The following is a 57,671-nucleotide window of genomic DNA, read 5'->3' on the forward strand; positions in this document are numbered from 1 at the left end:
TCCCGGCATCGGCGATCCCGGCAACGAAGCCTGCGGCGCCGTTGCGGTGCGCATAGGTGTAGCTGTCGGCGCCGGTGTGACACTGGGCGCAGTCGCTGCGATCTTCTGCGGTGGTGTTGACGGTGACGGTGGTGTGCCCGGCGTGCGCGCCGGTCGCCGGGGCGTTGCCGTGACACAGGTTACAGCTTGAACTATCGACGTCCCAGTCCGCCAGATAGCCACCAGCGGAAGGATCGTGACAGGCGGCGTTGTTGCAGGTGTTGTCGAGATCAACAAAACCCGTTATGAGTACCGAGGCATTATCCGCCACAGCCACCGCGCGGGCGGCGAGGGTCAACCCTTCATCAGCACCGGTGGTGTCGATGTGGGCGGTATCGGTCGGCACGGTGGCGTCATGACAGCTGGCACAGGTGACACCGCTCAACGCCAGGTGTTTGCTGTGCGCGAGGCCGTCACCACCACCATTTTCCGGGGGATTGCCGTGACAGGAATCACAGCTCAGCGAGGTGGCGGTCCAGACCGCAGCCTGTCCTGCGGCGGTGGCGTGACAAGCACCCGCACAGCTGGTCACCGTGTCATCACCGAGCACACCGCGTGTCCCGTTGTCATCATAGCCGAGGCCGACAACGAAATTGGTCACACCGTCCATGTGCGCACCACCAGAAGTATAGGTATAGCTGGTCACCGTGGCACCGTGGCACTGGGCGCAATCAGAGAAATCTTCGGCGGGATTCGTCATATCACCATCGGCGACAGTGATATGCGTCTGGTGTGCACCGGAGGTCAACGCCCCTTTGGTGGTTCCGGGGGCATAGGCATGGCAGTCACCGCAGTTGGTGCCGCCGTTGGAGCTGAACGGTGCCGCGTTGGTATGTCCATTGTGACAGGTAAAACAGTCCGTACCTTCATTATGGGGCGCGCCAGTGGCGTCAGCGCGATTGTGTGCCACCACGGTGTGACAGGTCGCGCAGAGGTCATCACCGTTGGCGGCGTCACTCTCATCGTAGGAACCGGCGCCGGTCAAAGCGGTGAAATCAACCGTGCCACTGTAGTTGCCGGTCGAGGTCGTATTGACCATATAGATATTGCTGCTACCGTGCGGATCGTGACAGACAGTACAGCCCTTGGCCTGGTGGGTGACAATGGTGGTGTGACAGGTGGTGCAGTCAAAACCGCCGACCAGGCGGGTATCGTCACCGCTGATACCATCAAAATGGCCGGCGGCAGCGGTGTCATGACAGGCATTACAGCTTTGATTCGCTGCAAGGTTAGCGGACACAAGATAGGTGCCGGAGGTCTTGTTGTGACCGGTGGTCGTGGCGGAATCCTTGGCGGGTGCGGTCTTGGCAGTAACAACCGCCAGTGCCCCGAGGTGGCAGGTTTCACAACTTACCGACGCGCTGTTGGTCCAGACCGGCTCGGCATCAACTTCGCTACCGGCAACCGTGGCACCGTGGCAGGCGTTACAGGTTGCCTGTGCCGGGGAACCGATGCTGCCGTCGAGGTGACCGGCATGGGCGGCGGTATTGGCACCGGCGCCGTGACAGGTAGCGCAGTCGATCCCGCTGACCGCCAGGTGTTTGGCATGAGTGGCAGAGGCAGGTGCGTTGGTCAAAACACCGTTATCGGTGCCATTATTATGACACGATGTACAGGTGATTGTTGTGCCGTCCCAGTCAGGGGACTTGAAATTGCCGCTACCATCGGAGTGACAGTAGACGGCACAGGTTCCGGTTGCGCCGGAATAGGGAGTCGCACCGACGGTGAGGAAACCGCTGGTGTCAAAAGCGACATCGACGGTCTTGTTAACGTGCGTGGTACCGATGGCACCGGCAACCAGAGTTGTGGCGCTGGTGGCAGTATTAACATGGCAGGTCTTGCAGCTCACTCCGCTCAAGGCCAGGTGCGCGGCGTGGGAAGCGGAACCGTTGGTCATCGCGGCACTGTTATCATGACAAGCATTGCAGGTCGTGATCGCTCCGGTGGTACTGCCTGCTGCCCAGGCCGGAATGGTCGCCGCCACATAGCTGCGGGCGATATCACTGGTCCGGGCACCGCCGTTGGAGTGACAGTAGACCGCGCTACAGGTGCCCGCACCAGAAGTCGTGTAGGTCGGGGTCAGGTTGCCGTCGCCGCTGGCGAGGGCATCGTAGCTGCCACCGACAAAAACGTCCTGGAAGGTGCCGGTATCGTGGCTGTTGTTGAGGTGACAGATGGCACAGCTGAAGGTGTAGTTACCGCTGCCAGCGGCATGAGCGGCGTGCGGGGTCGCTGATTCGTCTTTGAACGGGGTGTAGCCGGCGGCATAACCGTCAGGCCCGCCCGGCGTATTCACACTGGGAGGATAGCCGTGGCAGCCGTCGCAGCCGCCAGCCGCTTCAAATGAGTACGTCCCGCCATCGTGGGTGTGACAGGTGCGGCAGTTTTCCCCTTCGATGTGCGTCCGGGCACTGGCCGGCATGGCCGTCAACTGCCCGTGGCACTGTTCGCAATAACCGGCACTGTCACCGACGCTTTCGCCTGACCAGACCTGGGCAACGGTTTTGCTCCCCCCGTTGGTCGTGGTCGGATCTTTGAAATTGAGCGTGCTGACCGTTCCGAAAGCGGTGGTGGTCACCTCAGCGCGCAACACAAAGTAGTTCGGATCACCGTTGTTGTAGACATGGCCGCTGTGACAACCGAGACAGCCAAGAGCTTCTGTTGCATTGCCGTGAGGCTGATAGGTATGACAGGCCTGGCAGAGATTGGAACGCAGTTGGGCGGTTTCGGCGGACGATCCCCCGGTCCGCAGAGGTCCGTCGGTACGGAGCAGGTTGCCGTCGGAGGACACAAGAGTGCTGGCAGCCCCGTCAACGGTCGTTGAATTGGAATCGGTAAAGTGGACGCCATGACAAGAGGTACAACTGACCATTCCGGTTGCGCCCACGGTGCGCACGTCACCGCTCCCGGTGTTGGTGATCGAAGCGTTATATTTTGAGGGATTGGCGGCAGCAACGGCGGCATAATTGACCGCGGCCCCGACCGGGTGAGTCAGGTAGGCGTTGGCATTATTGATGTACCACGGTTTGTGACAATCGGCGCACATCTGGTCTTCATCCGTCGGAACCTTGAGCAGTTTCAGTTTGACATTTTTATCCGCATGAGGATCGTGACAACGGAAACAATGCAGCTGCCCCTCAGTTATCCGGTAACGGCCATTAAATTGAGTCAGATAAAGAGTCGGCTTTGCAGCACCTGCTGCCGGGACGTTTTCGCCGGAAGTTTTCAGCCACAGGTGGGATGTCTGCTCGGACGGTGTTGCACCGGAAATTTCACTGGTAACAGTATTCATCGTGTTACTGGCATCGTCGACACTGAAAAAACCGGGGATATTATAGGTGACATCATCATTAAACATCACCGTGGGGTTCGTGCTGACATGACATAACGTACAGGGATTCCCGTCCAAGGCGGCCATATTCAAGCCAGGCTTGTGACATTGGTTGCAGCTTGCATAGTGGGTCTGTCGCGCGACACTCAATGAGGGCAGCAACATAAGCGCGACAAGGATAAGCGCTGCTTTATTCGCAAAAGTAAACATAGGTCAGACTCCCAGTCGGAAAGGACTCGTTTATATCTGTCAATTAATTGAATTTATAGCGATACGCCATCTCATTGATGCAAATTTCACTCCAAACAGGATCATGCCAAGCTTCAGGCTCCATGTCAGGGCTCATAAAGAACAAAAAAGTAAGCAAAAAAGACCTCTCCGGTTGCAATAAAAGTGACATCACTCCGTGACAAAGAAACACCTGCAGCACCCGAATTCCCGGTCTATTGGCGGATATCCGGGGAAAAGGCCAGTTTGAGCATTTCATCGAGCGAGGAGGATTTCTACCGTGCATTTGCACAGTTTGAGTCACTTAAAGGCACATAAACCAGCTGAGCAGGTGAAGAAGCATTGACTTGCGATCAGGGAAAAAGAGGGGACGAAAAATATTGGTGCAACTGAGTCGGCCCTGTCCGCGCGAAGCGAACAGGGCCGATTTTCAATCAGCAGTAGCTGGCTGTTTTTTAGTTGTAGGAGGTCTTGAATTTCATCTCTGCGCGCGATTTAGGGTCATAAATTCCTTTGCTTTTCCCGGCTTCGATCCACTGCTGCCGGAGCCCGCTGAGGAAACTTTTCTTTTCCTGAACCAGCGTGTCGAAAGGCAGGCCAACAACCTGCTGGGCTTTTTCCTTGGTCGAAAAATCGGGCACAACGTAGTCGGCGGCCTTATATTTGGCCAACACCGTGCGCAACTTCAGGCGGGCTTCCTGCCCCTTGTTGATGGCGCTGCCCAGCACCCGCAGGGTCTCTTCGGGAGCATGGAAAAAGGAGCCGTGGGAAGCGATGGAGTAGTCCCAGCGCCATTGGGCGTGACGAAGATCCTGCAATGCCGGTCGCATCTCTGCTTCAGTCGCTCCCAGCTCCCAGGCCTTGCCCGCTTCGAGGTGGGCCTTGGCGAGAACATCCATGGCGATGCCGGAAAGTTCGTTTTTACGCTCCAGCTTTCGCTCGATAGTCGCGCGGAATTCTTTTTCAGTTCCCTGGTGACAGTTCAGACAGGTGTTGCCAATATTGTCGAGCGGACTGCCGACCTGGTGGTTGGAATATTTGACCCCGCCTTCGCGGACGTAAGGCATGTGGCAGTCGGCGCAGGACAGCCCCTGTTTGCCATGGACGCCGGTGACGAACATTTCATAGCCGGGGTGCTGGGCCTTGAGCATCGGGGTCTTGCTGATCGCGTGCTTCCAGTCGGAAAAATCACGATCATCATAGTATTTTTCGATCTGTTCGGCCGAGAAACCATTGTCCCACGGCAAGGTCACAACCCCGGCGGTCTTCTTCACCCCTTTGTCGTTCCACTCCGTTTTCTTGAAATAATACTCAACGTGACACTGGGCGCAAACCAACGTCCTCATCTCCTGATGCGTGGCTTCGGCATACTTCAAGCTGCCTTCAGCGTCCAGCCCCCGCTCCAGATAAGGACGGGTCGCGGACAGTTTCATGGTCTTGTTGTCGTGACAGTCGGCACAGCCGATGGTGTTGACAATCTCACCACCAAGCCGGGCCCATTTACCGGTGAAATAGTCGAGCTCACCGTTCTTGTCCATCACCCGCGGCACATCAGGGGATTTGCAGGTCCAGCAGGCGGTTGGCATTGGCCCGGACTTGTCGTCGACCGGCGCGCCGGTGCGCAGGGTGTTGATGTTGTCTTCAAGGGCGTAATAATGGCCGCGCGGCGCATTGTAGTCTTTTGCGAAACCGTACCCAGCCCACATCACCACCAGCGCAGGAGATGATTTCAGGACATCCTTGATTTCGTCACTTTTGCTCGTCTTCATGTAGGAATCATACTGACGGGGGAAATACTTGCCCCACTCCGAGCTGCGTGGTTCCAATTTCTTGATGTCCGGAACAGCATTGATCGCCTGCTGTTCTGCCTTGTTTTCCTTGATCGAAACCAGCAACAACAGCATTGGAACGATGACGACAATCGATACAATTGTAACAATCCATGATCTTTTCATTGTTTATTCTCCCTGGTTAAGTTTTGCTATAGTTCTTTGACGCCGAGGTTGTTTTGTGCTGCCAACAGACTTCTGGTGGTGCCGTGGGGCACGCTCCGATGACATTCCCAGCAGTTGCGCCCCATTGGCACACCGTCTTTTTGAGGATAGCGTTCACTGTTGGCCAGCATCTGCGAGACCAGCTCCTGATGGCAGGAGATACAGTTGGCCTGAATTCTCTCGGCAGCGTTGTCGGTGATACGCAAATTCTTGCCGTAGCTGCCCAGCGTCATGGCGAGAGAGTGGTTGATGCCGTCCCTTGATTTGGAGATCATCTTGTTGATAAAGGTATCGCGCGGCAGATGACACTCCACGCACGTGGCTCGATCGCGATGCGAGCTGTGCTGCCATGTTGCGTAGTGGGTGTTCATGGTATGGCAGTTGATGCAAGCCTTCGGGTCTCCCGAGAGATATGAGAGCATTTTCGATTCGTAGACGACATAACCGAACATGCCGAGTACCGCGACGACGCAGCAACTTGCCAAATACTTCATTACTTTTCCGGTTTCCATAAGCAGCCCTTTGCGTTATTTTGGTTGACAGGATATCTTGCAGACGAACTCCGCATAGAGTTTCCCCTGGGGTAACTGTTCAGCTCTTTTGTAGGAGCGGCTTTAGCCGCGAACAATCGCGCCTGAAGGCGAATCCTACAGCGTCATTCCGGCAAGATTTTAGCCGGAATCCAGATTTTTCAGGTTTAAAGGCTGGATCCCCGACAGGAGCACTCGGGGATGACGGCCTTTGGTCGAGCAGGTGAATAATTACCCCCTGGGTTCAGTTTCATCCGGAGTCCGTTTCATTCGAATAATCTGCACCCACCGTGCCATCGAAAAAGATATGTAAATACAGTAAGTTGAAAGGCCTGCTCGGATTTAATGTTACTTTATGGTAGCGCTCCACCTGAATTGATCGTTACCACTTAGTAACATTATTTTTTTCATTATTATTTTATAATATTTCACGAAACACCGATTACAACCGCACTAAAGGTTTTTTCCGGCATGCAGCTAAGGACGCGCTTCATACTTCTCATCGGGCTGGTGATCAGCTGCTCCTACGGGGTAACTTTTTACCGGACTTCCGATTTTCAGGAAGAACTGGTGGTTGAACAGGCGACCTTGCAGGCAAAAATGCTTTTTCATCAGATTCGGCTTACCCGCCAGTGGGTGGCGGATCACAACGGACTTTTCTTTGTCAAGGGGCCAGGCGTCGAGCCCAATCCGTTTTTGAAAGAAGGGCAAATCCGCGATGCACAGGGCAACTGGCTGGTCAAACGCAACCCCGCGATGGTCACCCGCGAACTCTCTGTTTACGCTGCGCGAGAGGGGATGGGACAGTTCAACGTCACCAGCCTGCGCCCGCTCAATGCGGACAACGCCCCGGATGATTTCGAACGCCGTAGCCTGCTATCTTTCGAACAGGGAGCCAGGGAGGCGATTGCCATTGAAAAGGTCGCCGGTAAAAAACGCCTGCGTTACATGGCGCCGCTGCTGGTCGAGAGTCAGTGTCTGCAATGTCACGCCGAACAGCATTATTCAATCAACGACATTCGCGGGGGGATGAATGTCACCATCCCGATGGATCGTGCTTTTGACGAAATCAGCAACAACAACCGGATGTTGCTGAACATTGCGCTGGCCACCATCGTTATCGTTGCGTTGACAATCTTTTTTCTTTTCGATTTGCTGGTCGCCAGGCGACTGAAAAGCCTTGCCCGGGAAATGGACCAGTACCCGCTCCAGCGGCGACTGGAGCGTTTGAAAACACCGGATAAGGCCGATGAAATCGGCACGTTGGCTGGCCATTACCGCAGCCTGTGTCGGCGCCTGGAACGGTCCCAGGAAGAACTCAATGCCACCCGCGAGCAGGTTTTTCAGAGTGAAAAGCAGGCGGCACTGGGGCGGCTGGTTGCAGGGATCGCACATGAAATCAATAACCCCCTGGGGGGGATGCAGAACTGCATTCAAACGATGAAGCGAAATATGGAGCAGCCCGATCTGCAAATTCGTTATCTGGAGCTGCTCGCACAAGGGGTTGACCGGATCAAGGGAACCGTGCAGCAATTATTGAATATCGGTCGCAAAGAACCGCTTGAATTTATGCGCGGGGACGTCGACGCGATGATCGATGATTGCCTGGAACTGACCTGCATGGGACGCGACAAGGTCACCATCACCCGGCAACTGAAGATCGGCAGACCGCTCCTCGTCGGGATGGAGGGGCTGCGCCAGGTGGTGATGAATCTGGCCGGCAACGCCGTCCAGGCGATGGGAGACACGGGGGGGACGTTGTGCGTGAGCAGTCGGCTGGAAGAGCTGCGCCTGGTGCTCGAAATTGCCGATAGCGGGCCAGGTATCGCCCCGCAACACCTGGACAAGATCTTTGAACCGTTTTTCACCACCAAGGAGGTTGGCGAAGGCACCGGCCTCGGGCTCTCCGTCTCCCACGCGTTGATTAAGCAGATGGATGGTGAGCTGTCAGTTCGCAACGGCACCGCGGGCGGCGCGATTTTTACAGTAACCGTCCCTCTGGCGCAGGAGGAGAAAGGGAGCTATGACCATACGTATTCTGGTCGCTGAAGATGAAGAGATCATGCGCATCACGGTTCTCGATCACCTGCGCAATCAGGGGTGGCTGGCCGATGAAGCGGCGACCGGGACCGCGGCTTTGGAGCTGGTCAGGAAAAACCACTATGAGCTGATCCTCTCCGACATCCGCATGCCGGGGATGGACGGCGAACGATTGCTGACTGAGGTAAAAAGAGTGGCCCCGCGCACGGAGGTGGTCATGATGACCGCCCACGGCAGCACCGACAACGCCGTCAACTGCCTGAAAAAAGGGGCGGCAGACTACATTCTCAAGCCGTTTGACCTTGATGACCTGACCTTTCGCATCAACCGCCTGCTCGAAATGCAAAGGATCAAGGCCCGCTGTGTCTCTCTGGAGCAGTGCTGCGGCCTGCGCCGACCGCTGATCGGCTCCAGCCCGGCCATGGAGAAAGTCCTCAGCCTCATCAGCCAGGTCGCTCCGGCGGACTCCTCGGTCCTCATCCAGGGAGAAAGCGGCACCGGCAAGGAGCTGGTAGCTGCCGCCATCCATTACGAGAGCCGCCGGGCCGACAAACCCTACATCCGGGTAAATTGCGCCGCAATCCCCGCCGGGCTGATGGAATCCGCACTTTTCGGCCACGAAAAAGGAGCCTTCACCGGTGCCGACAAAACGGTCATCGGCAAATTTGAGCTGGCGGATCACGGGACTATTCTGCTCGACGAAATCGGTGATCTGCCGCTTGATCTGCAAGTGAAACTGCTGCGGGTCCTTCAGGAACGGGAAATCGAGCGAGTCGGCGGCAGCAACACCATCCCTGTCGATGTACGGGTCATCTGTGCTACGGCGAAAGATCTCGCCGATCAAGTACAAAAGGGCCATTTTCGGCAAGATCTTTATTACCGTTTGCAGGTGATCCCGATTCAAATCCCCCCGCTGCGCCAACGTCCTGACGACATTCTTGAGTTGGCCACCTTTTTTCTGCGCGAGTTCGGTGACGAACGGGGGATGTCCTTTCAACTGTCGCCGGAGGCGCGCCAGGCCCTGGAACAGTACCCCTACCCTGGCAATGTGCGCGAGCTGCGCAACCTGCTGGAGCGCGTCTCGGTCCTCGCTCCAGCCCCCAAAATTCAGCTCTGGGACCTGCCGGTAGAGATCCGCAACACCCTCCATGACAGTGACAGCGAAGCGGACAATCTCGCCGCGACTGTCGCTGCCGCCGAGCGCAAGTGTATCCTGCGGGCGGTTGAGAAAAGCGCTGGCAACAAAACCGAAGCGGCGGCCCTGCTCGGGATCAGCCGGAAAAATCTCTGGGAAAAGATGAAGCTCTACGGGTTGTAGCGGTCATTTGAACCGGTCGGGCGGCAGGTTTACCGTGCTGGCGGCGCACACCGGTCGCAATGGACAGGGGGCGCAATCCGGATGGCGTTTATGGCAGAACTGTTTACACATCTCGACAATCAGCGCGTGATACGCGGCATAAAGTTCGACATCCTCAGCGAGCTGCGTCATGAAGAGCGTGCGAATGAATTCATAGCGCTCACTCCCCGACAATAATCCCAGACGTGAAAAAAGCCGTCGGGTATAGGCATCAACCACGAATGTCGGATGTTTCCCGGCATAGAGCAAAATCGAATCAGCGGTTTCAGGCCCGATCCCCTTGAAAGCGAGCAGCTGACTTCTGACCGCTGCAAGTTCCCCCGCCAGCAGTGACTCAATCTGCCCCTGATGAACGGCGCACAGATGGTGCGCAAAAAGGTGCAAATACTCCGCCTTCTGGTGAAAAAATCCGGCAGGGCGAATCAGCTGTTCGAGCTCATCGCGCGCCATGCCGGAAATTGCCGACGCGGTCAGCAGGTCATGGTCACGCAAATTATTGATTGCCAGCTCGACATTGCGCCAGGCGGTATTCTGCGTGAGAATCGCCCCGACGGCAACCTCGAATGGACTCTCGGCGGGCCACCAGTGCAAATCACCAAAACTATCGTGCAGGCGGGTGAAGATTGCTGAAAACCGGTCAGAAAGGAGCTGTGTCACGTGGCCAGTTCCGCCAGTCGATGGCAGGTCTGTTGAGCGGCATCGACACCGGCGAAGACTCCTGCATGGATCGTTACAGCAGCGCTGCGAATGGAATCAGCAGTGTCATGCCTGCCACAGCGTCCAGGATAGATCATTCTTGTTGGTGCTATGCGTAAATTTTGCCCCGCACACCAGGCAGCAGTAGTCTTGTTCTGTGTATCCCTGGGGTTTTGTTCCTTTGAAAATACGCGGCGCTTCAACGAGTTTCAGGTCCTCGTGAGGTTTTCCATTGCGTGTTTTTTTAGTTTGTTCTTCACATTGAGGACAAATTTTCATGATCCTTCTTTCTCGTTTTTTGCCGTAGTGCTGCCTGTGGAAACCGGCACAACAGGGACAACGACATACCTTTAACGCGGGAGGGGGAGAGGCGACAGATGTTCGGCATGGTACACGCTTCGTGGCATAAAAGATAGACTGTCCCAACCGCGATCAGGTGATGCCGGCATATTCAAGGAACGTTACCGGCGGGCGATAGATTTCCTGTTTGTACAACAGCTCATGAATTTGTTCCGTATTGAAGTAATGCGCCTCAAGGGCCTTGCCCTGCTCCATCCAGAACCCGAATTGCGGCACGAACGAATTGTGCCGCACCGAATGGTCGATGGTCAGCCCCGCCAGGACGAAGATATTGCGGTGACTGCCATCAAAATAGTCGGTAATATACGACGCCATGCGATGAAACTGGCGCCAGGTGTTGATATCGCAGATGCGCCGGTGGGGCTGGTTGGACGAAACGATTTCGGGAAAGAAATCGAAGACCGAGGCTTCGAGCATACGGAGCGGCTCAAGACTGTCGTGATCAAGGTTTTTTCTGAAGCTGAACGTGTCTGGCGTCAGGCGCTTGCCGATCGGTTGCGGCGTTTCAGTCAATTCTCCCAGGGCGGGATGATCGGTGATCAGCGCATGATTCATCGGGAAGATTTTCCCCAGCGAGCCCTCACCGGTCGATTCCCCCCCGACCAGGCGATTCAGCCTGAGCTGAATCCGTGCTATGCTGCTGCGTGGTTTGCTGAAAAGATACTTATACGGAATTTCAATCTTGGCGGTGCCCCCTTCCCGAAAGATCTTGATTAATTGCGTGGCGCGTTGATAAATCTGCAAATACTCGCCGAGAACCCGCGTGAGTTTGCCACAACAGGGCGCAACATCGCCGTGGATGCGCTCGATATAGCCGATGCCATCTTCCTGCTGCGCACCGAGGTGACTGCCACCAATAATCACCAGATCGTTGCCGTGATGCGCCGCTGTTGCCAGACGGGTCGGGTCAAGCAGGGCGCCGACCCGCCCAAGATTAAACGAAGGACAGTTGAAAACGTAGCCGAAAAGAGCTTTTTTGATCGACTGGCCTTCATCTGAACATTGCCAGATCGCGGGAAGCGTACCGGAAAAACCGGCTTTATCGGTCAAGTAACGGATTCTGCCGAAAAGCTCCATCAGTTCAATCGAGGGAAGATCGAGTAGCTTTTCGTCAGGTGGCGAAATCGGCATGGTCGTCTCCAAAAGCAAGCAGAGGATCTATCCGAAGTAATATATAACATTGTTTTAGTTTATTTGTAAAAATATTTATAATGGTCAGAAAAAACCGCTGGTCCCCTTTTTGTTCCAGACATGATGGCGTCGCAAAAAGTCCGCCCTACTGCGTTACGCCGGTTTTTCAGGACCTCGACCTACCTGATGCAGATCTTCGCCCCTGAAAAACCACCAGGCCTTGTAGGACAAATTTTTTGCTTAGCCATCTAATTCTTTTTTGCGAGTACATCAGACATGGTAGAATCACCGGGCAAAAGGACGGATCAACAGTGATGCCCCCGTAGACGGAAGTGAGGAGAACACATGAACGACATGAATACCGATGCCGGAATGCCAATTGCCATAACCCTGGAACCAGGGATCTACTTCCGCTGTACATGCGGAAAATCAAGCACCTTGCCATTTTGTGACGGGGGGCACTCCGGGAGCAACGTGCTGCCGTTGCGTTTTGAGCTGACCGAACGACAGAAGGTCTATATCTGTAGCTGCGGCAAGACCGGGAAGGCTCCCTTTTGCGATGGACATTGCGGCGTCGCGCTGCCGAAATAATCAATCATCCCGCGCAAAAGGAGTGAAACATGCGCGTGATGTCGAGAAGGGGGTTGCAGTTCAACCGCTCCTTGGCTATATTTGCCGTCCATCCCGTTTAAGGAGCGAAACCATGATTACCGCCATCAGCCCGATTGACGGCCGTTACGCCGCAAAAGTTGCCCCACTCACAGAGTGTTTTTCTGAATATGCCCTGCTCAAGAACCGGATCAAGGTCGAGATATTGTGGATCCTCGCCCTCTGTCGCGAGGACGGCATCCCCGAATGTCGCGCCGTGACCGCCCCGGAAGAAGCGCAACTGCGCTTGATTATTGCCGATTTCACCCCCGCTGAAGCTGAAAAGATCAAACAGATTGAAGCGGTGACCAACCATGATGTCAAGGCGGTTGAATATTATCTGAAAGAACAGCTTGCCGGTTCGTCACTCGCAGAGCTTGCCGAGTTTCTGCACTTTGCCTGTACCTCGGAGGACATCAATAACCTGTCACACGCGTTGATGCTCAAGGACGGTCTCGCTGTCCTCCAGCCGTTGCAGGAACAGCTCATTGCCACACTCAAAAAACTGGCACATGAATACAAGGATATCCCGATGCTGGCCCGGACCCATGGCCAGACCGCTTCGCCAACCACCATCGGCAAGGAGCTGGCCGTTTTCACCGCGCGGCTGCAAAAACAGAGTGCCGGGATCACAGCGGTCGAACTGCTCGGCAAACTCAATGGCGCAGTCGGTAACTTCAACGCCCATCTTGCCGCCTATCCGCACGTTGACTGGGCAAGGTTGGCCAAAACGGTCATCGTCGACGAACTGCACCTGACGCAGAACCTCTTCACGACCCAGATTGAACCGCACGACTACATGGCTGAACTGTTCGATGCCATGTCGCGCTGGAATACCATCCTCACCGACCTCAATCGTGATCTCTGGGCCTACATCTCAATGGGATATTTCGGGCAAAAAACGGTTCAGGGAGAGATCGGCTCGTCAACCATGCCGCACAAGGTCAACCCGATCGATTTTGAAAATTCGGAAGGTAACTGCGGTCTGGCCAACGCCATGTTCGGCCATCTCTCCGCCAAACTGCCGATTTCGCGACTGCAACGCGACCTGACTGATTCAACGGTGTTGCGTAACATGGGGGTCGGTTTTGGCTACACCATGATCGCCTGCCATGCGACCCTCAAGGGGCTCGGCAAACTGCAACTTAACCGGCAGAACCTGGCCGCTGATCTCGATCAGGCCTGGGAGGTGCTGGCAGAACCGATCCAGACGGTGATGCGCAAGGCGGGGGTTGAGAAACCGTACGAGAAGCTCAAGGAATTGACGCGAGGACAGAAGATTGATCGCGAAATAATCCGCCGCTTTGTTGCAAAACTCGACATAGCGGACGAGGACAAAGAGCGTTTACTGCAAATGAGCCCGGCGAGCTATGTCGGCATGGCAGCCGGGATTGTTGAGCTGCTTGATTGATGGCGTCGCAACAAACCCGCCGCCTTCATCAGCTGTTCTTCACGCATGAAATGCTCCCTTGACGGGCCAGGAGATATCCATGCCCCCTGGGGCAGCCTATCAATTATCGCCCCCCCCCTCCCCGCGCCTCTTCAAAAAACTTCTCATCATTATGTATTCAAAGTTAAATTCCACATTGATGTTAAGGCTTGTTATGACAGGCACTTACATGCTATATTTCCATTCAAAATCTATTCAGAAAGATAGTTATGCGAGAAGATTTAGAGACACGCGTGCTTGAGAAACTTGCCGCCGGCACAAAAACTGCCAGGCAATTGGCCAACGCACTGGACGTCAGCCAGCCGTCAATATCTCGATCCATCAGTAAACTTGAAAGGAACGTATTGGTCCTCGGCAAGGGTCGTGCGACCCAATATGCTCGCCCTCGTGTTGTGAGAGGGACAACGAGCACATTCCCCGTGTTCAGGATTGACCAAGCTGGCGACGCGCATTTGATTGGCCGTCTGCACACCTTGTTGGCTGGCCAGTACTGGTGGCACAGCGAAGAGAATACAGATAGCAGCCGTCTCTACAATTACCTGCCATGGTTCATTCAGGATATGCGCCCGGACGGCTTCCTCGGCAGAGCTTTTGCCAACAAAGAAGGAACAAACCTCGGCCTGCCTGAAAAGCTCAATGATTGGAACGATGATGACGTTTTGATTGCCCTGTCAAAGCGCGGAGAAGATCATATCGGCAACCTGGTCATTGGCGACGAATCCATACAGCGCTATTTAAAGTTCGCTCAGCAGAAATCTCGGGTCATTGCTGATCATGATCGACCGCATCTTTATCCAGTCCTTGCAGAAGAAGCCCTTGGAGGCGATCCTGCCGGGTCATCCGCAGGAGGTGAGCAACAAAAATTCACCGCCTCAATTCAGGATGGAGACGAGATCAGACACGTATTGGTCAAGTTCTCTTCACCGCTTCACACCCAGGAAGGCAGACGCTGGGCCGACCTTCTGATGTGTGAACACTGCGCGCTTGACATTGTCAATGCAACGGGGATCGCCGCATCTCAAAGCAGGACACGGGAAACTGGCAATCGACTATTTCTTGAAGTTGACAGATTTGACAGGACTGGAAGTCTGGGGCGGTGCTCAACATTGTCACTGCGTGCAATTGACGGTGAATATACCGGCATTGGAGACGATTGGGCTCAATGCGCCGTTGCGTTACAGAAAGCAGGTGTCATCTCCAAAGAAGATGCCAAGAAGATGCGCTGGCTTAAAGCATTCGGAACCCTGATTGGTAACACCGACATGCACACAGGAAATCTATCATTTATTCGCATCGAACCACGTTTCTATACACTCGCACCTGTATACGACATGCTGCCGATGCTTTATCGGCCCGTATCTGGCGACATTCCGGAAAGGACCTTTAGCCCCACGGGGCCGACTGCAAATACGGCAGATGTCTGGGAGAGCGCCGTTACGTGTGCACTAAATTTTTGGGATACAACGGCTGAAGAGCAAGGCATTTCTGGAGACTTTAGAGTTATCTGCAAACAAAATCTTAAAACCCTTCACAAGCTCAAAGCCGGGCCTAAAATCATTGCCAGTTAGTTTCTTGAAAGCCCCTTGTAGAGAAGGAAGAGGGTAAAAGGGGCAACATCCTTAAAAGGGGGACGTAGTTAAGCTGGTTAACTTGAGTGTTCTGGCTTGAAAATCTTAAAAGCAGCTTCGCGGGTCGCGGCCCGCTGCCGCCTCACTCTTTTGCTGGGCCAAAAGAGCTGACGTCTTTATGACCCAAAAACTCTTGAATCGTGCAAACCGCTTTCAAACAAATGGCGAGTAAAAAAGTAACAAGAAGTTGCGGCAAGGGGGTTGGTTGGGGGACGGTGGCTGCCGGGGGGGTGGTTATCTGATTGGCTTGTCCCTGAGGTCGAGCCCCTCTGCTGCTCGTTCATCGGTTTTCTCCCATGCCCAGGCGATAAATGTCGCAGATGAAAATAAACTTGATCGATTAAAAGCGTCAACTAAAAACTCATCAATTCCGTATCACTCCGTCCGCTCGGCGACTTGTTAGCCCCTATTCGTAATGCGTCCACATGCGCAGCACCTTCACGGTGCCGATCTCTTCGAGGACATGGTAGACCAACCGATGCTTGATATTGATGCGGCGCGAGCAGGCTCCAGCCAGGTCGCCGACAAGTTTTTCGTAAGGTGGAGGGGGTTGGAAGGGGTTCTCGACCAGAATGTCGAGCAGGAGCCTTGCTTTCGGCTTCAGCCCGGCGGCGGCCAACTTCTGGGCGTCCTTCTGAGCCCGCCTGGTGTAGGCCAGTTTCCAACTCACCAGTCCAACGCCTCATCGCACTCCGCGACAGGAGTCTTCATTCCCTCAATGATCGACTCTCGCATGCCGGGAATGGAGGTGAGATAGAGGGTTTCCTGCACGGCCCGCCAATCATCTTCTGCAATCAACACAGCATTGCCGCGCTTGCCGGTGATCTGGATTGGTTCGTGTGATTCCGATACGTCGTCGAGGAGCTTGTAGAGAAGTTTTCGGGCTTCGGTTGCGGTAATGGTCGTCATGGTTGCCTCCTGTGCGTACATAAAAGCGTACGCCTATTCAGGGACAATGTCAACTGCGGGCTAACTAAAAACTCATCCATTTTCGCAACCGCGCCGTTAAATCCGTCTTTTCAGCGTAAATCAGCGTCCCATTGCCTTTGTGCGCCTCACTCGAACTGATCGAGAAAAATACTGAAGGTCAGCATCACCATCAACAGATCATTGTCGAAGGTCTGATTGATGCTGAAGCCGTCTTCCAGCGCGGCGGCTTTCAGGCGCTCAACGGTCTCGGGATTGAAGTAGTTCTGGCGTTTAATCCGCTCTGACGAGAGGTGATCGTTGATAAACTGGTGGTTGTACCGCAGCAGGTAGTCGCTCCCCGGCGCCACAAAGGCAAACTTCTCGCGATTGATGATCGGGGCGGGCACGACAGTGCGGGCGGCTTGTTTGAGGATGTGTTTTTCGACGCCTTGATGAATCATCTGCGCGGGGGGGATAGCACGGACATAGTCGATCAGGTCGATATCGAGAAAGGGGTAGCGCGCCTCCACCGAGTTGGCCATCGCCACGCGGTCGCCGTGATCGGCCAGCAGGTGGTCGGCGATGCGGAGCTTGAAATCGACGTAGGAGCGTTTGTGAAACAGATCGCGCCCGGCCAGCTTGCTCCGGTTGACAATCGGCTGGCGGGTGCTGTCAAACTGGTCGAAGCTGGCGGCTAGCTCGTTTGAGTACAACGCCTCCTTGAGCGAACCGAAGGCGTAATAGTCGCGCTCGTAGAAAAAATTCGCATCGTCCCACAGCTGCTCGCGCAGATCCTGCTCAAAAAGCTGCGCCGGGCCGGGGAACGCTTCCGGCTGGCGCAGACGGTCGAGGCGATAACCGACATAGCCGCCGAACAGCTCGTCCGCCCCTTCCCCGCTGAGAATGACCTTGTACCCGGCCCCCTTGACCATCGCCGACAGCGCCAGCGAACAGGTATTGTACGATTCCTTGAGCGGCGTTTCGGCATGCCAGACCGCCTGCGGCAGGCGGGTGCTGATCTGTTCCCAGTCAAAAACAGCCAGATGCCGTTGCGCGTTGATGCCGTCGAGGGCAATATCCTGAAAGTGGCGTTCGTCGATTCGCGCCTGCTCAAAGCCGATGGAAAAACAATCCCAGTTACTTTGCGGGCGCAGCTTGTGAATCAGGCGCGCGATCAGTGTCGAATCGAGCCCGCCGCTGAGATAAAAGCCGACCGGCACATCGGCTTGCAGGCGTCGCTCCACCGCCTGGGTGAGGAGCGCGATGAGGCGTTCCTGAACCACTTCCGCATCAGCGACCGGTTGCACTTCCGTTGCCACCGGATAGACCAGATCCCAGTATTCATGCACCGTGAGCTCGCCGTGGGCGGCCTTGAGCAGGTGCCCGGCGGGGAGGGAGCAGACCCCCTGAAACATCGTCTGCGGACTGACCAGACCGGGAAAGGTGAAGATCTGATCGAGCCCGCGCGGGTCGATGGCGGGACGAAACCCCGGATACTGCAACAGCGCCTTGATCTCCGAGGCGAAGATCAGCACCCCGCCGTGAACGGCATAGTAGAAGGGGCAGATACCGACCTGATCACGGGCACCGATGAAGCGCTTGCGCTTGCTGTCGTAGAGGGCAAAGGCAAACTGGCCGCGCAGTTGCTCGACCAACGCTGCGCCGACCTCTTCGTAGAGGTGCACCAGCACCTCGACATCACTGCGGGTACGGAAGCGGTGGCCGCGTTCTTCGAGCCCGGCGCGTAATTCGCGGTAATTGTAGATTTCTCCGTTGCAGATGCAGACCACTGAACAGTCTTCGTTATAGTGCGGTTGCTGGCCGGTCTCCAGGTCGATAATCGCCAGGCGGGTAAAGCCGAAGCAGACCTCCGGGCCGGTGTAATAGCCTTCACCGTCGGGACCGCGATGGGTCAGGGTGCCGGTCATGCGCTTCAGCACCGCCGCTGCCGGCCGACAGTCGGTGTTAAAGTCGAGTGCCAGATAACCGCTGATACCGCACATTAAAAATCATCCTCAATCTGATTCATCTCCTGCACCAGGTTGTCCTCGTCGATGCCCAGAAACTGACAGCACTCCAGCGCCAGTTGCGATAACGTCGCCTCCGGGCGGGCATGACAGGCGCTGACCAGAAAGACCAGGGCGGCGGCAATCTTTTCGACACTGGGTGCACGGTAGAGCTCGCTGTCATATTCAATAAATCCGTCTAGCTGCGCGTTGTCAAAAAACTCAAAATCGAGATCGAAACGGCTGGTGGTCGACGTTTCGAAGAATGGCGTGCAGCTGACGTTGGCGAAGTCGAAGCGGACCGGCTCATTATTGTGAAAGACCAGCATAATATCGAACAGCGGATGCTGATTCAGGCTTTTCGGGATCTGCTGATCAGCGACCATGCAGCTGAACGGGTATTCCTGATGATCAAAGGCGGCCAGCGTGGTCCGATTCACGGTGGCGACAAACTCCTTGAAGGTAACGTCAACCTCGATCCTTGAACGCACCGGCAGCAGATTGAGGAAATAACCGACGATCCCCTGGGTGTCGGGATGACTGCGGTTGGCACTGGGTACACCGACGATCAGATCATCGGCCCCGGTGACGGCATGGATCAGCAGCTTGAGCAACGCCTGCAAGACGATGAACGGGGTGACCTGACAATCGTGGGCGAGTTGACGCAACGCCGCCGCTTCGGAGCCAAGGGTAAATGCGTGGCGCGCGCCCTCCCCGGCCCGCTGCGGCGGACGCGGAAAATCGTGCAGCAGACCCGGTCGTTCCGGCTCTCCCGTCAGTTGCCCGTGCCAGAAGCGCTGGAGTTCCTGCCCCCGCTCCCCCTGCAAAAGCAGCTGCTGCGCCTGCGCCACGTCGCGATAGTGGCATGTCAACGGCGGCAACTCCGCCCCCTCGCCGCTCAAGGTCGTCTGATAATAGTGGGAAAGATCGCGGGCCAGAATCGCATCGGACCAGCCGTCACTGATGATGTGATGGAAGATCAACGAAAGAATGTGACGGTCGGGGGCGAGACACAAGAGGGTTGCCCGGAACAGGGGGGGGTGTTGCAGATCAAAAGGCGTCATTAGACGCGCGAGAATTTCGTTACGAATCCCCTCTTCCGTCGCGTCGTCGGGATCAAGGGGGACGATTTCAAGGAGCTGCGCAGGGGGGGCGAAAACCGTCTGGCGCGGTTCGCCACCGATCACCTCGAAACCGGTCCGCAGCGACTCGTGGCGGGTGGCAACGGCGGTTACGGCTGCGGCCAGCGCCTGCGGGGCCAGTGGACCTTCGAGCAGATAGGAGCCGAGGGTGTGGTAGGCACTCGAATCTTTGCTAAGCTGCTGAAACAGCCACAACCCCTTCTGGCCTGCGGTCAGCGGATAGCTGTCCGCCGCTGGCAACGCCTGCAACGGCAGCGCACGGGAACGCTGCAATTGCTGCAGCGCCGCCGCCAGCGCCCGTGGCGTGGGGTGGGCGTAGATCGTTCTGAGCGGCACCGCTACTTGCCGCTCCTGCCAGATCAGCCCGGCCAGCCGCACCACCTTGAGGCTGTGCCCGCCGTGGCCGAAAAAGTCAGCGTCGGCACCATACTTTTCATATCCAAGAATGCGGGCGAAGAGGTCGGCCATCGCCGCGACATCCAGCGCAGCGGGAGTCTCTGCCGTGAGATGCGTGGTGGCAGGGGGGGCCATCACGGAGTGCGCGGTGGTGGGCACGTTACGCGGAGCTACCTTGGCAAGATTGAGCGCTGCCAGCAACACCGCCGGTTCAGCCGCCACCTGCCGCAGCACGGTGTCCAGCTGCCTGGCTAACTGTTGCACCTCCGCGGCGTTGACCTGGGCGGTGTTGTAACGGAAAATGATTTCCAGCTGATCGCCCGGAACAACGTTCAGTTCCAACGGGTAGTGGGTGTGTTCGAAGAAGCTGACGGCACCAATTCCGACTGTCGTCCCGGTAACAGACAGAAGTTCCTGAACCCCCGCAGCCAACGGATAGTTTTCAAAAATCAGCAGATGGTCAAAGAGGGCCTGGCCCTTTGTCGTCTGAATCTGTGCCAGATTGACATGCTGGTGGGGAGTGGCCGCCAGCGCCTGCTCCTGGATCGTGCGGGCCAGATCGATAACCGCAACATCATCGATCGGCACGCGCACCCTGGTCGGCAGGGTGTTGATAAAGAGTCCGACCATGTCTTCGATCCCGGCAAGATCGACCGGGCGCCCGGAGACGGTAGTGCCGAAGATTATATCATGCTGTCCGCTGTGGTGACACAGCACAATGGCCCATGCCGCCTGCAACAGCGAATTGACTGTCACGCCAGCCTTCCCCCCCACCGCTTTGAGCGTGTCAAAGTCCGCGCCCCCAAGGGTCAAACCATGCTCCCCCGGGACGTAGGTGGTTGCCGGGGAAGTTGCCGAAAACAGGGTCAAAACCGGCGCGTTGGCCAGATAGCGTTGCCAGAAGTTGAGCGCGGCGGCATCGTCCTGCTCATCCAGCCAGACCAAAAATTGGTTGAAATCGATATGTGGTGCCGGAAGCGTCTTCCCCTGACAAAGGGCCATGAAGTCGCGCAGGAGGATTGCGATACTCCAGCCATCAAAGAGTGCATGGTGAAAGCTCCAGACGATGTCCCAGTCGTGCGGGCCACGCCGAATCAACAGTATCCCGGTTGGCGGTTCGCTGCCCAAAGCCGGAAAACGGGTGCGTTCTGCGGCACAGAGAATTTCCACCTGGGCGCTCTGCCGATCCGGTTCGAGCGCGGAAAGATCCTCGACCCGCAAGGCAGCGCGGTGATCATGCAAAACCTGCTGATAAGGCTGAGGAGTTTTTACGGCGACGAAACGGGTGCGCAACATGGCATGGTGATCGGTCAGCGCCTGCCAGACCTGTCGCACCCGCTCAGGGTCGAGTGCCGTCTGAACCGAAAAACGCGCCTGATTGATATAGGCACTTGAATCCTCATCGAACAGGGCATGGAACAGCATCCCTTCTTGCACCGGCGTCAGCGGCAGCGACTGTGAAGTTTCATTACTGACATAGGCGGCGGCCGAATCGAGCGGTGAGCGGTTCCGGTGTTCTTCTTTTGTTTCTTTAGACAGATGAACCGCTGAGTCAAGTTCGGCGGCCAGTGCGCTGACCGTCGGACAGGTAAAAATTTGCCGCACCGCGAGCGGGAACCCGGCGTCCTTGCTGCGGGCGGCGACCAGAATTGCACGGATGGAATCTCCCCCGCAGGAAAAGAAGTTGTCGTCGACCCCGATTGCCGGATTATCGAGAACCTGCGACATGATTTCCAGCAGCACCGTTTCGGTCGGCCCGGTGGGGGGGCGCTGCGCCGTTTTATCGGCAAGGGGGGGGGCCGTCGCCGCCGGGAGCGCCTTGCGATCAATCTTCCCGCTCAGGTTGAGCGGCATCTTCTCCAGACAGTGATACGCTGCCGGGAGCATATAGGGGGGGAGCCAGCTACTCAGATGCTCGCGCAGCTCATCGACCCCCGGTTGCTCCGCCCCCCCCTGCAAGGTGAAATAGGCGGCAAGATCACGCACCTCGCCGGTGGCTGGATCCGTAATCGTCCTGACCGCGGCATGCTGGATCGCCGCATGGGTGACCAGACGATTCTCAATCTCCTGCAGTTCAATCCGGTAGCCGCGCAGTTTGATCTGATCGTCACTGCGGCCGAGGCATTCGAGTTCACCATCGGCGCGCAGGCGGGCCAGATCGCCGGTGGCATAAAGGCGGACGGTCGGTGCCCAAGGGGGGGTGATAAACTTTTTGGCGGTCAATTCCGCCATCCCCAGATAGCCGCGTCCGACACCCTCTCCCCCGATATACAGCTCGCCGACCACCCCCGGAGGAACCGGTTGCCGGTTGCGGTCGAGGATGTAGACCTGCTCGTTGAGAAGCGGCGTACCGATGGTCGGCTGCTCCTTGCCGTTGAGCAGGGCGGAGGTCGACCAGATGGTCGTTTCGGTCGGGCCGTAGACGTTGAAAATTCGGGTCGAACTGGTGCGCAGTCGTGCAAAGAGATCACTGGGGAACGCTTCGCCACCGATCAATAACGTTTTTAACGTCGCCGGGACGGCGGCCGCGCCACTCACTTCCAGCATCAGCTTGAGGCGTGACGGAGTGGTCTGGAAGGCAGTGACCTGATGGGTCGCCAGCAGTTCGGCCAACGGGGTAATCGAGAGGTTGTCATCGTCGCTGGCCAGTACGATCCGGGTGCCGGTCAACAGGCAGGAGAAAATTTCCAGCACGGAAATATCGAAGGTGAAGGTGGTGACCGCGAGCAGCGTATCGTCCGCGCCGACACCGTAGATCCGAGACAGATTCTCGGTCATGGCAATCACGTTGCGATGGCAGATCATCACCCCTTTCGGGGCCCCGGTGGAACCGGAGGTGAACATGATATAAGCGAGATGGTCGGCGCTCAGTTGTGGCCGCGAAAGGGCGCTCGGGGCGATGGTCTCGCACTCCTGGGCGACGATCACCGGCAGCCCGCACTCCCGCACCCACGCATCATCCTGCATCTGGCTGACGACCACCGCCCGCGCACCGCTGCCGGTCAGGATTGCCGTGCGCCGCGCCAGGGGGTAGTCGGGGGCGATCGGAACATAGGCGCCCCCGGCTTTGAGAATACCGAGGAGTCCCGCCACCGCCAGTTCGCTGCGCTCCATAAGGATGGCGACCCGGTCATCCGGGGCAATCTTGACCGTGGCCGCCAGCGCCTGGGCGATCCGGTTGGCCCACTCATCCAGCCAGCGGCGGGAAAATGTCTGCCCGGCATAAATCAGCGCAATCGCGTCCGGAGCGCTGGCCACCTGATCGGCCCAGCGTTGCGGGATCGTCGCGGTGGCGGCAAACGGGTGTTCCGTGCGGTTAAGCGCCGCGAGCTGTTCTTCCTCGTCGGGGAGCAACAGGGGGAGTGCGGCCACCGGGAGCGTCGGTTGCGCGGTGACCGCATCGAGCAGCGCAGTGATGCGCGTGACCAGTTGTTCCATGGTGGCGCGCGCGAAGAGGGCGCTGGCATATTCGAGGCGACAGTGCAGTTCCCCTCCGGCGTCGATAACTTCGAAGGTCAGATCGAACATCGCCGTCGCCTTGTTGTACCGCCAGGGGGCGCAACGCTGCCCGGAGAGCTCACAGACCCGATCCTGCCCGTTCTCGAAGATGAACATGGTATCGAACAACGGGTTGCGACCGAGATCGCGTTCGACCGAGAGGGTGCGGAGGAGATCTTCGAAGGGATAACGCTGATGCTCGAAGGCCTGCAAAAAGGACCGTTGCACCTGGCGGACCAGCTCCTGAAAGGGGGTCTTTGGCACGATGGTGAGCGGCAGGGCGAGGGTGTTGGCGAACATGCCGATCACCGCTTCGAAACCGGCCGGGCGGCCATCGACCGGGATACCGATGGCAATGCGTTGTTCACCGGTGAGGCGCTGCAACAGCGCGCCGTAGGCTGCCAGCAGTAGCGAAAAGAGCGAGGTGCGCGAGGCGAGCGCCAACGCTTTGAGCGCCTGGGTCTGTGTTGCCGGGACAGTAAAGAACAGGTTGTCCCCCTGATAGCTTTGCAGTGCCGGACGTGGCTGATCGGTCGGTAACGCCAACGGCGGAACCGGCTCGCAAAATTGCGCCAGCCAGAAGGTTTCATCGTCAGGATACGCCGCCGTTGTCCGGTACTCCTTTTCGGCGGCGACAAACTCGGCGTAATGCGGCCCGGCCGGCGGCAGCGTCCGTCCCTGGGTGAGCGCCATCAGTTCGCGCATGAACGCGCTCAGGGCAAGTCCGTCGGCAACGATGTGGTGAAAATCGAAGAGGAGCAGCTGGCGCTGCTCGGCGAGTTGGCAGAGCGCCGCCCGCACCGGCACGTCGTGAGCAAGATCAAAGGGGCGGACAAAAGCGTCGATCACCTCATCGACCTCACGCCCGTCGGCAGCGCTCCGTTCCAGGGTGACCCGGTAGCGGGGGTGAAAGGTCTGGCACGGACGCTCGTCGCTGATGGTGAAGGACGCCCGCAGCGCCGGATGCCGTTCAAGAATCTGATTGATGGCCCCTTCGAGCCGGTCGCCGTCAAGCGGGGTATCAAGGACAAAGGCAAGGGGGAGATTGTAGAGGGTTTTTTCATCCGCCAGCTGATCGAAGACCAGCAGGCGCATCTGGGCGCTCGACAGTCCGGTCTCATCCGGCGCGGCGGTCGTGGTGCTGCGGGGATGCTGAAAGCGGAAGCTGAACCCCCCGTCGCGCAGACGCCGGACACTGTCGACGATAGCGGTGAAAATCTGCTCGATATCTGCCGGGGTGTGCGCCGCGCTCAGGAAGCAGATGCGCCGTTCCCAGGTGTAGATCCCCTGATCCATCAGCAGGTGAAAGAACAGATCCATTTCGATCGGGTCGAGGAGCAGACTGTTTTTCCCCAGCCCCTCAAAGCGGAACATCGAACCGAACGCGAGCAGCCGGATCGGCACGTCTTCTTCAACAAAGAAGGCGTTGGCGCGGCGGGTCAGATCATCCATGAGCGCCGCGATCCGTGCCTGCAAGGCCGTCCCCTCGTCGCGGATGGTGAGGAGGGCCGCTTTGGCCGCCGCCAGGGCGAGCGGATGTTTGACATAGGTCCCGGCGAAAAAAGTCACCTCGTCACTCGGATGGCTGTCATCGCCGTAGGACCAGTAACCGCCGTCGATGGCATTGAGAAAACGGGCATCCCCCGCCACCAGGCTCATCGGCATCCCCCCGCCGACGGCCTTGCCGTAGACCGCAATGTCGGCGCGGATGTCGAAGAGCGCCTGGGCGCCCCCCGGATGCATGCGGAAGCCGGTAATCGTCTCATCGAAGATCAGGGCAATGCCGTGCGTCGTGGTCAGTTCGCGCAGTTGACGGACAAATTCCACCGGCACCAACGCGGGGTTGCGACTTTGGACCGGCTCGACCAGCACCGCCGCGATCGTCTCGCCCTGAGCACGGAGCGCCGCCAGCGCCTCTTCGCCGCCATAATTGAATATGAGCACGTCATCGACCATTTTGCGCGGAATTCCGGCGGCGGTCGGATAGGTGCGCCCCTCGACCTGGGTCGCCAGGACGGTATCGAAGGTGCCGTGGTAGGAATTGCTGAACATAACGAGCTTCTGCCGCCCGGTCACCGCCCGGGCCACGCGGATGGCGACCATGACCGCTTCCGAGCCGGTATTGCAAAAGGCCACCCGCTCCATCCCGGTCAGCTCGCTGACCAGTTCCGCCACCTCTCCGGCCAGTTGCGACTGCGGCCCCAGTTCGAGCCCTTTTTGGAGCTGCTCTTCAATCGCCTTGATCACCTGCGGCGGACGATGACCGAGGAAGGTCACGCCGTAGCCCATGGCGATATCAATAAATTCGTTGCCGTCGATGTCGACAAAACGGGAGCCTTGCGAGCTGGCCGCGACGATCGGGTAGACCAGCTCCTTGAGACTCTGTTTGTAGCCGAGGGAGTTGATCCAGTCGGCCAGCACCCGGCGATAGCGGGCCGCCTGGGCTTTGGAAGCGGCGGTTTTACGGTTGAACGCGGCGGCAAACCCGGCAATGAAGTCGCGCTGTGCGGAACTCAGCGGATCTTCGACCAGGCGCATGGAGCGAAAATTAAAGCGTGGCTCCTCCTGCTCCTCTTGTTCCTCCTGCCGGTGGTCGATAGCTGCCTGGCGAGGCCCTGTTCCCGCCCCGCCGCCGAGCAGATCAAGCTGCCGATTGAAGAGCTCGCGCAGCGTCTCGACCTGCTGACTGAGGAGCGCGGCGACATCATTTCCGGTCGCTGCTGCTGAAACTCCCGTTGCAACCGGGTGCGCCGCTAGCGGGGCCGGTTGCGTCGCGGCGGCTGTCATGATCGGGGTTGGGGGCGGAAGAGTGGCGGCGAGGTGCGCCGCGATTTTGTCGAGGCTGTCGAACTGTTCGTAGAATTGCCCGAGCGGAATATTGACAGCAAAACGGCTCTCGATCTGCTGGCGAATCTGCACCAGCATCAGCGAATCGATCCCGAGCTCGAAGAGGTTGGCGGCGCAATCGATATCGTCCGCTTCCCGCCAGGTGACCTTGTGGACAATCTCCAGCAGGGCCGTGGTGACCTTTTGTCTGGCGTCGGCGGGGGATGCCGTTACGGTGATCGTTGCCGGGGTGCTTCCTTGTTGCGGGGGCGCGGTTTGGGACATGGCGGCAAACCCTTCCGGTAGATGCTGATGACGATGGTCAAACGGGTAGTTCGGGAGCGGCACCCGGTGCGCGGCAAAGGGCGCAAAGACGTTCCGCCAGGCGACGGGGATTCCGCGCAGATAGAGTTCCTTGAGCGCTTCCATGATCACCAGCAGGTCCGACCGGGTGCGCCCCGCCGTCTGCAGTAACGCCGGTCCGCCCTTTTGCCCTGCGGGTGCCTGCGCCCGAATGATGCTGCTCAGCACCGACGACGGGCCAAGTTCGATGAATATCTCGGCACCGCAGTCACGGGCGGAGTCGAGGCAACGGGCAAAGTTGACCGGACTGCGCAGATGGGTACGCCAATAGTCGGCACTGAACGTTTCGCCGGGGGCGAACGCTTCCCCGGTGAGGCTGCTCAGCACCGGGATGGTCGGCGACCGGTAGTCGATGGTGGCGCAAAATGCGGCAAAATCATCAAGAATCGGTTCGATGAAGCAGCAATGAGACGCGAAGTGGATAGCGAGCGGCTGAAATTCAATCCCCGCCGTTGCCAGACGCTCACCGAAGGTCGCGAGGGAGGCCTCTTCCCCGGCGATGACAATATTGTTCGGGCCGTTGATCACGGCGATGTCGAGTTCGGGCGCGTGCCGGAGTTCTTCGCTCAGGGTTGTCTGATCGGTAAAAACCGTCACCATCCGCCCCTGCACCGGCAGAGAACTGGTCAGCTCGCCGCGCTTGATGATCAGCCGCACGGTGTCCTCCAGCGAAATGGCCCCGCAGAGGGCGGCAACGATATATTCTCCCAGACTGTGCCCGATCAGCAGGTCCGGCGTAACCCCCCAGCTGCGCCAGAGGTTGAAAGCCCCCCAGGCAAAAGCCAGATAACTCAGTTGCGCGTAGGGACTGCTGTCGATCTGGCCGGTTGGGGCGTCGGTTGGCGGATAGAGGATCGCCGCGACCGCAAACCCGTGCGCGGCACAGATGGCGGTGCAGTCGTCGACCGCCGTCCGAAAGGCCGGCCAGGTGTCGTAGAGCTCGCGCCCCATCGCGGCATACTGGGTGCCGTGACCGGGGAGGAGCATGGCGATTTTGCCTGCGCCACGGGAGCTGAGACGGGTTATCCCTTCCCCGCGAGCGACTCCGGCCAGCCGTTTCAGAAGGGCATCCTGAGCGCTGACCACGGTGGCGATCCGGTAGGGATGGTGGTCGCGGGTGGTCAATTGCGAGAGGCTGAGGTTGGGATCGCAAAGGAGCTCTCCCGCCTCAATCCACTCAAGGTAGTCAGCGGCGAGTTGGCACAACGAACTTTCATTCTTGGCCGAGAGGGTGAAGAGACGATGTTCCAGCGGTTGCGATGGCGTGGAGAGCGCCGCCGGAACAGGGCCTTGTTCGACGATCAGGTGAGCGTTGGTGCCGCTGAAACCGAAGGCGCTGACCCCTGCCATCAGCGGTTGACGACCGCTGAGCGCGGTTGGCGACAGCGAGGCGTGCAACGGGATATGTTGCCAGTCGATGTGGGGTGAGGGCTGTTGCAGATGGCAGATACCGGGACTTTCACCCTGATTGAGTGCCATAATGGTTTTGATGACCCCGGCGACCCCGGCACACGCTTCGAGATGCCCCAGTTGACTCTTCAAGGCGCCGAGGACGACGGGGGGCAAGGCCGGGTCGCGCCCGCTGAAGACTTCAGCCAGCGCCGCGACCTCGATCGGATCCCCCAGCGGGGTGCCGGTACCGTGGGTTTCGATCAGGCTGATATCGTCAACACCGAGACCGGCATTCGCCAGCGCCTGACCGACCAGCTCGCGTTGGGCGGCGCCGTTGGGGGCGGTCAGGCCGTTGCTGCGACCATCCTGATTGACGGCGGAACCGCGAATCGTTGCGAGGATGCGGTCTCCGCCGGCGAGCGCTTCGTCGTAACGCTTCAGCACCAGCAGGGCACACCCTTCACCGCGGGCATAACCGTCGGCGGCGGCGCTGAAGCTTTTACAGCTGCCGGTCGGGGAGAGGGCTCCCAACGCCCGCATAATGTCGAACAGGCGGCGATTCAGAATCAGGTTAACCCCCCCGGCCAGAGCCAGTTCGCAGTCGCCGCTCTGCAAGGCGCGGGTTGCCTGGTGCAACGCCACCAGCGACGACGAGCAGGCGGTATCGATCGAAATCGCCGGGCCCCTGAAGTCATGCACATAACTGAGGCGGCCACTGGCGGTATTGTACATGTTGCCAGTCGCGGCGTAGGGTGAATTGAAGGTGTGATCCCCCGTCAGCTCTTTGAAATCTTCAGAACTGATGCCGAGAAAAACCCCCACGTTTTTCCCGCGCAGTGCTCCGGGGGCGATCATGGCATTTTCCAGCGCATGGGTGGAGACTTCGAGCAGCAGGCGCTGTTGCGGATCAAGCTGTTGTGCCTCAGCGGCGGAAATATTGAAGTAGCCCGCGTCAAAGTCCCAGATGCTTTGCTTCAGATAGCCGGCGATTTCATCCGCCAGCCACGGGCGGTCGCTCGGCGGTCGGTCGATGGCATTGCGTCCGGCGTGCAGAAACCCGGTGAGCGCGGCGGGAGTGTCCAGCCCGGCCGGGAAGCGAAACGCCATGCCGATGATGGCGATCGACTCATGGGGTGAAGATATGCGGCGCGACGCGGGCGGCTTCTTGGTCGTCGCCTGCAACCCGGCCTTGAAATCGGCGACCAGCGGGTGCCGAAAGAAAAAATCAGGGGCGATTCGCACCCCGAGGCGCTCGCCCAGTGTCGTTGACAATTTCAGAATCTGCAGCGATGAAATACCCAACTCAAACCAGCTGGTTTCAGCTGTCAATACCGGCGGCTGCCCGAGCATCTGCTCCAGTTCATCGGCCAGAACGACGGCGGGATCTGCCGCCGTCACAGTGGTCGGCACAGACTGCCGCGGGGCACGGGCAAGTTCAGCGGCGAGCTTGTCGAGTCGCTCGAACTCGTCGCAGTCCTTTTCCATCAGGTCAACAACTTGTGCCGTGGCTCCGTAATGGGCGATGTCGGCCCGTAAACCAAGGCTCAATGCGGAGTGCGGACTGATTTCGATAAAATGAGTCGGAACTTCCGCGGTCAACAGCTGCTCCAGCGCCTGGCTGAAGAGCACCGGTTGGCGGATATGTTCGCTCCAGTAGGCGGCGTCCCAGGGGCCGCTGAAGCGTTTCCCGGTCAGGGCTGAATAATAAGGACAGTTTGGCGTTGCGGACGTGGTTCCGGCAATCTCTCTTTGAAAGGTTTCGAGGCAGGGATCGAGATATAGGCTGTGAAAGGCGGTGCTGGTCCGCAATGCGCGACAGAAGCAGTGCTTCTTTTCAAGTTGTCGGGCAAGTTTTTTCAGGCTTTTGGGCGCTCCGCTGAAAACGACAGAAGCATGACTGTTGAATGCGGCAACTGTGACCTGCGGATATGCCGCCACCAATTCGCGTGCCCGCTCGTGGGAAATGGCCGCGAACAACATCCCCCCCTGCCCCGCCGCCGCCATGATCACCCGGAGTTGCTCCATCACCAGATTGACGGCCGCACTATCGGTCAGAACGCCCGCGCAACAGGCGGCCGCGACTTCACCGGAACTATGGCCGATGACGCCAGCGGGGCAAATGCCGCGACTCGCCAGCGATCTGGTCAGGGCGACCTGATAGGTAAAGGTCAGCAGGTGGGAAATGTCGGATTGGTCGATTTGCGGCTGCTTGACCTGACGCATGAGGTCAAGAACCGAGGGGCTTCCGGCTGCAACAAAGAGTGTATCGAGTGCCGTGACCTGTTCGTTAAAAACCGGCTCGGCATCGAGCAGCGTGCGCCCCATTCCGGCCCACTGGGCACCAATACCAGGGAAAACGAAAATTGTTTTAGCCAAGACAATGCCTTTCAACGGGATCTGAATTGGATTACTGCAGTGAACAATCGTGGATCGGCACGTCTCCCTCAGGCAAAATGAAGGCACCATCCCTGACCTGCATCAGGTAAAAAGTTTCCCCTGCCATATCCCCGTTCTCGGTGAAATGAATGGCACCTTTAGCCAATTCCCAACTCTCCTGAAAACGGATATAGGAAAAGAGCGCGGAAGCTTCCAGCGTTCCGGTCTTGCGTACGGCCTCGGCAAAGAGGAGGATGCCGTCGTAACCCTCACGCGCCCAGAGATCGGGATGTTCCCCATACTTTTGTCGGAAACTGCTGTAGAATTTCGCGGCAACTCCGGTGTGTTTCGCTTCCACCGGAATGAGCTTTTGCGCACCTTGCGGGCCTTCGCCTGCAACGCTCCAGTTGGCCATCGACTTGAGTGGCGAAAGGATCTTCACCCCCTCCCCGGCGAGGCCGAGAACTTCCGGGGTACTGCTTCGAATCAGGCCTGAATTCCCGTAGAGATCAGCATTGATTCCGAACTCATGAATCTGTTTCAGCAATTGGGGCATCTGCTCAAAGCTGACGGTCAGATAAATGACATCAGCTTGTTCAAATTTGTCATCGACCAGCACCTGCCGGAAATCGTTAACCCAACTGGGGACGATCCGCTCCGTCGTCTCTTCCCCGCCGCGCGCCTTAAAGGCATTGATCAGCTCGGCGGAACTGCCTGTCGAATATTCCGACTGGTCCTGAATGATGGCCAGTTTTTTATACTCACGGCAGGCCAGGTGTTTAGCCAGCGCTTCAATATAATCACTGGTGTTGAAGTGTGGACGTACGGCATGCTTAAACGAGTAGTTGGTAAGGGTCGGGGTCTCAACCCCGACCATGACATAAAAGAGATTTTTTGATTGTGTTGCAACGAGTGTATCGAGAGCCAGCCCGGAAAAATAGGAGCCAACCAGGGCATGAAACGAGGGATCGCGACTGATCTTGCGTGACAGTTCGGCATTCAGGACAGCATCGCCGCGGTTATCAAAATATACCGCCCGCAGCGGTTTGCCACGCAGTCCACCATTGGCGTTGATCTCTGCAATAGCCAGGTCCACCCCTTCACGAAAATAAACCGGCGGACGGCCAGTCAGGGTAAAGGGCCACAAAATGGCGATTTTCACTTCCTCAACGGCAGCAACCTGAGTAGCGCGCTGGTCGATAATCCGAGCGTCACGACTGTGAATCCAGACTTGCCAGAGAATGAAAACGGCAAGCAGCACAACGCTGTTGCGAAACAATTTCAGCATAACTATTTAACCGCCGGGGCAGACTCACCGGTATTGAGAATAACCGGCAAGCCTTCCTTTCCTGAGCCGATCACCACAACTTTGGCATTGTTCGACGTGGCGAGACCGAGTGTTGCTTCAACCCCCTTCCAGGCCAAAACGTTGTCATTCAGCGAAGAGGAAACGATGTCGTTGTAGGCCTTGATCCCGCCAGCCTCAATGATCTTACGTCGCGCCTCTTTCTCTTCACGAATGATTTTAAAATCATAGGCCTTGGCCAGTTGCTCCTGCTCCAGCTTGAGCTGAATGGCTGCAACGATTTTTTCGGGGAGAATGATTTCGCGAATAACAAAACTTTCCATCAGGATAAAGCGCCGCATAACCTTTTCCAGTGAATCTTTGAGGATCCCCTCGACCACACCGCGCTTTTGGGAATAGAGTTCTTCGGCAGTATATTGCCCAACGGTTTGCCTGACCACATCTTCCGTCTGCGGAATGACAACCTTTTCAAGATATTCCGGCCCGACATGTTTGTGCAGCAGCCCCAATGTCTGGTAGAGAGGACGATAGCGGATCGCCAATGTCAACTTCACCGGCAAACCGCGACTGGTAAGAGCCTGGAAGTTCCGGTACTCGGTTTGAACCCGCACGTTATAGACCTGCATCTTGTCCCAGGGAGCAATAATATGAAACCCTTCACCATAAACCGTGTCGGTCACCGTCCCGCCAAAGAAGCGTTGATAGAGTACCCCCGCCTCACCGGCAGGAATGGTGATAAAAATTCTCGGCCAGAAGAAAAGAATAGACATCAGCAGGATGCCGACAATCAAGATCAGGCTCGGCAGGTTGTCACGAATCTTTCCTTTAATTCGTTCTCGTCTTGTTGCCATCACGCAGTATCACTCCTCCGGGAGATTTTTCCACACTCCAACTTGATCAATTCATCGGCGACATCAAAGTAACGGTCATCATGGCTGATCGCCAGAACGGTTTTCCCCTGCGCTTTCAGTTCAGGGAGGAACTCGCGATAGAAAAACTCGCGGAACGCGGGGTCCTGATCGGCGGCCACCTCATCAAACAGACAGATCGGACGATCCTCGATCAGCGCACAGATCAGCGCAATGCGCTTGCGCTGCCCGGTGGAGAGGTCGAGGTTATCGAAACCACCGGTTTGGGAGTAGCCGGTTTTGTCGGCGATTTGCACCCGTTGCAGTAACCTTTCCACCTCGGCCGGATCGGTCTGGCGGTAGCCATAGAGGCGGTCGAAAAGGTGAAAATCGGTAAAGATCGTCGCGAAAAGGGTCCGGTAAGAGCCATAATCCCCCCGCTTCAGCGTGTTCCCATCAAGCTGAATGGAGCCGCTTTGCGGGTAGTACAGCCCCGCCAGCAGCTTCATCAACGTTGTTTTCCCACCGCCGTTCCCCCCCGTAATAAACACCAGCTGTCCCTGACGAATGGTCAGGTCGAGCGGACCAAGGCTGAACAGCGACTGGTTATCCTTGCGGTAGCTGTAGAGCACATCGCGCAACGTAATCTGCTGAAAATTTTCCGGCGCTGACCGGACAACACCGTTCGATTGGTCATCATGACTTTCCAGTTCACGCTCCAATTGCTGCAAGCTGTTGATCGCCATCCGTGCCTTGGACAGCATCGGAATCGAATCGACGATAATGCCGATCGGCCCGGCAACAAAAAGAACCACGGCGACGATGGCAATATTGGTTTGTGGAGTCGTCAGTTCAAAATTGGGCAACAAAAAGACCATTGCCCCCATCAGCAGGAAGAACAGGGTTTGCGACAGGATGATCGATGAAACAAACCCCTGTTCGGTTTTCAATTTCAGCTCATCGGTCTGTTGCAGGGTTTTGCGCAGATAGTTGTCGTAAAGATCCTCCCCCTTGCGCTGATTGACCTTGAGCTCTTTGAACCCGTGCAAAAAATGATCGAGTAAACGAAAAAAACGGACTTCATTGGCGCGAAATTCTTTGATTGAAGCGGAGGTTCGCGCCTGATTGAGTTGGTAAATGACAATGCCGACTCCGAGTACCAGGGTAATAATCCAGAAGGCCGCGGGGGAGAGCAGGTAAATATAGATTGAGGAGAAGAAGAGCATCACCGCGCCCGCTGTAGCAGACACCGCCATGCGTGACGATTCATAAATGATTTCGCTGTGTTCCAGCAGATTGCGGTAGATGGTCTGGGCACCGACCCGGTCAAAATCGTCGAGCCCCATCTTGCGGGCGCGACTGATGATGCGCAGGTTGGTTTGCGAAATATTCTGCTGCACAACCTGTGAGGTTCCGAGCAGGGCATATTTTTTCGCCTGTACGTAGATCAGGATACAGAGAATAAACATCAGAAAATAGCGAACGTTGATCTCCGAAAAATCACTGGCAACCGAGTTGACAATCACCATGAACGCGGCATTGGCGCACCCGGAAATCACCGTGGCGGCAATGATTCGTTTGCGTGAAGCCCCGGCGTTACTGAACAGAAATTTGTAGATAGTCAGGTCCATGAATTAATCCGTCAACAGAATGGTTCCCGGCAGCAGCGGGTAATTTTTTTCCGGATGCAGACTGCGCAAAACGGAACCGAGGAAGGCCGTATCGGTTTTTTGATGGTTGCCGAGGGTGCGATTTTCACACATCGCGACGGACTGGTCGTATTCCGGCAGGTATTGGGCGGTACAATCAAAACCGGGATGACCTCCGGCATGACCAAAAGTTCCCCAAAGGCTGATCTCCATCAATCCCAACCCGTAACGATAACCGCCCTCCAGTCCGGTATCGACCGTATCTTTCATCTGATCCAACATTGCCGCCGGCAGAACGACGCCGGGGGTCAGCAACGACTTAACCCAGAGGGTCAGATCGGTCGGGGTCGACAGCATTTCACCGGAGGCCCAGGTGAAGGACCAGTCAATGGCAGTCACATCTTCCAGCGGCGCAAGGTCAAAATTCCAGTTAACATAGCCGTGGATGGAGCGGCTGAGGGCGGGGAAATGGTAAGAGGGGATAAACGTCTCGGTCAGGCCAAGGGGGGTGAGAATATCGTCGGCGATAACCTGACCATAGGAGCGCCCGGCGGGGTCATACTTTTCAATGATTTTGCCGAGCAGGACGTAGTTGGTATTCGAATAATGCCAGGTTTGGTCTTCCTCGTTGCAATAATCGACATTGAACGGTGCAACGGTATTGAGGAGTTCCGCCGGTGTCCAACGATAGGTTGGTTCGCTGGTGAATTTTCCGCCCCATTCCGGCATTTCAGTGAAACTGCAAATCAGGCTGGTGTGATCGAGCAGGTTGAACAGTTGCACTTCTTGCGGTCGGTAGTTGTTCAACACCACGGCTTCGGCGGGGAGAAGCTCTGCCAGCGTATCGCCCAGCGAGAAAAGCCCGGCTTCGACCATCTGTAAAATTTTAGCGGCGACGAACATTTTGGTCAGGCTACCGATCCGGTAGAGGGAATGAATCGTAACCGGAACCTGGGTGGTCAGGTCTTCCACGCCATGCACAACGGTATCGACCTGATTGCTTGAACTGCGCACCGCGATACTGACGGAGGGTACGTTGAGGGTTTCAGTCCGCTCCAGCGCAATCTCGTCGAGACTTTGCTGGGGATAGTTGCCCAACTTCTCATCGGAGCAGGCGGTCAGGCAAAGCAGGAGGATCAGGAGGAGGTTGACAGATGCATATCTCGAAAGGATAAGGAACTGGTTAAACCGTTGTGAGTCCATCAATAATCCTCTTGGTAATTTGGATGTTATGTGCGAAATGTTCGTCGTCAACCATCGCGAAATGATTACCGTTTCCCGGCAGAGTCTGAAACATACCGGCGGTCTTTTGCTCCCACTGGCGGTGCATTTTGCGGTCTTCACGTTCATTATCGGTCGAGGCGATCAGGACGATGTCGCTGGCTACCGTGACCGCACCATGACAGCGCGGCAAGACTTTAATGTAGTCCGAGCATGGCTTATGATAATCAAACGAGCCGATTCTATCACAGAGTTCCTGATTCCACGACAGATAATCTGCCGGGTCAGGGGCTTCTTCAAAGATCCACGAGTCGAGCAACAATAAAGTTTTCGGGGCATTCGTGCCCAACCGGCTGGAAATATCGCAGGCAAAGTTCCCCCCTCCCGAGTAGCCGACAAAAAGGGTCTGCTGTGGTGTGCGCATCAGTTCACGCACCGTTTGTTCGCAACGGTCGGTAAACCGCTCTGGAGAAAAATTGAAAGAGATGACGCGATGGGGGTGGAGTGCCTCGGCGATACGGCTGCTGATCGGCGCAAAAAGATTGTCAATCGAGGGAAAGAGAAAGATATCGACGGCAGAATCCGTCCCCTCATGATGGATGGTGTAAAATGGCGCGGGGCCGGTTTGCAGGGCGGCACACAGGTCGCCAAGACATGGATGGCGATAGAGCATGGCGGCACTGACGTCAGGAAAGTGTTGCCGTAACCGTGTCAGCAAACGCAGCGCGCGCAGCGAATTGCCGCCGAGCTCGAAAAAGTGGGCGGATCTGCCGGTGACCGGGACACCCAGCACCTCGGCAAACAAACCGGCAACCAGCAACTCGTGCTGATCGGTCAGCGCATCATTTGCAGACACTTGAGACGCATTTGATTGCAGTGCTGGCAGCGCGCGCAGATCGACCTTGCCATGGCGGTTGAGCGGAATTCGGTCAACCGCCAGCAGCCGCCCCGGCACCATGAAATGCGGCAGTCTGGCGCTCAGCCAGCTGCGCAACTCGGTCGGGGTCGGTCCGTTCGCAGTGGTCACATAACAGCCCAGCAGATCGGACCAGGCCCCCGCTTCGCCGAGCGGGGTTACCGCCACATCGCGGATGTCGGGGTGTTGCGCCAGCACCTGCCGCACCTCTTCCAGTTCCACCCGGTAACCGCGGATCTTGACCTGTTCATCGATGCGACCCAGAAAGAGCAGTTCCCCCTCCGGCAGCCGTTTGCCCAGATCGCCGGTGAGGTAGAGACGTTCCCCCGCAACCAGCGGATGCGGCACAAACGCCTGGCGGGTCAGTTCCGGTCGCCGCCAGTAGCCGTCAGCCAGAGCCACGCCGCCGAGGCAGATCTGCCCCGCCACCCCGTCCGGCACCGGCATCAACTGGCGGTCGAGCAGATAAGTGGCGACATTGGCGATCGGGCGCCCGATCGGGATGGTGTCAGCAGCGCTGTCCGCCGGGTTGACGGTGTGCAACGTGGCACAGACGGTATTCTCGGTCGGGCCGTAGGCATTGATGTAACGCAAGCGGGGAGCAAATTCCCGCACCAGCTGTGGGGAAGGGCTCTCCCCGGCGGTGATGATCGTCGTGAGCCCGGCCAGCTCCGTGGCGGTAAAATTTGCCAGATAGGACGGAGGAAAGGTTGCCACGGTCACCTGCTGCCCGGTCAGCAGCGCCAGCATTCTCTCCCGATCTTCAATCTCTGCTTCGGTGGTACAAACAAAGGTCGCGCCGCAGGTCAGGGTGACAAACGTTTCAGCGACGGCGGCATCGAACCCCGGCGCGGCAAACTGCAAGACCCGGTCGGTCGATTCAAGAGCAAATCCCCGTTGCTGCTCCCGCGCCAGGTTGACCATCCCGCGATGCGGCACCAGCACCCCCTTCGGTTGCCCGCTGGAACCGGAGGTGTAGATCAGATAGGCCGGATCTGCCGGGCGCGGCACGGGGGGGAGTGGATGGCTCGCATTCATTGCCGCCAAGTCAGGTGCGGCGAGCAGCGGTCGGTCTCCGACCGGCGCCCCGGCGCTGTCCACCTCGCAGCAGACCACCAGCGCCGGAGCGGCATCTGCGAGCAGAAACTGCACGCGCTCGGCCGGATAACGGGCGTCGATCGGGACGTAGATGGCACCGGCCTTGAGCACCGCCAGCGCCGCCAGCACCGTCCACGGCCCCCGTGCGCAGTAGAGCGCAACGCGGTCTTTGGGGGTGACACCGTGGTGCGCTGCCAGGTTGATCGCCATCTGGTCGGTGACCCGGTCGAGTTCGGCGTAACTCCAGTTGCGACTCTGGGCTACCAGCGCCGGATGGTCAGGCGTGCTGTTAGCCTGCGCCCGGAACAGATCGATGATGGTGATGCCGTCCGGCAACGGACGCGCTTCTCCCCGGGATGCCGCCACGATCCGCTGCCGCTCTGCCGCAGCCAGCATCTCGACCTGCCCCACCGCCGCCTGCGGGTCGGCGACCAGCGCCGTGGCCAGGGTGTGCAGGTGGGTGAGCATGGCGCTGATCGTCGCCGGACGAAACAGGGCGGTGTTGTAGTTGAGCTGCACCGCCAGCTGCTCATCTTGCGGCTGAAAGAGGAAGGTCAGGTCAAACCGGCTGGTGTGTTCGGGAATATCGAACGGGGTGATCGTCAGCCCCTCGACCGCGAAGCGCGGCACGTCGTTGTTCTGCAGTACCAGCATGACATCGAAGAGCGGGGCGCGGGCGGTATCGCGCAACAGCGGCAGTTCATCGACCAGCCGGTCAAAGGGATAGGACTGATGGTCAAACGCCTCCAGGGTACTCTGCCGGACCCGCTTAAGCAGGGTGACAAAGTTCTCGGCGGGGCGGACGGTCTCACGCAGAGCCAAGGTGTTGACATAAAAACCGACCTGATCCTCAAGGTCGGGATGGGTGCGCCCGGCACTGACGGTGCCGAGGACGATTTCTTCCTGCATGGTGTAACGGTAGAGCAGCACGCGCACCAGTGTTTGCAGAACCATGAAGAGGCTGGTCTGGTGGGTGGTGGCCAGGGTGGCCAACGCCGCGCTCAGCGCGGCGGGAAAGAGGTCCTGACCGGTCGCCCCCTGCCAGGAGGGGAGCGGCGGACGCGGAAAGTCGGTGGCCAGATTCAGCGGCTCGGCGACCGTCGCCAAGCGGTGCTGCCAATAGTGGCGTTCCCGCTCCAGCTCGCCTCCCTCCAGGCGGGCATGCTGCCAGGCGGCGTAGTCGCGATAGTGCAGCGTCGGTGGCGGCAGCGGGTTGACTTCCTGGTTGACCGCCGCCCGATAAAGGGCCAGAAACTCGCGCAACAATACCCCCAGCGACCAGCCGTCCCCGGCAATGTGATGCATGGTGAACGCCAGCAGGTGACAGTGCGGGGCGAGCCGCAGCAGCCGGATCCGCAGCGGCAGATCAGTGGTCAGCTCGAACGGCAGCGCGGCCAGTTCGACGCAGCGTTGCACTGCGGCGGATTCCGGACCGGGGGAGCAAGAGAGGTCTTCGCGCGCGACGCTGAAGGACACGTCGCTCAGCACCCGCTGGTACGGCACGCCGTCAACCTCGCCGTAGATGGTGCGCAGGATTTCGTGGCGTTCGACCAGTCGGGCAAAGGCCGCTTGCAGTGCGTCAAAATCGAGGGGCCCGTCGATGCGATCGGCACCGAAGACGTTGTAGGCGCAGTTCCCCGGTTCCATCCGGTCAAGAACCCAGAGGCGGCGCTGGGCGTTGGAGAGCGGATAGCTGGCGGCGGTCGCAACCCGCGGGATCGGCTGATATTCGCCGCGCCCGGCCTCGGCATCGATCCAGGCGGCGAGTTGCCGCGCACTCGGTTTGGCGAAGATCGTCGCAATGTCGACGTTCACGCCCAGCTCGCGGTAGAGCGATCCGGCCAGTTTGATCATCGTCAGGGAGTTGGCCCCGGCTGCCAGCAGCGAGCTGTCGACACTGATGCGCTCCAGCCCGAGAGTGGTCGCGAAGAGTGCCGCAAGCTGTTTTTCCGTGGCTGTTTTGGGGGGGACATACGCGTCCTGTTGATAGAGGAGCGCTTCCGGTTTGGGCAGCCGTTGTGGATCGACCTTGCCGTGCAGGTTGAGAGGAAATTTCTCCAGCTGCAGAAAGATGGCGGGGATCATATAGTCGGGAAGGGTCCCCTGCAATGAGGCGCTGAGCTGTGCCGTTTCAAGCGTTGTGTCGGCAGTGAAATAACCGATCAGGCCATCGACCAGCCCTTCGCGCAGATGGGTGGCGACATACACCTGGCGGACCGTGTCGATGGCCGCCACGGCCTGTTCGACCTCCGGCAGCTCGACCCGGTGACCACGCAGTTTGACCTGGCGATCGAGGCGGCCAATAAAGTCAACCGCGCGATCGGGGCGATAGCGTCCCATGTCACCGGTTTTGTAGATGATGTCCGGGGTATCGCTGAGGGGGTTCTGGATAAAAACCTGCGCGTTGAGTTCCTCCGCGCCGAGATAGCCGCCGGAGCGATAAGGGGTTTTGAGGTGAATTTCACCGACTTCACCGATTTTACACAGGCGGCCATTTTTGAGAATCAGGGCCGCCGTGTTGTTGATCGGGCGTCCCACCGGAACGATCTGCCCCGGCGCGAGCGGTTCGTCACCGATACGGAAAAATAACTTTGCCAGGGTGGTTTCCGAAGGGCCATAGAGGTTGACCAGTTCCGTCGCGCCCTCGGTGCCTTCGCGAAAGCGGATGACGTCAGCACCGTAGAGCGGTTCACCGGCCAGCAACAGATAGTTCACCGCGCTAAAACCGGTCGGGTCATCCGCCACCAGATGCCGGGTGATTTCGCGAAAGAGTGAGGGGACGCAATGGATCAGGTTAACCCCGTGCGCGCGGACAAAACGCACCAGTGCGGGAATATTCTGGCGTACGGCAGGATCCGGAATACAGACGGCACCGCCACACGACAGTGGCAACAGCAGATCACGCAGACTGACGTCGAACGTCGGCGGAGCGAGGGACAGGGTGCGCAACGAAGCATCGAGGGCGAATTCCTGCCGTTCCCAGTGGAGGAAGTGGCAGAGACTTTTTTGCAGTCCGAGAATTATCTTCGGTTCCCCGGTCGATCCGGAGGTGAAGATCACGTAGGCTCCCGCATCGGCAGTGGCCAATGACGGCGGGTTATCGTGCGCAAGTGTAACCGCAGGCTGGCCCGGTTCTTTGCCGTGGCTTTCGGGTTGTCCCTGATGGTCAAGCAGCACGGTGACAGGAACGGGTAGCGGCAGCTCTTCCAGCAACGTGCAAAGAAGATCCGCCTCCGTCGCGGAGCTAATCAAAGCACCGGGACGCGTGTGGCTAAACACCTTTGCCAGACGCGAGGCAGGGATATTACGCGGAATCGGCATGAAGGCACAGCCCGTCTTCAGTACCCCCAGAAGAGCGCAGATATATGCGATGGAGGAATCGAAGACCAGGGCCACAATTCCCCCAGGCGGGAGTCCAGCCTCCTTGAGCGTCCACGCAATGCGATTGGCCCGCGCGTTAAGCTCGGCGTAGCTGATACTTTTAGCGGCGGCGATGACTGCCGGACGCGCGGCATGCTCTACCGCAGCAGCTTCAAACAGCTCTTGTAAAATTCGGTGATTCATAATGCCGTCTTTTAGGGCCTGCAGGAAAACAAGGTGGCCGATATTGCGCTCAGATTTGGGTCAGATTCGGTTGCAGCGATTGAACAAAACCGCAGGCCTGGCAGGGCTAAGTCGAGGATTTTGTGATTGAGCTGCGACCGAAGATGGCCGAAAGATGAGATGCAAGATGGTCATGTTATTTTCCTACAGGCCTTTTAGTAAGAGAAACGAATTCCGGTGGTCGTCAGCGTATCGGCACTCTTGTTCCCCGGCCAGGGGTGTGAATCGTAGTTGTAACGGTAGGTGGTAAAGATGTTTAAATATTTTCGCACCGGAATCTGCAACTCAACCGTCGCCTGAATCAGGTTGCGTTCACTCTTGCCGGAAACAAATGTCGCTGAAGTGTCGCCCTGCATGTCAAATTCATTCATCTTTGAAAAAGAGCGAATGAGGCGAAAGCCCTGGCTCAACCCGAGCCATTCGGTAATCTGCCAGTCAAACGTCTGATAAAAATACAGCATGTTGTAGTTGCGTCGAACGAGCGATGTGTAACGTTGAACGATTGCGTCATATTCCTCGTCCGTTTGCCCGGCGGCGAGAAAAACATTCACATTGGCTTTTTCGGAGCTCAGCACGTAACTTCCCACCCCGGCAATAAAGATTTTCCGCAGCACAATATTGTTGTTGGTATCCAGCTCCCAGATGTGCCCTGCCCCGACATAGCCATGGCGGCAGAGGTCGAACTGTCCAGTGACAACGGTCGTCCATTTTTCACTTTCCACCCGATCTGCGCCCTGGGTGATATCTTTGTCGTTTCTTTCGTGACTCGCCTGCCCCGTAAATTGTCCGCTGCGCAGAATCACCCCGGAATTGATCCCCCGGGCATACCCGGCAGTGTTGCCGGTGAGCTTGTTGTAGGTGAATGACAGATCAGCCTTCAGCAGCACCCCCTCATATTGTGCGGTCGGGTCAAGCGCGCTCTTCACCCACCAGTTGGCTGGAGCGGGCGGGGCCTCTTCCCCGGCAAAACTCGGCTGGGGCAATAACAGGAAGAACAGGGCAACGGTGATGAATTTCAAAGCAATCGTTTTCATGGCAACCCCTTGCTGGAGATAAGCTTAACAACCGGGAACATACTATGATCAATCGTGATGTTTGATTTTGACTGCCTGCGGTGCCGCCGCGTACTCCTTGCGAAAGTGATCACGCATTGCCTGGGGATCGAAGTCGAGCAGTGTCCCTCCAGCTGAAAAATGCATGATGAAGACGCGCCCCACCGCGTACGTGGTTGCTGCTCCAACGGTCGAAACGGAAAGCGCTCCGACCGGAAAGCCGACAAGCGGAACAACTTTGAGCAGAGAACAGAGGCTCGGAGCAACAAGGAAAGGGAGTGCCCCGCCGGTCAGGGAGGCGAGCAGACTTTTCCCCAGAGATTCTCGAAATGAAACATTATAGAGTGCCGCCAGAGCTTTCACCAGCTCCAGCTGAATTGCAGCGATGGCTGCCAAATCGAGAAAAGGTGAAGGGATCAGTCCGGCTCCCGAGGCCGCGATAACCCGCCGCCGCAAAAGATGCAAAGCCTCGCGTCGGCGCTCATCGTCCGCGCTCTCTGAGCGGGGTTCGTTTGCTTCCGGAGGCACTGTGGCAACTCGCGAACGGCCAAAATTGTTCCCCAGCATCACATCAATCTCCGCCTGCGACGCGGCCAGATCCTCCAGCAACGGATTGTGCGGCATTCTTGGTTTGCGCGTCATACCTCCTCCTTGGACATCTGTCGTGACAGCCATCTGGCAACATTGCGATAGTCATTGCTACCATGGGAGCGGGGGCTGTAATGGTTGATAGGCAGACCGTGAGCGGGCGCTTCGGCAAGGGCCACATTCTCCCGGACCGGCGGCGCAACGTGTCCGGGAAAGGCGGATTCAAGCGCGACCATGACCTCGCGATGGAGGGTGCGACGCAGATGGGCACGACAGGGGAGAACCCCCGTAATTTTGGTTGCGGGATTCAAACGTTGCTGGACGGCGTTGATCACCTTGCGCGAATCATTCACCCCTCTCAATCCCAGCGGATGCGCTTCGAGGGGGAGCAAAATATCGGTGGAGGCGACAAGGGCGTTGAGGGTGAGAAAACCGAGGCCGGGGGGGCAGTCCAGAAAGATCATATCCCAGCTGCCGACTGAACGTTGCAGCAATTCGCGCAGCAAATGCTCCGCACCTGTTTCCGTATCCAGAACCTTTTGCGCGGAGGCCAATGGAAGCCCCCCGGCGACCAGCTGCAAACCAGCGAAGCTGGTGTCCTCGACAACAAGATCAGCCTCGGCGGCCAGAGCCGCCAGCAAGTTTCCTCCGCTTTCCCTGGCATGCAGCCAGGCAGAGGCGTTGCCCTGAGGATCAAAATCTATCAGTAGAACCTTGCGCCCCTGCCCGGCAAAAATTGAGGACAGGCTAACTGCTGTCGCGGTTTTACCAACACCGCCCTTGTGATTTGCAATGGCAATGATTTTGGTCATAAGCAACGACTATCCTCCATAAATTCCATTTTGCAAAACGTTCAAATCAACCGATTGAAGGGTGACCGGAATATCCGCAATAAATGCTCGTGCGCTTTTTCTGCGGAGCTTGCTGCTGAAATATCTTTAACCGATTCCTTTTACTACGCTCCACCGACCGCAATTATTGGCTCAGTCCTTTTTTTTGAACGGCTTCCCTGCCGGTCGATCAGACAGGCGGCGGCACAGGGGGCATGAATGTTCAGCACGGTAATGATCGGCTCAATGATCGGCCCGGCAGCGGCAAGCATGATCACTCCGATTTCGACCGGCAACCCCACCGGCCCGAGCACAAAGGTGACCATAGCGGCGACGACCAACGGCGGCCCGGAAGCCGCCATCCCCACCAGAGTCGAGGTCAGAACGATGAGTGCGTATTGACTGAACGAGAGTGGGAGCAGATAAAGTTGGGCAACATAGACGGCAGTAAGGGAGAAACAGAGTGGAAAGCTGTGTTTATTGAGCACCACCCCGAGCGGGACAACCATGTCACACACTTCCCGATCAATATTGAGATCCTCGTTCAGACAGCGCAGCGCCACCGGCAGCGTTGCGATACTGCTCCGGGTGCCGAACGCCATAATCAAAGGCTCCTTAAGCTTCAGCAATGACTGGAACAGTGAAAGACTGGTTGAACGCCAGATGACCAGCGAATATAAAAAACACATGAAGTAACAGGCCAGGTAAAAAACCAGAATGAACTTCCCCAGCGCCACGAAGACGCCGAGTCCGACGGTCGCGACCTGCCCGGCAGAAAAACAAAACAATCCAACCGGGAGCGCATAGAGAACCCAGCCAATGATTTTCAAAAACGCGTCATAATAAATATCCAGGCCATCCAGAACCATCTGGCTCGATTTTTTCTGGCTCAGACCAACGGCGCACCCGAGCAGAATGGAGACCAGAACAACCGAAAGGGTTTGCCCCTCACTTAGCGACGAAAAGAAGTTGTCAGGAACCAGCTTGTGCAGAAATTCAAAGAAATTTGCCGAAGGACTGGCGTTTTCGGTCGATGAATAAACCTCCGCGCGCAGAAAAATACTGCCGAGTTCCGCCTGGGTCTGGTCGTCAAGGTTCAGTCCCGGTCGACCGATAATGCCGGCTGCCACCCCCACCAGCGATGCCAGGATCACTCCCCCGGAGAAGACCGCAAGCAGCCGCCTGATGTAACGCCCCGACGTCCCCGACTTTAACAGTCGACCGATCCCGGAAACCGTTGCGGTGAGAATAATCGGCAGAACCCCCATCCCCAGCAGGGCCATATACAATTTGCCGACTGAACCGAGATAATCAGAGAAGCTCCTGAAATACAGCCCAAACACCGCGCCGGCGAGCATCCCCCCCAGCGCGATCCAGGGGTTCAACAGCAGATTTTTTCTTGCCGCTTTGTTTGCTCTTTTTGACACCATAAAAATAGCATTCCGTCTGCTGTTTAATGTTCTGCGGGGGGCGCATAAAGCTTCAGGAGCGAATCGGTCGTATAGCTGATTTTTCGCGTGTGCAGATACAGATTCAGCCACGACAACAAATGGGTATTGTCAGCATGGGTGATTATACCGATCGGGTCAATTTGATCCTTGAGAATCATGGCCCGCAGTTTAAGAACAATGGCCGGATCCTCGCGCAGCAGATAGGTTATCTGTCTGTCATCAGACACAACGGCCAGAATCTCGCCGGCCAGACAGGCCGCCACCGCATCGAGGAATGAAGCATAAGGCAAAATTTCTGCCAAAGGGAAAAATTCCTTTGCCGTTTCCAGGTGTGAAGACCCTTTCAGCGCGCCGATCCTGGCGTCAGGATGGTTGCAGAGCAGAAACGGATCATCGCCGCGTTTGCGCTGCGTCGCCCCGACCCGGTCGATTAACAGGGCCTTGTACAAGAGTGCATACGGTTCAGTGTAGGCTACTTTCTGGGCGCGAGCCAGAGTAATACTCAGCTCGGAAATACCGACGTCAGCCTGACCGGCAGCAACCACATCGACAATTTCATCAAACGATGAGGCAATGTGATACTCAACCGTAACCCCCAGCAGGCGGGCCACCTCTTCGGCGATTTTTGCATCGAGCCCGGCAAGATTTCCGGCAGAATGGAAAAAAAAGGGGAAACGATCTTCATGATAGCGGGCGACGACAATTGTCCCCCGCTCCTTGATGCGCTGTATATCCGCGGAAAATTGCGCGCAGAAAAGTGACGGCGACCAGAGAACCGAAAAAATAACCGGAAGCAGAACCAGCTTAATCAAGGTATTTGCCATAAGGCATCTTTCTGGCGAACGGTCGCATGGAAAATAACGGGGCAGCGTATCCCGCTTTGGTTATAATTGCAGTGTGTACCGCTGGATAACCGGAGGGGTGCGGCTGGCAACGTGACAAAGGTGGTCAGCACGGCCAGTTGCAACCTCGCGAGTGTACCAGAGCTCATCAGCGATTTGCAACGTCTCAGCAAAAACATTTATTCCCGACAGATCGTTGATTATTCCCGTTCCCCTGGCCTTGAGAACACTTTCCGTGCGCGTCCACAAATAAAGAAATTCGCTTGCCGGGTCCGCTTTTTTCATCAGCGCTGCAGTGATCGACGCACCGAAGGCCCGCAAGCAACTTTCGAAAGCTTCGATCGGGGCCTGTTCCAGATCGATTCCAACCGGCGCGTCACCCACCGCACAGGCAACGAGTTCTCCCGCATGGGTGATACTCAGGTGGTGCGTGCTCTCCAGAAGGACCGGAGCGCCGAGCGGAGTCCTGGCGACTCGCTGCAAGACATCATGCGGGTAGCCGAAATAACGCATCAGAATCTCGCGGAGCAGCAATTTACCGGCAATGGCCCGCTGCCGATCAAGCGGCTGATGATAGCGGTTCGCCGCCGCAAGAAAGCTTGTCGGCAGAAAGCCCTCCTGCCCCGGAGTAAACTCGGGGGTACAAAATGCAACAACAATATTTGTTTCGGCTTCCATGTTTTCAGCCAAAAGCAACATCGGCAATAAGTTGAGCAAGCATCTGCGGGTGGTCATGAATAAAAAAATGTCCCCCCGAAAATTCATGGAAGCTGAAATCACCGAGGCACAATCTGCGCCATGCCTGCACACTGTCACGCGAGGTATGGACGTCATTTTGTCCGTGAAGCACGGTGAAAGAATACGGCAGTGGTGAAAAGTTTGTGCGCCGGTAGTTATCCAGCACGGCAAAATCCGCTCGCAAGATCGGCTCAAAAAGTTCAAGCAATTCCCTGCAATCGAGGATTTCCGACGGGGTCCCCTGCATCTCGGCAAGGAGTGCGAAAAACTGGTCAGACGGGAGCAGATGCCGCTGGCGTCTGCGACGCTCGGTAATGACACCATGGCCACTGAGAAAAACATGTTTGGGTGGCGGCAATACAGAGTGGTTCAGTCGCTCGGCAAGGAGGAAAGCAACGCAGGCGCCCATGCTGTGCCCGAAGAGAAGATAATCATCTTCCGGTGCGGCGAGCAGTTGCTGGTGGGCATCCTCAACGACGGCGTCGAGACAATCGAGCAACGGGGCATTGATCCGTTGTCCGTGCCCGGAATACTCCAGCACCTTGAGCCGAAGGTCAGGTTGAAGGTGCCGCCGCAGAAAAGCAAAAGACGATTGATTGCCCCCCGCGAAAGGCAGACAGACCAGGGTGCTCACGCCGGGGAAGGTTTTTTAGCCGAAACAATCACCAGCAACAGACCGAGCAGCGGAGTAAGGAGCAAAGAGGCAAACAGATAGCCCCAGAATCCGAGCTTTCTCTGGCAGCCGAACAACGCGACCACAATCGAAACCAACAGGTAAACCAGAAAATACGGCGATAGAAGCAATCCCATGACAGCCCACCTGAGAAGCCCGGGGTTCCCGCTGGAAACCCCGGTAAAAGACAAATTATTTGGCCGCTTTTGCCGTTTCCTTGCCAGCCTTGAATTCCTGCTTGAAATAGTCACGCATTTTCGCCGCATCAAAGTCAAGCAACGTTCCGCCCGCTTCAAAATGCTGGATCAGCACCCGACCGATGGCGTAGGTTGAGGCGCTGCCCAGAGAACTGACCGCAATCGAACTGGAAAAAGTACCCAGCACCGGAACAAACTTGAGCAGACTGGCCGCTGTGCCGGTCAGCGCGACGGGCAGGATGCTGCCGAGCAGAGAAATAACAATGGTCCGTATCCGCTCCTTGGAAAAATCGACGGCGTAAATGTCGGTGATCTTCCTCGTCATGTCGTACTGCACGGCCATAAAACCAACCATGTCGACAATCGGAATGGGAATCACTCCAAAACCGGCAGCCATGTACAGATGATTTTTAACAACTTTTGCAGCCTGATCCTCTCGAGAAACCTCAGTTTCTGTTGATACGGTTTCTGCAGCAACGCCAGCTTTCTCAGTCATACTTTCCTCCCGACTACGTTAGTGTTCAGCCACCCATAAAACGAATCGGCAAACATCTTATCATTAAATTTATAAAAAGGTAGTTATTCTCAAAAAACAGGAAGAAAACCGGGCCGGTTCCTTGCGCAATGAACCGGAGGTCACTATTTTCGCCAGGGGATTGGCGGGTGCACAAAGCGGTTGACACTGATCTCTTCACTGTGCTATTTATCCGTGGTTTTTACCCTCGATCTGTATGCTGTATCCAATTAAAAATTATGGCTGAAGACAAACGGCAACTGATTAAATCGCTGGGATTTCTTTCCAGTGTGGGCATTTCGATCGTTGCCTCGACCCTCATCGGTCTGGCGATGGGGCACTATCTTGACAAGTGGCTCGGAACCGAGCCGTGGTTAACCATGATTTTCCTCGGCTTAGGCATTGTGTCGGGTTTTCGTAATATTTACATTTTAACGGATCGGGAGTTGCGTCGCCAGCAACACAATGATGACGACAACCAAGAAGGTGGAGACGGACCGCGATGAACAGCTGCCCCGGCAGCTGGCGATACGCAACTGGGTTATTCTCTGTGCACTGCTGATTCTCAGTTTATTGTGGCATTCGAAAGCAGTCACGCTTGGCGTATTGGCTGGCGGATTGACCGCGATTATCGGTTTTTACTGGCTGCATCACGCGCTGGTAAAAACGCTGCAAAATCCGACGAGCTTCGCGGCTCGTGGTTTTAAACATTCATATTTTGTGCGACTCGGCGCACTGGCCGCGACCCTGGTGGTTTTAATCGTGGTACTCAAGGTGAATCCTCTCGGACTCGCCGTCGGGTTGTCAACCGTGATCCTGAATATTCTCTGGGTCGCCATAGAACGATCGATGTTTACGAGGAGGCCGTAAGCTCATGACTCACCCATTTTTATTTCTGAAGTGGCTTGAAGAACAACTGCACATGCATGTCGGCGAGCACGTAACCTATACCTGGTTTGTCATGCTGGTATTGATCGTACTGGCATTTATTGCTTCCCGTGCGGTGAAGATGGTTCCGGATGGGGTGCAAAACCTCATGGAGACCGTTGTTTCCGGGATTGAAGGGATGGTTCACGATACCATGGGGCCCAAAGGGATGTCTTACTTCCCGATGCTGGCGACCTTTGCGCTCTTTATTCTGGTCTCGAACCTGATTGCGTTGATCCCCGGTTTTTATCCACCAACGGCAAACCTGAACACCAACTTTGCCCTGGCGCTGACGGTCTTTGTGATGACCCATGTGATTGGATTCAAGGAGCATGGCGTGTCCTATCTCAAACACTTCATGGGCCCGATCCTGGTGCTGGCACCGTTGATCTTCATTATTGAAATTATTGGCCATCTGGCTCGCCCGTTGTCGCTTTCACTGCGTCTTTTCGGGAACATGTATGGACATGAAATCGTCCTGATGATCTTCCTGATGCTGGTGCCGTTCCTGTTACCGGTGCCGATGATGCTGATGGGGGTGCTGATCGCCTTTATCCAGACGTTCGTTTTTACCCTGCTGGCGATGATCTACATTGCCGGGGCACTTGAAGAAGCGCATTAATTCGCTGCGGCGAATCAGGTCCTATATTATTTAGGAACAATAAACCCACAGTTTCAGAAGGAGTAAAACAATGGAATTTTTCGCATGGTGTGTAATGGCAGCAGGTATCGGCATGGGTCTCGGTTCTTTCGGTACCGGTATCGGTCAAGGTCTGGCAATTCAGAAAGCTGTTGAAGGCGTTGCGCGTAATCCGGGCGCCAGTGGCAAGATCCTGACCACGATGATGATCGGTCTGGCGATGATCGAGTCTCTGGCCATCTACGTGTTCGTTGTGGCGATGATCATCCTCTTCGCTAACCCCTTCACCGACAAAGTGGTTGAACTGCTCGCCAAGTAATTCGGCAACTGCGACAGTGTAAAAAAAGAGCGTGCCCTGGTGGCACGCTCTTTTTTTGTGAGAATATTTCAGGCTGGCGTCAGCTATTGCATTTTTTCACCCAGGCGTTCCAAGCCCTCGCCGGTCTTTTCAATCCCTTTTTCGATCCCCTTCCCCGCCTTGGTGAGGTCTTTTTCCAACCCCTTGACGGTATTGCAGCCGCTGACGCTAAACAGCACAATCAGCAGGATCGCCCACTGCTTAATCATTGTGGTATCTCCTTCTTATTTGACAGAATCCTTGATTACGCGACCGGTTTCAGAGAATCCGGTACCGATCTCCTTGCCGACCTCGCGTCAATCATTTTTCAAGCCGCGACCGGTTTCGCAGCCGCACAGACCCAAGGTCGTGAGCAGGCCGAAAATCAACAGCAACGATTTCACGGATTTTCTCCTGAAGTCACGGTTCCTCCCTTTTTTACCCGTTCTGACAACCACATATCGAGCAGCAGCAAAGCGACCCCGATGCAGATTGCCGAGTCGGCAACATTAAAGGCCGGCCAATGGTAGCGGTACCAGTACACGTCGAGAAAATCGATAACCTCCCCGTAGCGCACCCGGTCAATCAGGTTGCCGAACGCTCCGGAAAAAATCAACACCAGCGACAGATTAAGCAATCTCTGGGTGGACGACAACTTGTTCAGATAGCAGAGGATACCGATTAAAGCAACGAGAGTAATGACGATAAAAAACGGAATCCGGATTGCGCTGTCCGCCAGAATACCGAACGCCGCGCCTTTGTTGCGAACGTAGGTGATGTTGAAAAAATTTTCGATCACCGTCACCGACTGATGCAGATAAAAGTTCCGGTCGATATAGAGTTTTGTCGCCTGATCGATAATCACAAGCAGCGGCGTGAGCACTAAAAGGAGCCGAAAACGCATCGGTCAGCTCCCGATCAACCGAGTGCCGTACGACAGCGGGTGCAGATGGTCGGGTGGTCGGTGTGGCTGCCGACCGTTTCCGCATAGTTCCAGCAGCGCTCACATTTTTTGCCTGCGGCCTTGTCGATGCGGATTTTCAACCCGCTGACTTGCTCACCGGCACAGCCGTCATTGAGCGTCTCACATACCTCGACTTGCGAGACAATAAAGAAGGTCGCCAGCTCATCACGATAATCATAGAGCAATTGTTGCGCCGGTCCCTCGGCCGCGAGCAGCACCCTGGCGTCGAGGGAATGGCCGATGCGCTTGTCGCCGCGCGCAACTTCCAGCGCTTTCGACACGTCGGTCCGAATCTTCATCAGGCGCTCGTAGCGGGCTTCCAGTTCGCTGTCGATCAGCTTCAGCTCAAAACGCGGAAAGCGCGCCAGATGAACACTCACTTCGCGTTCACCGGGCAGTTCGGCCCAGATCTCGTCGGCAGTGAAGGCCAGGACCGGCGCAATCAACCGGGTCAGCGCGTCGAGGATATAATACATGGCGGTCTGCGCGCTGCGCCGGGCGATGCTGGCAGCCGGAGCGATGTAGAGACGATCCTTGAGAATGTCGAGGTAAAAGGCACTCATGTCGACGGAACAAAAATTGTGTACCGCATGATAAAGGATGTGAAAATCGTAGTCTGCGTAAGCTTTTTCAACGCGGGAGGTCAATCCCTCCAGTTTTGATAACGCCCAGCGATCGATTTCGACCAGCTCGCCGGGCGCGACCAGATCGGTTGCCGGGTTAAAATCGTGGAGATTGCCGAGAATATAGCGGGCGGTATTGCGAATGCGCCGATAGGCTTCCGACACCTGTTTGAGAATCGCGTCGCCAACGCGGGTATCGTTGCGATAATCCTGAGTGGCAACCCACAGGCGCAGAATTTCAGCGCCGAACTTGCTGATCACCTCTTCCGGTGAAACGACGTTGCCGATCGATTTTGACATCGGTCGCCCGTTCTGATCAAGGACGAAGCCGTGAGTCAGAACCGCTTTATACGGAGCGACATCGCGGGTGCCGACCGACGCCAGCAGCGACGAGTGGAACCAGCCGCGATGCTGGTCGCTCCCCTCCAGGTACAGATCTGCCGGGGTTGACAGCTCCGGACGTTTTTCGACCACGGCGGCGTGTGACACACCGGAATCGAACCAGACATCAAGGATGTCCATCTCCTTGCGGAACTGGTCATGCCCGCAGGCCGGGCAAGTGGTGCCTGTCGGCATCAGTTCATGGGCTTCCTTTTCAAACCACTGGTCGCTGCCACCGTTTTCAAAAAGGTCGGCAACATAGTGCATGATCTTGCCGTCGGCAAGGGGTTCATCACACTTGGTACAGTAGAAAACAGTGATCGGCACCCCCCAGCTGCGTTGCCGGCTGATGCACCAGTCGGGACGACTCTCGATCATATTGTAGATGCGTTCGCGCCCCCAATGCGGAATCCACTGCACATCGTTGATATGCTGCAAAGCTTTGTCACGCAGGCCGTTCTTTGCCATTGAGATAAACCATTGCTCGGTCGCGCGAAAGATGATCGGTTTTTTGCAGCGCCAGCAGTGCGGATAGCTGTGCGACAGGCTGCTCTGTTTGAGGAGTGCACCGACTTCTGTCAGTTTGGCGTTGACTGCGTCGTTCGCTTCGGCAACCTTGATGCCGCCAAAGAATTCAACCTCGGGGCGATAGCGGCCGTAATCATCGACCGGATTGTACACCTCCAGCCCGTAACGCAAACCGGCCACGTAGTCATCCTGGCCGTGACCGGGAGCAGTGTGAACACAGCCGGTTCCCGCTTCGAGGGTGACATGGTCGCCGAGCATGATCAGCGACGGGCGATCGTAAAACGGGTGCTTGCAGTTCTTCTTGTCAAACAGTTCCCCGGAGAAGGTAGCCAGCACCTGATAATCATTGCTGCCAAGCTCCTTGAGTACCGCCGCGTGAAGCGCCTCGGCGAAGACCAGCACTTCGCCGTTGACCGCAACCGCAACATAGTCAAGCTTGGGATTAAGGCACACACCGAGGTTGGCCGGGATCGTCCACGGGGTCGTCGTCCAGATGACAAAGGAAAGGGGCTTCCCCTGCAAGGAGGCTAGTTCCGCGGGGAGTTCGTCGAGATAGGGAAATTTGACAAAGATCGATACCGAGGTGTGTTCGGCATACTCGACTTCAGCCTCGGCCAGCGCGGTGACACATGACGAACACCAGTGCACCGGTTTTTTCCCCTTGTAGAGCGCGCCGCGCTCGGCAAAGCGGGCCAGTTCACGGGCGGTGGCGGCTTCATAGTCAGGGGTCATCGTCAGGTAGGGATGCTCCCAGTCGCCAAAGATGCCGAGACGCTGGAACTCCTCGCTCTGGATCCTGACCCATTCTGCGGCGTAGGCACGGCACTCCTTACGCACTTCCGCTTTGCTCATGTCGCGCTTCTTCTTGCCGAGCTGTTTGTCGACCATCAGTTCAATCGGCAGACCATGGCAGTCCCAACCGGGAACATAGGGCGCATAAAACCCTTGCATGCGGCGACTGCGAATGACGATGTCCTTGAGAATTTTGTTCAGCGCATGGCCGATATGGATATGTCCGTTGGCGTAAGGAGGACCGTCGTGCAGGGTAAAATTCGGCAGCTCGACGCCGCGCTCCTCGAGCTTGGCGTTAATGTCGATCTCCTGCCATTTTTTCTGCATTTCCGGTTCACGTTGCGGCAGATTGCCGCGCATCGGAAAATCGGTCACTGGCAAGTTCAGGGTGTCTTTGTAATCCATGGTTTCCTCCGCGCCGGTTCAGATAAAAATCAAGTGTAGCAACCTATCAAAACAGCACGATAAGTCAAGGGAAAAGCTGATTTAGCAGGGAGTTGCACGGTTAAAGAAAGAATCTCGGTGCAGGGGGCGTCAGGGAACATAGTTAACGATCAGAGCTCTGGACCCAAGGGGCTCAGGGCGGGCCGCCATGAAATTCCTGTAACCAGCTGGTAAAACGTTCTTTCGGACGGGTGGCCAGAATCCGGCTGAAAGTTTCCGGATTGTAAAGGTAAAGACAATGGCGGATGGTGGTGTAGGGTCTGAAGGAACTGTCGGGATTTTCGAGCATGAAATTATCGCGATATTCACTGACAATTTTCAGGTTTTCGGTCAAACTTTTGTGCAGATCGGCTTTCTGGAAAGAATCGTCCAGCCTTAAAATCCCCTGCACAAAATCGTCAACCTTGTAATCCTCGAATTCGAAATCACGGAAAAAATGCGTGGCGATGCGCAGAAAGTTAAACGCATTGATGGTTTTGTCGCTGGTTGAGGAAGGTTCGCTAACTTCGCTGTTGGCGTCAGGCAATTCGACCACCGGCGCGACCGTGGCTTGCTGAATCAGCTCTCTGGTCGCATTGCGAATTTCCTTGAACTCCCGGTCAGCCAGTTCAAAAAGAGCGGAAAGAATATTAATCCGGCGCTTGAGATCGACCGGGATCGATTTTTTGTATTTGATCTTGTGATCGAGTACACTCCAGGCATCCTGAATCAATGACCTGATCTGGACTTCGAACGGAACATCGTTATATTGCGGGTATTTCTGTTGTGCGGCCAGTTCCTCATTCAGGACCAGATCCATATGCAGCCCTTTGTAGCCAAAGGATCCCTCCGTACTTTCGACAGCCGTAATCTTGTCAGTGACATCGATGATCCTGAAGTGCTTTTGCAGCACCTCCGAAACGGCGGCGATCTGGTCCTCATATAGACAGACCACACGGATGCCGATCAAGTCGGACAGATAGTCCTTGATCTCGTAGGGTTGTTCATCCGTTTCGAGCTTGCTCTGATACTTGCGGTGGAATTTTTTGATGCATTCTTCCCGGTCCTTGACCCGCCCCTCGATTTTAGTCACCTCACCGACCCGGGCGTCTTTAAGCAGTGTGCCGACAAGGCTGATGTAATCTTTGCAGACCTTCTCCAGCCGGGGGCGATTGCTGTCGTAAAATTTGCGAAAGCGGTGCTTTTCTTTGGCGAAGTCCAGAGAGGCCACAACAGGCTCCTTAAAGCGAGGGAAATCCAGAACAATCCAAACGAATTTTTACAAAGATGCAGAGGAGTGTCAAGCCTGCGCCGACAGCAAGCGGTCAGGGATTGATCGTACTGTCATCTGGTGTCAGCGTGAATCGTTGCGGCCGACAGACCGGCAAGCCAGCCGGTTGAAAATGCGGCCTGGAGATTGAATCCGCCGGTATCGGCCTGAAGGTCGAGTACCTCGCCGGCAAAGTAAAGTCCGTCAACGATTTTAGAGGCCATGGTGCGGGGATCGATGTCCTTGACCGACACGCCTCCGGCGGTAACGATCGCCTCATCGAGCGGGCGATGACCATTTACCTGAATGATGAAGTTTTTCATCCAGCAGCGCAACTGCTTTCTTTCCACCGCAGTGACGCTATGTCCAAGACGTCCGTCGGGGATTCCGGTCATCGCCAGACAGGCGGGAATCATCGCCATCGGCAGCAAACCGCGCAGAATGTTTTTTAACTCTTCCTGGTGACGCTGCTGAAAATCCCGCAGCAGCCGGGCATCGAGTTTTTTGTCATTGAGGGCCGGTTTGAGATCAAGATGCAGTTCGACCTTTTGCTCCTCATTGAGCGCATCGACCACCGCGCCACTGATCGTCAGAATCACCGGGCCGGAAATCCCCGTATCGGTAAAGGTCAGTTCACCGAACTCTTCCCGCACCTTTTTACCGTTCACAAAAAGCGCCGCGTTGATGTTTTTCAGCTGAAGTCCGTTCAACAGCAAAATAGCTGGATCGCTCGACGTCAACGGGACCAGCGACGGGCGGATCGGCACCAGGCGATGGCCCACGGCGGTGGCCAGACGGTAACCGTCGCCGGTTGAACCAGTGTCGGGATATGATGCGCCTCCCGTCGCGACGATAACCGCGGCGGCGGCAATCATGTTGTCGTTGACCACCACGCCGATGATTTTACCCTGGTCACTCACCAGGAGTGCGACCGTCGCACCGGTTCTGACCTTGACCCCGAACGATTTAACCCACGCCACCAGCACGTCAACAACATCGCCCGCCCTGCCACTTTCGGGGAAGACCCGCCCTCCCCGTTCGGTGACCACCGGCAGACCGATAGAGGCAAATAATGCGAGCAACTCTTTGCTGAAAAAGCGGTGGAAGGCTTGGCGGAGAAAGCGTCCATTTATCCCGAAATGGGCAATAAACTCTGGAAGATCGGCGGTATTGGTGAGGTTGCAGCGCCCCTTTCCGGTAATGCAGAGTTTCAGCCCCGGACGTTTTTTCTTTTCGAGGAGCAGAACCCTGGCCCCGTTTTGCGCCGCAGTCCCGGCAGCCAGAAGCCCCGCCGCGCCGCCGCCAATGATAATGATTGGTTTTTGCATGGCTGATTCATAGCATAAATCCGGGCAAAGATGGTCGAAATTTATGTGCGCGGGGTGATCAGCGAACGACTTGATCAGTAAATTGCGTTGAAAAGTTTTCCATTTCAGATATAATCCACCACCTTGAATAACAAATTCTCCACAGAAGGAGTCAAAACAATGAAAGTCGGTATTGTTGGTTGGCGAGGGATGGTCGGGTCGGTTCTGCTGCAACGCATGCAGGAGGAAAAGGATTTCGAATTTATCGAGCCGGTGTTTTTTTCTACCTCACAGGCAGGGCAACCGGCACCGTTTGCTGCGGGAACCTTGCAACGTGCGGATGACATTGAGCAGCTGAACAAGCTTGACGCCATTATCACCTGTCAGGGGGGTGATTACACTAAAGCCGTGCATCCGCAACTGCGTGCTGCCGGTTGGCAGGGCTACTGGATCGATGCCGCTTCGACCTTACGCATGGCAGATAATGCCGTCATTATTCTCGACCCGGTCAATCAACACGTCATTGACGCCGCCTTGACCAGCGGCATCAAGGACTACATCGGCGGCAACTGTACCGTCAGCCTGATGTTGATGGCGCTGGGTGGCCTGTTTCGTGCCGGGTTGATCGAGTGGATGACCGCGATGACCTATCAGGCCGCGTCCGGGGCGGGCGCGCCGAACATGCGCGAACTCATCAGTCAGATGGGGGGGCTGCATGACAGCGTCGCCACACTGCTGGCTGATCCCGCAGCGTCGATTCTGGATATCGATCGTCAGATCACGACGACACTGAACGGCAACGTTCTGCCGACAGAAAACTTCGGTTTCCCGCTCGCTGGCAGCCTGTTACCGTGGATCGACCGTGAAGTCGAAGACGGTCAGAGCCGTGAAGAATGGAAAGGATTGGTTGAAACCAACAAGATCCTCGGATCCGAGCAAATGATCCCGGTTGACGGGCTGTGCGTCCGCATCGGGGCGATGCGTTGTCACAGCCAGGCGCTGACCATTAAACTGAAAAAAGATCTACCAATGGCAGAGATTGAGGAGCTGATTCGCACCCACAATCAGTGGGTTGAACTGGTGCCGAACACCAAGGCCGATTCGCTGGCGCGGCTCACCCCGACCGCGGTATCAGGAACCTTGACCGTGCCGGTCGGGCGTTTGCGCAAGATGAACATGGGGCCAGAGTATCTGTCCGCGTTCACGGTCGGCGATCAGTTGTTGTGGGGGGCGGCGGAACCGCTGCGCCGCATGATCCGGCTGCTGATCGAGCGTTGACTTAATGCGCTACCATGTACACAAAAAAACGGGAGCCCGCAGGCCCCCGTTTTTTTGTGTGCTTCAGACGGCAACGGCGACGGAACGAAACAGCGTCGGCTTGATCACGCTCAAACTCTCCAGAAATGCCAGCAGACAGCGGTTGACAGCGTGCGCGCATTCCAGATTAAAGAGATGACCACCGCCGCGAATGACATGATGAACAAATGGCATGCCGAGCGTGGCGGGCGGCGGAGCAATGGTGTCACGATCACCGAACAGCGCCAGCATCGGCAACGGGCAACGCTGTGCAATTTCGTTCCAGTTGAGGCGTCGGGTGCAGGCGGACATGGTGC

40 protein-coding genes (1 of these 40 running past the window's edge) are annotated in these 57,671 nt (G+C 56.8%); 10 read left to right on the plus strand and 30 right to left on the minus strand.

Annotated elements, in window-relative coordinates:
* The 3 genes from K0A93_03135 to nrfH all read right to left on the minus strand — a co-directional run.
* Window positions 1–3,580 (minus strand): CxxxxCH/CxxCH domain-containing protein (locus tag K0A93_03135; protein ID MBW6511100.1); only part of this gene is annotated, 3,580 nt, incomplete at its 3' end.
* Window positions 3,581–4,053: 473 nt separating this feature from the next.
* Window positions 4,054–5,553, minus strand: coding sequence for an ammonia-forming cytochrome c nitrite reductase (gene nrfA / locus K0A93_03140; protein ID MBW6511101.1), 1,500 nt, complete (start codon window positions 5,551–5,553; stop codon window positions 4,054–4,056).
* A gap of 26 nt (window positions 5,554–5,579) precedes the next feature.
* Window positions 5,580–6,104, minus strand: a complete 525-nt coding sequence (nrfH, locus tag K0A93_03145; GenBank protein ID MBW6511102.1) for a cytochrome c nitrite reductase small subunit — start codon at window positions 6,102–6,104, stop codon at window positions 5,580–5,582.
* Window positions 6,105–6,593: 489 nt separating this feature from the next.
* On the opposite strand from nrfH, the gene K0A93_03150 reads away from it, so the two are divergent.
* Window positions 6,594–8,171, plus strand: coding sequence for a DUF3365 domain-containing protein (locus tag K0A93_03150; protein MBW6511103.1), 1,578 nt, complete (start codon window positions 6,594–6,596; stop codon window positions 8,169–8,171).
* On the plus strand, window positions 8,146–9,480 hold the full coding sequence (locus K0A93_03155; protein ID MBW6511104.1) for a sigma-54 dependent transcriptional regulator: 1,335 nt from the start codon (window positions 8,146–8,148) through the stop codon (window positions 9,478–9,480). The genes K0A93_03150 and K0A93_03155 overlap by 26 nt, the downstream gene beginning before the upstream one ends.
* A gap of 3 nt (window positions 9,481–9,483) precedes the next feature.
* Here the strand turns inward: K0A93_03155 and K0A93_03160 are convergent, their stop codons facing one another.
* The 3 genes from K0A93_03160 to K0A93_03170 form a co-directional block, all read right to left on the minus strand.
* Window positions 9,484–10,176 (minus strand): endonuclease III domain-containing protein, encoded by a 693-nt coding sequence (locus tag K0A93_03160; protein ID MBW6511105.1) that lies wholly within the window; start codon window positions 10,174–10,176, stop codon window positions 9,484–9,486.
* Window positions 10,173–10,313, minus strand: a complete 141-nt coding sequence (locus K0A93_03165) for a hypothetical protein (GenBank protein ID MBW6511106.1) — start codon at window positions 10,311–10,313, stop codon at window positions 10,173–10,175. Before K0A93_03165 ends, K0A93_03160 begins: the two co-directional genes overlap by 4 nt.
* A gap of 334 nt (window positions 10,314–10,647) precedes the next feature.
* Window positions 10,648–11,706: a hypothetical protein gene (locus tag K0A93_03170; GenBank protein MBW6511107.1), complete on the minus strand. Its 1,059-nt coding sequence runs from the start codon at window positions 11,704–11,706 to the stop codon at window positions 10,648–10,650.
* 345 nt (window positions 11,707–12,051) lie between these two features.
* Between K0A93_03170 and K0A93_03175 the strand changes: the two genes are divergently transcribed.
* The 3 genes from K0A93_03175 (at window position 12,052) to yjjJ (ending at window position 15,372) form a co-directional block, all read left to right on the plus strand.
* Window positions 12,052–12,297 carry a CDGSH iron-sulfur domain-containing protein gene (locus K0A93_03175; protein ID MBW6511108.1) on the plus strand — a complete coding sequence of 82 codons (246 nt, stop codon included), beginning with the start codon at window positions 12,052–12,054 and terminating at the stop codon, window positions 12,295–12,297.
* A 112-nt stretch (window positions 12,298–12,409) separates the two neighbouring features.
* Window positions 12,410–13,765 carry an adenylosuccinate lyase gene (gene purB / locus K0A93_03180; GenBank protein ID MBW6511109.1) on the plus strand — a complete coding sequence of 452 codons (1,356 nt, stop codon included), beginning with the start codon at window positions 12,410–12,412 and terminating at the stop codon, window positions 13,763–13,765.
* Window positions 13,766–14,013: 248 nt separating this feature from the next.
* On the plus strand, window positions 14,014–15,372 hold the full coding sequence (gene yjjJ, locus K0A93_03185; GenBank protein MBW6511110.1) for a type II toxin-antitoxin system HipA family toxin YjjJ: 1,359 nt from the start codon (window positions 14,014–14,016) through the stop codon (window positions 15,370–15,372).
* Between the two features lie 466 nt (window positions 15,373–15,838).
* Here yjjJ and K0A93_03190 read toward each other — a convergent pair whose 3' ends face one another.
* From K0A93_03190 to K0A93_03275, 18 genes are all read right to left on the minus strand, one after another.
* A complete protein-coding gene (locus K0A93_03190) occupies window positions 15,839–16,102 on the minus strand; it encodes a Txe/YoeB family addiction module toxin (GenBank protein MBW6511111.1) in 264 nt (87 codons plus the stop codon).
* Window positions 16,099–16,341 carry a type II toxin-antitoxin system Phd/YefM family antitoxin gene (locus K0A93_03195; protein MBW6511112.1) on the minus strand — a complete coding sequence of 81 codons (243 nt, stop codon included), beginning with the start codon at window positions 16,339–16,341 and terminating at the stop codon, window positions 16,099–16,101. The genes K0A93_03190 and K0A93_03195 overlap by 4 nt, the downstream gene beginning before the upstream one ends.
* Window positions 16,342–16,487: 146 nt before the next feature.
* Window positions 16,488–18,344 carry an asparagine synthase (glutamine-hydrolyzing) gene (gene asnB, locus K0A93_03200; protein MBW6511113.1) on the minus strand — a complete coding sequence of 619 codons (1,857 nt, stop codon included), beginning with the start codon at window positions 18,342–18,344 and terminating at the stop codon, window positions 16,488–16,490.
* Complete coding sequence (locus tag K0A93_03205) at window positions 18,344–30,340, minus strand: amino acid adenylation domain-containing protein (GenBank protein ID MBW6511114.1); 11,997 nt, start codon at window positions 30,338–30,340, stop codon at window positions 18,344–18,346. The genes asnB and K0A93_03205 overlap by 1 nt, the downstream gene beginning before the upstream one ends.
* Window positions 30,341–30,371: 31 nt before the next feature.
* On the minus strand, window positions 30,372–31,628 hold the full coding sequence (locus K0A93_03210; GenBank protein MBW6511115.1) for an ABC transporter substrate-binding protein: 1,257 nt from the start codon (window positions 31,626–31,628) through the stop codon (window positions 30,372–30,374).
* A 2-nt stretch (window positions 31,629–31,630) separates the two neighbouring features.
* On the minus strand, window positions 31,631–32,497 hold the full coding sequence (locus K0A93_03215; GenBank protein ID MBW6511116.1) for a prohibitin family protein: 867 nt from the start codon (window positions 32,495–32,497) through the stop codon (window positions 31,631–31,633).
* Complete coding sequence (locus K0A93_03220) at window positions 32,497–34,125, minus strand: cyclic peptide export ABC transporter (GenBank protein MBW6511117.1); 1,629 nt, start codon at window positions 34,123–34,125, stop codon at window positions 32,497–32,499. The genes K0A93_03215 and K0A93_03220 overlap by 1 nt, the downstream gene beginning before the upstream one ends.
* A gap of 3 nt (window positions 34,126–34,128) precedes the next feature.
* On the minus strand, window positions 34,129–35,346 hold the full coding sequence (locus K0A93_03225; GenBank protein ID MBW6511118.1) for a beta-lactamase family protein: 1,218 nt from the start codon (window positions 35,344–35,346) through the stop codon (window positions 34,129–34,131).
* On the minus strand, window positions 35,327–40,942 hold the full coding sequence (locus K0A93_03230) for an amino acid adenylation domain-containing protein (GenBank protein MBW6511119.1): 5,616 nt from the start codon (window positions 40,940–40,942) through the stop codon (window positions 35,327–35,329). Before K0A93_03230 ends, K0A93_03225 begins: the two co-directional genes overlap by 20 nt.
* A 194-nt stretch (window positions 40,943–41,136) precedes the next feature.
* On the minus strand, window positions 41,137–42,015 hold the full coding sequence (locus tag K0A93_03235; protein ID MBW6511120.1) for a DUF481 domain-containing protein: 879 nt from the start codon (window positions 42,013–42,015) through the stop codon (window positions 41,137–41,139).
* Between the two features lie 48 nt (window positions 42,016–42,063).
* Window positions 42,064–42,675, minus strand: a complete 612-nt coding sequence (locus K0A93_03240) for a DUF697 domain-containing protein (protein ID MBW6511121.1) — start codon at window positions 42,673–42,675, stop codon at window positions 42,064–42,066.
* On the minus strand, window positions 42,672–43,433 hold the full coding sequence (locus K0A93_03245) for a ParA family protein (GenBank protein MBW6511122.1): 762 nt from the start codon (window positions 43,431–43,433) through the stop codon (window positions 42,672–42,674). Before K0A93_03245 ends, K0A93_03240 begins: the two co-directional genes overlap by 4 nt.
* A gap of 143 nt (window positions 43,434–43,576) precedes the next feature.
* Window positions 43,577–44,881 (minus strand): dicarboxylate/amino acid:cation symporter, encoded by a 1,305-nt coding sequence (locus K0A93_03250; GenBank protein ID MBW6511123.1) that lies wholly within the window; start codon window positions 44,879–44,881, stop codon window positions 43,577–43,579.
* 23 nt (window positions 44,882–44,904) lie between these two features.
* Window positions 44,905–45,726 carry an ABC transporter substrate-binding protein gene (locus K0A93_03255; protein ID MBW6511124.1) on the minus strand — a complete coding sequence of 274 codons (822 nt, stop codon included), beginning with the start codon at window positions 45,724–45,726 and terminating at the stop codon, window positions 44,905–44,907.
* 60 nt (window positions 45,727–45,786) lie between these two features.
* Window positions 45,787–46,422 carry a 4'-phosphopantetheinyl transferase superfamily protein gene (locus K0A93_03260; GenBank protein MBW6511125.1) on the minus strand — a complete coding sequence of 212 codons (636 nt, stop codon included), beginning with the start codon at window positions 46,420–46,422 and terminating at the stop codon, window positions 45,787–45,789.
* A gap of 4 nt (window positions 46,423–46,426) precedes the next feature.
* Window positions 46,427–47,116, minus strand: coding sequence for an alpha/beta fold hydrolase (locus K0A93_03265; GenBank protein ID MBW6511126.1), 690 nt, complete (start codon window positions 47,114–47,116; stop codon window positions 46,427–46,429).
* Window positions 47,113–47,292, minus strand: coding sequence for a hypothetical protein (locus K0A93_03270; GenBank protein MBW6511127.1), 180 nt, complete (start codon window positions 47,290–47,292; stop codon window positions 47,113–47,115). The genes K0A93_03265 and K0A93_03270 overlap by 4 nt, the downstream gene beginning before the upstream one ends.
* Before the next feature lie 55 nt (window positions 47,293–47,347).
* The gene (locus tag K0A93_03275) at window positions 47,348–47,848 is read right to left on the minus strand and encodes a DUF697 domain-containing protein (GenBank protein ID MBW6511128.1); all 501 of its coding nucleotides are present in this window, start codon (window positions 47,846–47,848) and stop codon (window positions 47,348–47,350) included.
* A gap of 257 nt (window positions 47,849–48,105) precedes the next feature.
* On the opposite strand from K0A93_03275, the gene K0A93_03280 reads away from it, so the two are divergent.
* The 4 genes from K0A93_03280 (at window position 48,106) to atpE (ending at window position 49,752) form a co-directional block, all read left to right on the plus strand.
* Entirely contained in the window at window positions 48,106–48,372 is a 267-nt protein-coding gene (locus K0A93_03280; GenBank protein ID MBW6511129.1) for an AtpZ/AtpI family protein, read from the plus strand.
* A complete protein-coding gene (locus tag K0A93_03285; GenBank protein ID MBW6511130.1) occupies window positions 48,332–48,736 on the plus strand; it encodes an ATP synthase subunit I in 405 nt (134 codons plus the stop codon). Before K0A93_03280 ends, K0A93_03285 begins: the two co-directional genes overlap by 41 nt.
* Window positions 48,737–48,740: 4 nt before the next feature.
* Window positions 48,741–49,415 carry a F0F1 ATP synthase subunit A gene (atpB, locus tag K0A93_03290; GenBank protein ID MBW6511131.1) on the plus strand — a complete coding sequence of 225 codons (675 nt, stop codon included), beginning with the start codon at window positions 48,741–48,743 and terminating at the stop codon, window positions 49,413–49,415.
* Between the two features lie 70 nt (window positions 49,416–49,485).
* On the plus strand, window positions 49,486–49,752 hold the full coding sequence (gene atpE / locus K0A93_03295; GenBank protein ID MBW6511132.1) for an ATP synthase F0 subunit C: 267 nt from the start codon (window positions 49,486–49,488) through the stop codon (window positions 49,750–49,752).
* A gap of 83 nt (window positions 49,753–49,835) precedes the next feature.
* Here the strand turns inward: atpE and K0A93_03300 are convergent, their stop codons facing one another.
* From K0A93_03300 to K0A93_03320, 5 genes are all read right to left on the minus strand, one after another.
* Window positions 49,836–50,000, minus strand: a complete 165-nt coding sequence (locus tag K0A93_03300; GenBank protein ID MBW6511133.1) for a hypothetical protein — start codon at window positions 49,998–50,000, stop codon at window positions 49,836–49,838.
* A 170-nt stretch (window positions 50,001–50,170) separates the two neighbouring features.
* The gene (gene lspA / locus K0A93_03305) at window positions 50,171–50,674 is read right to left on the minus strand and encodes a signal peptidase II (GenBank protein MBW6511134.1); all 504 of its coding nucleotides are present in this window, start codon (window positions 50,672–50,674) and stop codon (window positions 50,171–50,173) included.
* A gap of 14 nt (window positions 50,675–50,688) precedes the next feature.
* Complete coding sequence (ileS, locus tag K0A93_03310; GenBank protein MBW6511135.1) at window positions 50,689–53,463, minus strand: isoleucine--tRNA ligase; 2,775 nt, start codon at window positions 53,461–53,463, stop codon at window positions 50,689–50,691.
* 172 nt (window positions 53,464–53,635) lie between these two features.
* Complete coding sequence (locus K0A93_03315; GenBank protein ID MBW6511136.1) at window positions 53,636–54,712, minus strand: (p)ppGpp synthetase; 1,077 nt, start codon at window positions 54,710–54,712, stop codon at window positions 53,636–53,638.
* A gap of 113 nt (window positions 54,713–54,825) precedes the next feature.
* Entirely contained in the window at window positions 54,826–56,079 is a 1,254-nt protein-coding gene (locus K0A93_03320; GenBank protein ID MBW6511137.1) for an NAD(P)/FAD-dependent oxidoreductase, read from the minus strand.
* A gap of 159 nt (window positions 56,080–56,238) precedes the next feature.
* On the opposite strand from K0A93_03320, the gene asd reads away from it, so the two are divergent.
* Window positions 56,239–57,336 carry an aspartate-semialdehyde dehydrogenase gene (gene asd / locus K0A93_03325; protein ID MBW6511138.1) on the plus strand — a complete coding sequence of 366 codons (1,098 nt, stop codon included), beginning with the start codon at window positions 56,239–56,241 and terminating at the stop codon, window positions 57,334–57,336.
* Window positions 57,337–57,399: 63 nt separating this feature from the next.
* Here asd and K0A93_03330 read toward each other — a convergent pair whose 3' ends face one another.
* Window positions 57,400–57,671, minus strand: the 3' end of a protein-coding gene (locus K0A93_03330; protein MBW6511139.1) for an alpha/beta hydrolase. It continues 553 nt past the right edge of the window; 272 of the gene's 825 nt are visible here — the last part of the coding sequence; its start codon lies beyond the right edge, outside the window — the gene reads right to left on this strand; it ends in the stop codon at window positions 57,400–57,402.

It is taken from the genome of Desulfuromonadaceae bacterium (assembly GCA_019429445.1).
Taxonomy (GTDB): Bacteria; Desulfobacterota; Desulfuromonadia; order Desulfuromonadales; family JAHYIW01; genus JAHYIW01.

What these genes read in the sequence shown, in the direction of transcription:
- nrfA (MBW6511101.1), bottom strand. Translation starts at nt 5,553, where the DNA reads ATGAAAAGATCATGGATTGTTACAATTGTATCGATTGTCGTCATCGTT.
- nrfH (MBW6511102.1), bottom strand. Translation starts at nt 6,104, where the DNA reads ATGGAAACCGGAAAAGTAATGAAGTATTTGGCAAGTTGCTGCGTCGTC.
- K0A93_03150 (MBW6511103.1), top strand. Translation starts at nt 6,594, where the DNA reads ATGCAGCTAAGGACGCGCTTCATACTTCTCATCGGGCTGGTGATCAGC.
- K0A93_03155 (MBW6511104.1), top strand. Translation starts at nt 8,146, where the DNA reads ATGACCATACGTATTCTGGTCGCTGAAGATGAAGAGATCATGCGCATC.
- K0A93_03165 (MBW6511106.1), bottom strand. Translation starts at nt 10,313, where the DNA reads ATGATCTATCCTGGACGCTGTGGCAGGCATGACACTGCTGATTCCATT.
- K0A93_03170 (MBW6511107.1), bottom strand. Translation starts at nt 11,706, where the DNA reads ATGCCGATTTCGCCACCTGACGAAAAGCTACTCGATCTTCCCTCGATT.
- K0A93_03175 (MBW6511108.1), top strand. Translation starts at nt 12,052, where the DNA reads ATGAACGACATGAATACCGATGCCGGAATGCCAATTGCCATAACCCTG.
- purB (MBW6511109.1), top strand. Translation starts at nt 12,410, where the DNA reads ATGATTACCGCCATCAGCCCGATTGACGGCCGTTACGCCGCAAAAGTT.
- yjjJ (MBW6511110.1), top strand. Translation starts at nt 14,014, where the DNA reads ATGCGAGAAGATTTAGAGACACGCGTGCTTGAGAAACTTGCCGCCGGC.
- K0A93_03195 (MBW6511112.1), bottom strand. Translation starts at nt 16,341, where the DNA reads ATGACGACCATTACCGCAACCGAAGCCCGAAAACTTCTCTACAAGCTC.
- asnB (MBW6511113.1), bottom strand. Translation starts at nt 18,344, where the DNA reads ATGTGCGGTATCAGCGGTTATCTGGCACTCGACTTTAACACCGACTGT.
- K0A93_03210 (MBW6511115.1), bottom strand. Translation starts at nt 31,628, where the DNA reads ATGCTGAAATTGTTTCGCAACAGCGTTGTGCTGCTTGCCGTTTTCATT.
- K0A93_03215 (MBW6511116.1), bottom strand. Translation starts at nt 32,497, where the DNA reads ATGGCAACAAGACGAGAACGAATTAAAGGAAAGATTCGTGACAACCTG.
- K0A93_03220 (MBW6511117.1), bottom strand. Translation starts at nt 34,125, where the DNA reads ATGGACCTGACTATCTACAAATTTCTGTTCAGTAACGCCGGGGCTTCA.
- K0A93_03225 (MBW6511118.1), bottom strand. Translation starts at nt 35,346, where the DNA reads ATGGACTCACAACGGTTTAACCAGTTCCTTATCCTTTCGAGATATGCA.
- K0A93_03230 (MBW6511119.1), bottom strand. Translation starts at nt 40,942, where the DNA reads ATGAATCACCGAATTTTACAAGAGCTGTTTGAAGCTGCTGCGGTAGAG.
- K0A93_03235 (MBW6511120.1), bottom strand. Translation starts at nt 42,015, where the DNA reads ATGAAAACGATTGCTTTGAAATTCATCACCGTTGCCCTGTTCTTCCTG.
- K0A93_03240 (MBW6511121.1), bottom strand. Translation starts at nt 42,675, where the DNA reads ATGACGCGCAAACCAAGAATGCCGCACAATCCGTTGCTGGAGGATCTG.
- K0A93_03245 (MBW6511122.1), bottom strand. Translation starts at nt 43,433, where the DNA reads ATGACCAAAATCATTGCCATTGCAAATCACAAGGGCGGTGTTGGTAAA.
- K0A93_03250 (MBW6511123.1), bottom strand. Translation starts at nt 44,881, where the DNA reads ATGGTGTCAAAAAGAGCAAACAAAGCGGCAAGAAAAAATCTGCTGTTG.
- K0A93_03255 (MBW6511124.1), bottom strand. Translation starts at nt 45,726, where the DNA reads ATGGCAAATACCTTGATTAAGCTGGTTCTGCTTCCGGTTATTTTTTCG.
- K0A93_03260 (MBW6511125.1), bottom strand. Translation starts at nt 46,422, where the DNA reads ATGGAAGCCGAAACAAATATTGTTGTTGCATTTTGTACCCCCGAGTTT.
- K0A93_03270 (MBW6511127.1), bottom strand. Translation starts at nt 47,292, where the DNA reads ATGGGATTGCTTCTATCGCCGTATTTTCTGGTTTACCTGTTGGTTTCG.
- K0A93_03275 (MBW6511128.1), bottom strand. Translation starts at nt 47,848, where the DNA reads ATGACTGAGAAAGCTGGCGTTGCTGCAGAAACCGTATCAACAGAAACT.
- K0A93_03280 (MBW6511129.1), top strand. Translation starts at nt 48,106, where the DNA reads ATGGCTGAAGACAAACGGCAACTGATTAAATCGCTGGGATTTCTTTCC.
- K0A93_03285 (MBW6511130.1), top strand. Translation starts at nt 48,332, where the DNA reads ATGATGACGACAACCAAGAAGGTGGAGACGGACCGCGATGAACAGCTG.
- atpB (MBW6511131.1), top strand. Translation starts at nt 48,741, where the DNA reads ATGACTCACCCATTTTTATTTCTGAAGTGGCTTGAAGAACAACTGCAC.
- atpE (MBW6511132.1), top strand. Translation starts at nt 49,486, where the DNA reads ATGGAATTTTTCGCATGGTGTGTAATGGCAGCAGGTATCGGCATGGGT.
- K0A93_03300 (MBW6511133.1), bottom strand. Translation starts at nt 50,000, where the DNA reads ATGATTAAGCAGTGGGCGATCCTGCTGATTGTGCTGTTTAGCGTCAGC.
- lspA (MBW6511134.1), bottom strand. Translation starts at nt 50,674, where the DNA reads ATGCGTTTTCGGCTCCTTTTAGTGCTCACGCCGCTGCTTGTGATTATC.
- ileS (MBW6511135.1), bottom strand. Translation starts at nt 53,463, where the DNA reads ATGGATTACAAAGACACCCTGAACTTGCCAGTGACCGATTTTCCGATG.
- K0A93_03320 (MBW6511137.1), bottom strand. Translation starts at nt 56,079, where the DNA reads ATGCAAAAACCAATCATTATCATTGGCGGCGGCGCGGCGGGGCTTCTG.
- asd (MBW6511138.1), top strand. Translation starts at nt 56,239, where the DNA reads ATGAAAGTCGGTATTGTTGGTTGGCGAGGGATGGTCGGGTCGGTTCTG.